The organism is Aerosakkonema sp. BLCC-F183 (assembly GCF_041929145.1).
In the GTDB taxonomy this organism is placed as follows: domain Bacteria; phylum Cyanobacteriota; class Cyanobacteriia; order Cyanobacteriales; family Aerosakkonemataceae; genus Aerosakkonema.
Genome location: NZ_JBHFNU010000051.1, coordinates 1 through 40,586, shown reverse-complemented (window position 1 = coordinate 40,586; position 40,586 = coordinate 1). Strand labels below are relative to the sequence as shown.

General features: G+C 44.9%; 29 protein-coding genes and 1 pseudogene. 15 read left to right on the top strand and 15 right to left on the bottom strand.

Annotated elements, in window-relative coordinates; all coding sequences use genetic code 11:
• Nucleotides 1-132, top strand: a pseudogene (locus tag ACE1CD_RS15370) (RNA-guided endonuclease TnpB family protein); the annotation flags it as partial.
• A 24-nt stretch (nt 133-156) separates the two neighbouring features.
• Here the strand turns inward: ACE1CD_RS15370 and ACE1CD_RS15365 are convergent.
• Nucleotides 157-873, bottom strand: coding sequence for an SDR family oxidoreductase (locus ACE1CD_RS15365; protein ID WP_374795660.1), 717 nt, complete (start codon nt 871-873; stop codon nt 157-159).
• Nucleotides 874-1,023: 150 nt separating this feature from the next.
• Between ACE1CD_RS15365 and ACE1CD_RS15360 the strand changes: the two genes are divergently transcribed.
• The gene (locus ACE1CD_RS15360) at nt 1,024-2,094 is read left to right on the top strand and encodes a D-alanine--D-alanine ligase family protein (RefSeq protein ID WP_374795686.1); all 1,071 of its coding nucleotides are present in this window, start codon (nt 1,024-1,026) and stop codon (nt 2,092-2,094) included.
• 117 nt (nt 2,095-2,211) lie between these two features.
• Nucleotides 2,212-2,928: a hypothetical protein gene (locus ACE1CD_RS15355; protein ID WP_374825226.1), complete on the top strand. Its 717-nt coding sequence runs from the start codon at nt 2,212-2,214 to the stop codon at nt 2,926-2,928.
• Between the two features lie 45 nt (nt 2,929-2,973).
• Here ACE1CD_RS15355 and ACE1CD_RS15350 read toward each other — a convergent pair whose 3' ends face one another.
• The 3 genes from ACE1CD_RS15350 to ACE1CD_RS15340 form a co-directional block, all read right to left on the bottom strand.
• The gene (locus tag ACE1CD_RS15350) at nt 2,974-8,208 is read right to left on the bottom strand and encodes a Calx-beta domain-containing protein (protein ID WP_374825224.1); all 5,235 of its coding nucleotides are present in this window, start codon (nt 8,206-8,208) and stop codon (nt 2,974-2,976) included.
• Nucleotides 8,209-8,255: 47 nt separating this feature from the next.
• Complete coding sequence (locus ACE1CD_RS15345; protein ID WP_374825222.1) at nt 8,256-10,328, bottom strand: tetratricopeptide repeat protein; 2,073 nt, start codon at nt 10,326-10,328, stop codon at nt 8,256-8,258.
• A gap of 394 nt (nt 10,329-10,722) precedes the next feature.
• Complete coding sequence (locus tag ACE1CD_RS15340; RefSeq protein ID WP_374825220.1) at nt 10,723-10,965, bottom strand: hypothetical protein; 243 nt, start codon at nt 10,963-10,965, stop codon at nt 10,723-10,725.
• A gap of 181 nt (nt 10,966-11,146) precedes the next feature.
• Between ACE1CD_RS15340 and ACE1CD_RS15335 the strand changes: the two genes are divergently transcribed.
• Nucleotides 11,147-11,467: a hypothetical protein gene (locus ACE1CD_RS15335; protein WP_374825218.1), complete on the top strand. Its 321-nt coding sequence runs from the start codon at nt 11,147-11,149 to the stop codon at nt 11,465-11,467.
• A 147-nt stretch (nt 11,468-11,614) separates the two neighbouring features.
• Here the strand turns inward: ACE1CD_RS15335 and ACE1CD_RS15330 are convergent, their stop codons facing one another.
• From ACE1CD_RS15330 to tyrS, 3 genes are read right to left on the bottom strand one after another with little or no spacing between them, the layout of a single operon-like run.
• Nucleotides 11,615-12,241 (bottom strand): hypothetical protein, encoded by a 627-nt coding sequence (locus tag ACE1CD_RS15330; protein WP_374825216.1) that lies wholly within the window; start codon nt 12,239-12,241, stop codon nt 11,615-11,617.
• A gap of 2 nt (nt 12,242-12,243) precedes the next feature.
• Entirely contained in the window at nt 12,244-12,951 is a 708-nt protein-coding gene (gene pyrF, locus ACE1CD_RS15325) for an orotidine-5'-phosphate decarboxylase (protein WP_374825214.1), read from the bottom strand.
• A gap of 34 nt (nt 12,952-12,985) precedes the next feature.
• Nucleotides 12,986-14,224 (bottom strand): tyrosine--tRNA ligase, encoded by a 1,239-nt coding sequence (gene tyrS / locus ACE1CD_RS15320; protein ID WP_374795668.1) that lies wholly within the window; start codon nt 14,222-14,224, stop codon nt 12,986-12,988.
• Between the two features lie 454 nt (nt 14,225-14,678).
• Between tyrS and ACE1CD_RS15315 the strand changes: the two genes are divergently transcribed.
• Complete coding sequence (locus ACE1CD_RS15315; protein ID WP_374825212.1) at nt 14,679-16,595, top strand: transglycosylase domain-containing protein; 1,917 nt, start codon at nt 14,679-14,681, stop codon at nt 16,593-16,595.
• A gap of 119 nt (nt 16,596-16,714) precedes the next feature.
• On the opposite strand, the gene ACE1CD_RS15310 is transcribed toward ACE1CD_RS15315, so the two are convergent.
• A complete protein-coding gene (locus ACE1CD_RS15310; RefSeq protein WP_190473222.1) occupies nt 16,715-17,038 on the bottom strand; it encodes a DUF1825 family protein in 324 nt (107 codons plus the stop codon).
• 201 nt (nt 17,039-17,239) lie between these two features.
• Here ACE1CD_RS15310 and ACE1CD_RS15305 point away from each other — a divergent pair, with 201 nt between their 5' ends.
• Both ACE1CD_RS15305 and ACE1CD_RS15300 read left to right on the top strand, forming a co-directional pair.
• Nucleotides 17,240-17,617 (top strand): NINE protein, encoded by a 378-nt coding sequence (locus ACE1CD_RS15305; protein WP_374795670.1) that lies wholly within the window; start codon nt 17,240-17,242, stop codon nt 17,615-17,617.
• Between the two features lie 5 nt (nt 17,618-17,622).
• Nucleotides 17,623-18,159: a helix-hairpin-helix domain-containing protein gene (locus ACE1CD_RS15300; protein ID WP_374795671.1), complete on the top strand. Its 537-nt coding sequence runs from the start codon at nt 17,623-17,625 to the stop codon at nt 18,157-18,159.
• A 74-nt stretch (nt 18,160-18,233) separates the two neighbouring features.
• Here the strand turns inward: ACE1CD_RS15300 and lepB are convergent, their stop codons facing one another.
• Nucleotides 18,234-18,809, bottom strand: a complete 576-nt coding sequence (gene lepB / locus ACE1CD_RS15295; RefSeq protein WP_374825210.1) for a signal peptidase I — start codon at nt 18,807-18,809, stop codon at nt 18,234-18,236.
• 313 nt (nt 18,810-19,122) lie between these two features.
• Between lepB and ACE1CD_RS15290 the strand changes: the two genes are divergently transcribed.
• Complete coding sequence (locus tag ACE1CD_RS15290) at nt 19,123-19,329, top strand: hypothetical protein (protein WP_374825208.1); 207 nt, start codon at nt 19,123-19,125, stop codon at nt 19,327-19,329.
• Nucleotides 19,330-19,470: 141 nt separating this feature from the next.
• Here ACE1CD_RS15290 and ACE1CD_RS15285 read toward each other — a convergent pair whose 3' ends face one another.
• From ACE1CD_RS15285 to rimI, 4 genes are all read right to left on the bottom strand, one after another.
• On the bottom strand, nt 19,471-20,307 hold the full coding sequence (locus tag ACE1CD_RS15285) for a transglutaminase family protein (RefSeq protein WP_374825206.1): 837 nt from the start codon (nt 20,305-20,307) through the stop codon (nt 19,471-19,473).
• Between the two features lie 406 nt (nt 20,308-20,713).
• Nucleotides 20,714-23,191, bottom strand: coding sequence for an ATP-dependent Clp protease ATP-binding subunit (locus ACE1CD_RS15280; protein ID WP_374795675.1), 2,478 nt, complete (start codon nt 23,189-23,191; stop codon nt 20,714-20,716).
• Nucleotides 23,184-23,318 (bottom strand): hypothetical protein, encoded by a 135-nt coding sequence (locus ACE1CD_RS15275; RefSeq protein ID WP_374795676.1) that lies wholly within the window; start codon nt 23,316-23,318, stop codon nt 23,184-23,186. The genes ACE1CD_RS15280 and ACE1CD_RS15275 overlap by 8 nt, the downstream gene beginning before the upstream one ends.
• Nucleotides 23,319-23,383: 65 nt before the next feature.
• Nucleotides 23,384-24,019 (bottom strand): ribosomal protein S18-alanine N-acetyltransferase, encoded by a 636-nt coding sequence (gene rimI / locus ACE1CD_RS15270; protein WP_374795677.1) that lies wholly within the window; start codon nt 24,017-24,019, stop codon nt 23,384-23,386.
• A gap of 63 nt (nt 24,020-24,082) precedes the next feature.
• On the opposite strand from rimI, the gene lysA reads away from it, so the two are divergent.
• The 3 genes from lysA to ACE1CD_RS15255 all read left to right on the top strand — a co-directional run bounded on the left by lysA (nt 24,083) and on the right by ACE1CD_RS15255 (nt 27,293).
• Entirely contained in the window at nt 24,083-25,486 is a 1,404-nt protein-coding gene (lysA, locus tag ACE1CD_RS15265) for a diaminopimelate decarboxylase (protein ID WP_374795678.1), read from the top strand.
• Nucleotides 25,487-25,635: 149 nt separating this feature from the next.
• Nucleotides 25,636-26,544, top strand: a complete 909-nt coding sequence (gene cdaA / locus ACE1CD_RS15260) for a diadenylate cyclase CdaA (protein ID WP_374795679.1) — start codon at nt 25,636-25,638, stop codon at nt 26,542-26,544.
• A complete protein-coding gene (locus tag ACE1CD_RS15255; RefSeq protein WP_374795680.1) occupies nt 26,541-27,293 on the top strand; it encodes an isoprenyl transferase in 753 nt (250 codons plus the stop codon). Before cdaA ends, ACE1CD_RS15255 begins: the two co-directional genes overlap by 4 nt.
• Before the next feature lie 59 nt (nt 27,294-27,352).
• Here the strand turns inward: ACE1CD_RS15255 and ACE1CD_RS15250 are convergent, their stop codons facing one another.
• On the bottom strand, nt 27,353-27,625 hold the full coding sequence (locus ACE1CD_RS15250) for a DUF3143 domain-containing protein (protein WP_374795681.1): 273 nt from the start codon (nt 27,623-27,625) through the stop codon (nt 27,353-27,355).
• Between the two features lie 81 nt (nt 27,626-27,706).
• Nucleotides 27,707-28,270, bottom strand: coding sequence for a J domain-containing protein (locus ACE1CD_RS15245; RefSeq protein WP_374795682.1), 564 nt, complete (start codon nt 28,268-28,270; stop codon nt 27,707-27,709).
• 210 nt (nt 28,271-28,480) lie between these two features.
• Between ACE1CD_RS15245 and ACE1CD_RS15240 the strand changes: the two genes are divergently transcribed.
• From ACE1CD_RS15240 to ACE1CD_RS15225, 4 genes are all read left to right on the top strand, one after another.
• Nucleotides 28,481-28,996: a protein kinase gene (locus ACE1CD_RS15240; RefSeq protein WP_374795683.1), complete on the top strand. Its 516-nt coding sequence runs from the start codon at nt 28,481-28,483 to the stop codon at nt 28,994-28,996.
• Nucleotides 28,975-29,046 carry a hypothetical protein gene (locus ACE1CD_RS15235; RefSeq protein WP_374795687.1) on the top strand — a complete coding sequence of 24 codons (72 nt, stop codon included), beginning with the start codon at nt 28,975-28,977 and terminating at the stop codon, nt 29,044-29,046. The genes ACE1CD_RS15240 and ACE1CD_RS15235 overlap by 22 nt, the downstream gene beginning before the upstream one ends.
• 78 nt (nt 29,047-29,124) lie before the next feature.
• Nucleotides 29,125-34,599, top strand: coding sequence for an AAA family ATPase (locus tag ACE1CD_RS15230; RefSeq protein ID WP_374825204.1), 5,475 nt, complete (start codon nt 29,125-29,127; stop codon nt 34,597-34,599).
• Nucleotides 34,600-35,321: 722 nt separating this feature from the next.
• Nucleotides 35,322-40,586, top strand: a 5,265-nt coding sequence (locus ACE1CD_RS15225; RefSeq protein WP_374825202.1) for an AAA family ATPase, incomplete at its 3' end; no start/stop codon positions are given.

The following is a 40,586-nucleotide window of genomic DNA, read 5'->3' as shown; positions in this document are numbered from 1 at the left end:
ACGCTACCAAGGGATTGGAATGGTGCTTTCGGGATTCTCCTGAAAGCTTTGCGGGATACCGCCGCTATCACTTTCGATCGTGATAGTGCTATCGTTGCATTGTCCGGGAATGCCCGGAATGATGTCGCGTAAATGTATCAGGTTATCACCGAAGCATCAGAAAAATAAGTGGCTTTCTGGCTGAATATTGATTTCCATCGGTACAGCTTGCGGTTCGGCACGCAGAGCAAACAAAATAGCCTCAGCCGCAGTTTCCGTGCTGAGCATTTTTGACCTGTCAACCTTCAAACTCACATTATCCCAGAAGGGAGAATCGACACCCCCAAAATAAAACAGGGTGAACTTAATGCCAAAGCGCTTCAGTTCGTCCGCCATACACTTGCTAAAACCGACCACACCGAACTTAGAAGCACAGTAAGCTGCTGCCATTGCCATTGAGTGCTGGCCCAAAATGCCCACGACGTTGCAAATATGACCGGATTTCCGTTCTTTCATGGCTTCTGCTGCCGCTTGCGTGGTGTAGAAGCTGCCTTTTAAGTTTAAATCGAGCATGGCATCGAGGTCTGCTGGTTCGAGTTTGTTGTACTGTTTGAGGATACCGGCACCAGCAGCATTTACCAGGGCGTCAATTTGCCCGAAATGAGTCACCGCTTTTTCGATTAAAGTTTTTACTTGTTGCGGCTGGGTAATGTCGCAAGGTACTGTTAAAACTTGCTCTGCCTGCGTTCCCGGTAGGGAAGATGCTAAATTGGCTAATCGGCTGTTATCTCTGGCTGTTAAGACTAAACGAGTGCCCAAAGGTGCTAGTTTGCGTGTCAAGGCAGAACCAATCCCACCTGTTGCGCCTACGATAACAACCACTTTGTCCTGCATTTTTCTTTACATTTCTTTACATCACCTTAATTATATTTAATGATATTGGCGATCGATAACTCCAGTTGCATTCAACTGGTAACTTTCTCTCGTCCCATATTTCCGGTTGTGGTAGGCTAACTGCGAAGAGGAGTGTCAGAGGTATCAATGGTGAGTAAGATGCGAGTAGGGCTGTTGTTTGGCGGTCGTTCGGGAGAACACGAAGTTTCGATCGTTTCGGCAAGATCGATCGCCAAAGCGCTGAAATCGGAGCAAAATGCACAAAAATATGAAGTATTGCCTTTTTACATCCAAAAAGATGGTTTCTGGCAAGGTGGAGAAACAGCACAACAAGTGCTAGATGGGGAAGTTCCCCAAGCTGGAGAGGGAGAAGGAAAATACGCCAATCCAAAATCGAGATGGCAATTCCCCCCAGAAGCGGATTCAGTGGATGTATGGTTCCCAATTTTACACGGCCCGAATGGGGAAGACGGTACGGTGCAGGGCTTGCTGAGTTTGATGCAAGTTCCGTTTGTGGGTTCCGGGGTGTTGGGTTCGGCTGTGGGGATGGACAAGATTGCCATGAAAACGGCGTTTGCCCAAGCGGGATTGCCACAGGTAAAATATCAGACAGTGAGTCGATCGCAGATTTGGTCTAACCCTTGCGTTTTCCCGAAACTATGCGACGAAATAGAAGCAGCACTCGGTTATCCCTGTTTTGTGAAGCCTGCGAATTTAGGTTCGTCGGTAGGTATTGCGAAAGTGCGATCGCGTACACAATTGGAAGCCGCTTTAGATAGCGCAGCCAGCTACGATCGGCGCATAATTATAGAAGCTGGAGTAGTGGCAAGAGAAGTAGAATGCGCTGTTTTGGGTAACGATAATCCCCAAGCTTCTGTAGTCGGAGAAATTACTTATAAAAGTGATTTTTATGACTATGAAACTAAATACACGGAAGGAAAAGCAGATTTGATAATTCCTGCCAACATACCGGCTGGCGTCGCTGCACAAATTCAGGATATGGCTGTAAAAGCTTTTCTCGCAGTTGATGCCGCTGGGTTGGCAAGGGTAGATTTCTTCTACGTTGAATCTACAGGCGAAGTACTGATTAATGAAATTAATACTTTGCCCGGTTTCACGTCTACAAGTATGTATCCGCAACTGTGGGCATATAGCGGCGTTCCTTTTGCAGAATTAGCGGATCAGTTAATTCAAGCAGCGTTAGAACGTTCTAAACCTTAAAAAAAAAAAGGCTGATGTGGTGTATGCCTCGCGGATTATAGCCTCAAATGCTTGCCTACCTTTTGCAACAGAGCATAAAATCTTGTCATGATAAGGTGTAGGTATTGAAAAGTGGGTATGGCAGATCACCAAATTGCACAGCAGCAATCACCCCCTTCAAAAGCCCCAAAGCTTCGCCGGCGCAGTGGCAAGCCTGCACCACTAGCTGAGGAATCATCGCGCTTGAAAACAGCAAATCTCGATCGGCAACGGAAAAAACGAGCAACTCCCCTAAACCCGGTGTTGCTGGTGGTTCAGAAATGTCCGCTACTGGTGTGGAGTGCTTTTTTGGCAGCAATGCTATTGGTTGGTGGTTTGGCGATGCTGCGTTTGACTGACCCGGATTACGTGGGAAAAGAGCAACCATCAGCAGCGAAAACGGCGACAAACGCACAAAACACCGTTTTGCAGGATGAAAGCCAAAATACACAGTCTGGGTGGTTGTACGGCGCGATCGCATTGGGCTGCGCCACCGGTGCTTGGGTAATTCTCAGACAGTTTAATGGTACTCGCAAGCGTCGCAAGCTTCGCAAACCACTCAAAAGTCGTCCAATTTCCCGACAGCGAGCAACTCAGCAACGAAAAAAAAAACCTTTTTCACCCCACCGAAAAGAACCAATTTCTGAGGCTTCACAAGCAACTAACCCTTCAACAACAGGTGCTATAGGTGCAGCTACGCGGGCAATACCACCACTTATACCGAGCCTACCGGACGATCGGAACCAGGTAAAATTGGCAGAAAATATGGATATAAGAAAACGTCACCCGCTTTCTTACCTATTGCGAAATCCTTAGTTGAACGCACCCCAACTAAACTAAAGATTTTAGTTGGGGCTCTTTTTAAGAAGGCAGATTGAGCAGGAAAGAACTCCGATCGATTCGATCGACTGTTATTCCTTTTAGGATCGCTAGAATCTCACCAGTATTAGTAATCGCGATCTCCGTTCCATCAATGCTTTGGCTAATTGTCAATTGGGAAAAACTTAAATTCCCGCCTAATACTAGCAAGTCAATATTATCTTCAAAATCGAGGATAGTGTCAGTACCAAAACCAGGAGATAAAAGAAAGCGATCGCTGCCATTCCCACCCTTCAATATATCGTTACCTAAATCTCCGCTCAACCAATCGTTTCCATCGCCACCTTTGAGAGTATCGTTATCTTTACCACCATAAAGGCTATCATCTCCCCCATCTCCATTTACCCAATCCTCTCCTTCATTTCCAAACAATATATCGTTGCCATCTCCGCCACACAAACAATCTTTTTCTCCACTATTTCCAATGGGAATATTGCTACCATTTCCAGCATAAATGGTATCGTTACCATCTCCACCGCAGAGACTATCATTACCTAAATCGCCAAATATTACATCATCTCCGGTATCGCCAAGAACGATATCATCATCGCTACCACCCCGCACCGTATCGTTACCTTCATCGCCGCAGATAGTATCATTGGCTTGATTGCCATTTAATACGTCATCCCCAGTACCGCCTAATAATAAATCGCGTCCGTTTGGATCGCCAAGTTCCTGTTCTTTCACACCGCCAAAAATGGTATCATTACCTTTATCTCCCAGTAGGGTATCATCACCGCGATCGCCCCAAATTAGATCGTTATTTTCACCGCCACGCAGGATATCATTACCTTTACCACCTCGGACAACATCGTTATTTTGATTGCCGTTAATTACATCGTTCCCATCATTTCCATTAATAACATCTTCGCTTTCATTACCTGCAATCCAATCGCGATCGTCACCACCAAAAATAGTATCTTTTCCCTGATTTCCAACTAAATTATCGTTGCCTGCTTTTCCCCAAATAAAGTCGTCGCCATCTAAAGCATAAAGCGCATCGTCTTCATCGCTACCAGTCAAACGATCGTTGTCGTTTGTTGTACCACTTTGGATATTAATGATGGGATTAATTTGGGTTAAGAAATAACCTTCTGTTCCCTCAGAAAATAAATTATCTGGATTGGGATGTTCGATTTCTTGACAAAAACAATCCTCATCCTCTTCGAGATCGTCATTATTAATAGTTCCCACAGCTTGACTGTCAGCAATGACGGCATTAGCAACACCAATCAAATTAACAAAAAATGTTTCGTTCGCTTCTTTGGTAGCATCGGCTAAAACACCAACGCTAATTGTTTTACTTACTTCGTCTGGGTTAAAAGTAATTGCCGTAGTAGGATGAGGATAGTAATCTTTATTTGCAATAGTAGCAGTACCGTCAGATGTGGCATATTCCACGATAACGGCTTGAGTGGGAATCGCACTGAGGTTGATGGTAAAATTGGCTAAAGTGATGCCGTTGTTACCTTCGGTAACTGTCGCATCAGTAATCGAAACTTGGGGTAAATTATTGTTAATAGGAGTCGGAGTCGGGGGAGATGGGGGAGATGGGGGAGATGGGGGAGTCGGAGGAGTTATTGGTAACAAGTCACTAACTACGAGGTCGAATAGATTGCTAACGCTGGCACCACTGCCATCTTTTGCTGTCAATTGCAGTTTTAGAGTTCCTACATTGTTAACACTAGGAGTACCGCTGAAAGTACGGGTAATCGGGTCAAAACTTAGCCAGGTAGGTAAGGGATCTCCATTAAAAAGAATAGCCGTGTAAGAGAGTGTGTCACCAATATCTACATCGCTGAATGTATTCGCTGCAAAAGTAAAATTGAAGGGTGTAGTAGCAGTTGCCGTTTGATTGGGAATCGGAGCAACTACAATTGGCCCATCGTTAACTGAATTAACAGTAATATTGAATGAATCGGTATCGCTTAAAGCACCACCTGTGCCAGTATTGCCTAGATCGTTAGTAATAATTTGAATATTTGCAGCACCATTATAATTAGGAAATGGCGTAAATATTGTGCCATTAAGCGCAGTATTAATATTACTAATTGTGCCACTGAAAGTCATGTTGGCACTGCCATTATTACCACTGCTGAAATTTAAACCATTCGTGCCAGATAAATTTAAAATGCCGTTGCTAGCATTCAAAGTAACCTGAACTAGATTGTTACCTGCATCAGGATCGGCGATCGCAATTAGATTTCCACTAGCTGCATTGAAAGTTATAGCATTATCTTCATTCGTAGTTTGAATACCAGGGACTGTATTTACTGGTGGATTATTAACGGCATCATTATCAATAATTGTGGCTTGTCCATTCCCAACAGCTATAGTAGCATTGTTGGGATTAGTTAAGCTTACAAAAAAGTTCTCTTGCGTTTCAGTCAGACTGTCATCAACGACTGGAATAGAAATATTTTGTTTAGTTTCTCCAGCTTTAAATATGACAGTGCCTTGAGTGGTAGTGTAATCATTTGGCGAAGTAGCAGTTCCGTTGCTAGAAAAGTAATCAACGCTGATAGTTTGACCGGAAACAGCAGCAAGGCTAACCGTAAAAGTAGCATTGTTGCCTTCGGTAACAGTGACGTTATCAATAGATAAACTCGGTAGCGGATCGTTATCATTAATAATGCCTTCTCCCTTAGCGACAGCAATACTAGCTTTACTAGGATTGTTGAGAGTAACAAAAAAGTTTTCTTGGCTTTCGTTAACGGTATCGCCAACGATGGGAATAGTAATACTTTGTGCAGTTTCTCCAGTTTTAAACGTAACAGTGCCTTTACTAGCAGTGTAATCAGAAGTATCGCTGGCAGTACCGTTAGTTGTAATGTAATCTACAGCGACAGTTTGACCGGAAATAGTAGAAAGACTAACTGTAAAAGTAGCATTGCTAGTACCGCTGTCACCTTCAGTAATAGTAAAGTTACCGATAGAAAGCGTCGGTAAAGGGTCATTATCAGTAATTGTGGCTTGTCCCTTGCTAACTGCGATCGCAGCTTTACTGGGATTGCTTAAATTAACGAAAAAGGTCTCGTTACTTTCATTTAGAATATCGCCAACTACAGGAACGATAAAAGTTTTTTTGGTTTCTCCTGGTAAAAAAGTCAGACTACCTTTAGTAACAGTGTAATCATTTGGCGAGGTAGCCGTACCGTCAGCAGTAAGATAATCTACAGAAATAGTTTGGCTGTTGACATTAGAAAGAGAAACGGTAAATGTGGCGTTGGTAGTGCCGCTATCTGTTTCGTTAACAGTCACATCATCGATACTAAGTGTCGGAATAGCGCCGAGGGAATTAGCAGACCTGGGTGTACCGTGAATTACATTACCAGCAGCATCTTTGCCATTTTGGGTAATCCCATCGTTGGTGCGCCAATTAGTATCTGTATCGGCAGCTTTAGCCGAAATTCGCTCCATTGTAAACCGAGTATTGGCGCTAAAATTTACCCCAGCAGGCCATACACCGCCATCAATATTAGCAGTGTCAACTACATTACCTTTACTGTCTTGTAGGGTGAGCGACTCGCCAGTATTAACTAATGCGCCTGTGTAGATTAAGTCAGCAGAAATGTCGCTAACTGTGTTATTTACAGTGCGCTCTAAAAGGAAGTATCCACCAGCGGCAATTGTTTTCCCAGCCGGAATCGTGATGTTGGGATTGCCATCGTTAGATGTCAGCGTCCAATTGCTCAAATCGATCGCACTTCCAGTAGGATTGAAAAGTTCCATCCATTCGTCAGTGGTATCAGCCTCAGTTCCCATCCAAGCGACTTCGTTAATAACCACGCTTAAAGGCGGCGTGGGACCTACTGGGTTAACGGTGATGCTGGCTGTTTCGGTAGCGGTACTGAAGGAGAATAACCCTCCAGTCCCGCTAGTAGTAATGTTTGCTGTATTGCCATTAGTGCCAGTTGTGGCATCCCATGCACGAAAGCTAATGCCTGGGTTAATTGTGCCGTTGTAGTCGGCATTGGGAATAAAACGAATTCTGGTATTAGCATCTGATACCAACAACCGCGCCGCACTTTCTGAGGGAGTGCCGAAGGCTGTCCAGTTGCTACCGTCGTTGGTGGAAAATTGCCAAGTACCGTTGGTATTATCTACTGCCGTTACTGCAATTCCTTCTGGGTCGTTGGGGTCGCTGTCAGTAATTGGGTTGCCACCGGCACCGCTGGCAATAATTTGAAAAATTAAAGTGCCTGTGTTAGTAATATCGTCTTCGTTGATTGCTGTTAGAGTTGGCGACCCGCTGTTATCGAGGAGGGGAGCGCTGTTGATTTCATAAGCAGCAAACTGAGTAGATAAGCCAACACCCAAACCGAAATCATTATCGCTGACAAGAATGAGCGATCGCTTTCCATTCGGCAAAATTGGCCCCAATGTTATGCCTTCATAATTGGTAAATAGCCCGTTAACGACAACAGTTTTTGACGCTAATGTAATACCGCCAAGGCCAGAAGCTATCAAACTGGGATTATTTTTTACATCAGTCGCCCCTTGTAAAGATATTTGATATATTTTGCCAAAACCCAAATCAAGATGGCGGTCTATGGCGAGGAGAGTATTTCCATCCAATGCCAAAAGATCGGAAACACCATTGCTAGAATCGGAGTTATAGACAAATTCTCCTTCTACAGAGTTAGTAGATAAGTTATATTTGATGATGCGAGAAGGGCTGCCATTATCTGATGTGGAATCTTGTTCTAAGGCAACTTCTGTCGTTGTAAATAAAAATTGTCGATCGGGAGTAATTGATACGCTTTCAAAACCCCGATTATTGCGGATACCATTGCTAGTATCTGCTGGCGATACGTCATATTTAGGAGTAGGGATAGGCAGAGAAAAGTTTTGAATACCTGATGCTATATCGAACCGATTGATAAATTGGGGTGTACTTGTGGAAAACATTCCTTCTGAAGAAACAAATATATTCCCACTGCTAGCAAAGGCAATTCCTTCTGGGTCTGCAACATCTGAGACAAAAAGGTTATTAGTTGAGTCTCTCAGCAGGGTCACACCTGTGAAAGTAACTGGCAAAGTCGCCGAACTCAGATCGATATTCAGGGTGTAAAAGCGCACATTGCTTTTATCGTCAGAAATAGTATAGAAATTGCTGCCATCAAAGGTAAGACCCGATAAACCACCGATATTCGTTCCACCAAAAGTTGCAGCTGAATCAACTGTTGACTGCCCTATCAGAGTTGCGATCGCCATATAATTCCCTCACCCAAAAAGCCTTAAATCTGAAAATTATAGCGATTTTAGCGTTTCATTTGAAGTAGCGATCGCCAATCTTCTACCGCCTGCTTACTCCACAGCCAGTTAGCTTGCAGTGCAGAAGGTTTAAAATTGGTGGGATCGTCTTGCATCACCTTTGTACGCAGCTTGAGCGCTTCGTCAAGCAAACGCGATCGCTCATCAATTGGCTGATTTTTAGCTGAGTGATTTAATACTAATGCCAACCCTGCATATGCCGTTAGAGCATCGTGACTGACAACTGATTTGGTTGGTATTTGCGCGAAGTTTTCCGATCTTTCTCTGCTGGCAGATTCCGATTCGGCAACTTTTTGTTCCTCAGCTCGATAAAGAGCTTCAAACCAAGTTTGATTGGCACGAGTTAAGTTACCTTGGGCATAGTAAGCAAAACCGAGAGCGTTGTAGTAAAGCGGCGATTTTTCACGCCCTTTGACAGCAGTTTCCCAATACCGCCGCGCATCATCTAAGCTGTAACTTTTGTCTCCAACTCGCACTGATTGCCAAGCTAATCTGCCGAACAAAAAGCTGATATCGGGATTACTTTTTTGCTCTTTTGATAAGGTAGCTAAGGCAGCTTTTGCTTGTTTAATATCTCCTCTATCTAGCAATACTTTTACCATGCGTTGCCCAACCAATAAGTTGCCTTGCTTAAAATGTTTAACTGCCATCGCGCTAACAGTTACCGAACTGGTTTTTTTAATATCCAAGGCAGAAGTTTTTGCTGAAATTTTAGGTTGCGGACGCGGCGTAGCGACTTCTTCATATATAAAACTTGCCGATCGCGATCCGACTTGAGACCACCGTTGGCGGAAAAGCCAGAAACTCAAAGGTGTCAAAAGTAATACAGCAAGAGGCAAAAGTAGTACGGCTTTGTTCCGGCTCGGTAACAAATTACGAAGTCGGCGATCGCTTAGAACCGTACTATACCATCTTTCGCTCGAATTCTTCACTTTTAGATCGGAATTTATCGCTTCTATTTCTTCTCGGTCTTTCGTCTCAGTTACGATAGGATGAGAAGTTACATCTCTAGCAGATTCCGATCTCGCAGTAATGGGAACTGAAATCGATCGCTCCTCTATTGGCTGAGCGGGAAGTTTGGCATTGACATCCGCTCCAGTAACAATTTGGTTTGCTAACTCTGGAGTTAAATTTGGTTTCGAGATTTGACCGAGCAGACCGGAAATGAAAGCTGAGTCTTCATCATCATCAAAATCATCACACATCGACTCATCTCCAAATTCCGACCACGCCTGAGTATCAGACCGATCGAATTCCCCAACTTCTAAGGTTTGCTGTGGGAGCGCGACGAATCCATCAAATTGCGGATGAAGATAAACGATAGGTAAAACCCAGTAAAAGCGATCGAAGCCGTAAATCGAGATTAACTCCTGTCGTACCAGACTCAAACTAATCTCGACTGGGTAAACTTGACTGATGTGGTCGTAAACTAACTCAGTGAAGGTAGAAGCAACTTCGTTTGGAATTTCTGGTGGGATAGTTAGCACGCAGGGAATACCGCTTTCGTGCAACTCAGTTACGCGATCGTCGTTATCGAGTTTATCAGAGAAATTAGCTTTGAAAATTTGCAGCGTTCCTTGCAGATCCCCTTTGAAATTTTGGGCGCTATCTGGAGAAGATTGTTTGGCGACGCAGCGAGAAAAAGCCACACTGGTGCTAAGGACGAGAAAAGAATCTGGAGAAACTGTATCTGTTTTTCCCAAATCGCCAATATAAAGCAGCTCCCAAGGAAGACGCGCCAAACGATCGTCTTCCAAACTCAGTCGCAGTCGCAATACCTCTGGCTTCGATCGAGCGATTTCTTGAGCAGTTGTCCAGCTACTGAGCAGAGTACCTTGAAACAGCGCACTGTAAAGCTGTTGGCCCAGTGCTGCTAGAGACTGGGGAGTTGACTCTGCTGGCGAAGAATGCAGCAGTTTTGCGGCTTGGGCCAACCAATTTTCTACGGGCCAAACTACCTGCGCTTGTGTCGATCGCACTCCCAGCGCTAGCGATTCTGCTCGCACCAAGTATTTGTCTTCTTCTATTGGTGTAACGCATACGTAAAATTCCTGAGTCATTGCTACCCTTCTCTCCCGCTCAACTCCTCAATTTCGTTGGCTTGAGAAATCGCCAACTCCAAAGCGAAGGATTCGCTCTTATACTAAGTAGATTAATTTAACTGGTTAAAGTTTCGATTTTTAGAGATGTTTGCTGCGGTTATCGAGAGATCGTCTCCAGCCGGCGTAAAATCAGCACCTAGAGCGGCGCTCGCGGGATGAGAGGATTTTGGATTGGCTGCTTAGCAGTTCTTGTTGCCAATTTAGCTGAGTTTTATCCCGATCCGAAGGCTTGCCGATCGAACAAAGAGATGGTAGATGCACCCTGATAAGACAACTTCCCCCGCCTCCAAGAGGCGGGGGTTTTTTGATCGAGGCAGTTTTTCGTGGAATAAGAATTTTATCTGAAGCTATATTAGTCCCCCAGCACAGCCAGATTTTTCCAAGGTTCCTTCTGGCAAATCTTATCGAACGAGGTTTTAGTTGCTTCGCTACTACCGTCTTGAATAAAGTATTTTTGCTTGTTAGGGTAAGCCGCCCAACTCGCAGTTGCCGGATAATTTAAGATAAAAGCATAACCCGCATCCGCGATGTCTTGTGCAAACAAATCGGTAAAAGAATTCCCTTGAAAGTAATGAAAGTCGGATGTCGAGTTCATATAATAATTCCAGTCTCGTTTGTTTCAAGACTCACTCTCGTAACTACCTGAAAAACAAGGTATTAGTTGCCCAGTTTTGATTCATCTATCTGCAAGCAGAGTAGTGAGCCTTGTATCCTTCAGCACTTAACGCTTTAATAAGGAAGGAAATGCCTTTTGCAAAGCGAGGAGAATTCTACCGATGGATAGAGCCGTAATCAAATTTTCTTCTGAAGACTGCGGCATTTGCCATAAGATGTCGTTTTATGACCAGAAAGTAACTGAAGAACTGGGTTTGCAATTTATCGATGTGAAAATGCAGGATACCGCCACTTACCGCAAGTATCGCAAAATTCTTTTAACCCAGTATCCGGATAAAGCAGAAATGGGATGGCCAACTTACTTGATCTGCGATTCTCCAGAAGGAGAGTTTAAAATCTTGGGAGAGGTTAAAGGCGGCCATCCCAAAGGAGAATTCAGAAGTCGGCTGCAAGCAGTTTTGGATACAGCCGCTACCAGCTAGTTTTTTGTTTGGAGGTGAAGTGCTGTAGGGTGCGTTAGCTTTGAGCGTAACTCACTCTACTAAACTTTGTAAGGACGGCGCTAACTCAATAAGTTGTTCAATGTAAGATAATTTTTTCAGTCTGCTATCGGGTTTGGTTTAATAGTCCTATCTAGGGCTTTGACTGGATCTGAGCGATCGCACCGTTCCCGCATAGCAATCCCGCAACCAAATTTCGATCGCCTGACCGATAACTCCATAACTGCTATCTCTCGGTGCAGTCGGAGGTAGCCCCGCCGGATAAGGCCCGGTCATAGAAAACATCATCGCCAATCGCCAACCACTTTCAGTTTTTGTCAGAAATAACCAGTGATAATCCTGTATTTGAACTGGTTTTTTGCTTGTATATCTGCGTTGCAATGTAGTGAAAAAAACCTGCTGAATATTGTCTCCCCCCTGCGATGTTGTGGGGTTATATTCGCCAGGGCCAAGTGTTAGGGGTGAAAATTCAGCTTGACCTGCCACTATAAAATAACCGTACACATCAAGGCTGCGATCGCGAAGTCTTGCACGCTGAGTTACTCTATTAGCATAACTCGGTAAATCGCGCAATAAAATAGTTATTAATGTTTCCACATCCGCAGGACAAGAAAATCTTTCTCTTTTTGCTGCTACAGCTGAAGTGACGGGAAAAAGCCAAAAGTAAAAAGGTAAAAGCAAACAGATAAAACTGTATATTTTGACTTTACCTTTATTCCTAGAAATCTGTCTGGGAAAGTACTTTTGGCTTTTCACTTTCAAATCTCGTCGCAAATGCGTTCAAAAGCAGCAACAGGATCGGGTGCAGCAGTGATGGGACGACCGATCACCAGATAATCGGCTCCTGCTTGAATAGCTTCTGCTGGCGTGAGATTTCGCTGTTGGTCTCCAGCTTCAGCCCACTTCGGTCGTACTCCCGGACATACTAACAGAAAGCGATCGCCGCAAGTTTGTCGCAATTGCGATACTTCTTGGGGCGAACAAACTGCCCCATCCAAACCCGCCTCTTGAGCTAACAGCGCCATCTGTAAAGCATACTCTGGCAATTCTAGGGGAATTTTGAGGTCAAAAGCTAAATCCCGCGAATTCAAACTTGTTAATAGCGTGATGGCAATTAACTTTGGCGGTGAATAGCCAGAAGCAGCCGCACCTTCCGCAAGCGCCATTTTAGCTTCCTGTAAAGCTTTACGACCGGCAGTGGCGTGGATAGTGACTAAATCTACTCCGTACCTACCAGCAGCGCGACAAGCACCGGCGACGGTGTTGGGGATATCGTGAAATTTGAGATCCAGAAAAATACGCTTTTGTCGCTCTTTCAAGATAGTCAGAATTCCCGACCCGGTACTGACAAATAGCTCCAAACCGACTTTCCAGAATGTTACCTGGGGCAGTTTTTCAACCAGAGCGATCGCTTGCTCTTGAGTTGGTACATCCAGGGGAACGATAATCTTGTGATTGTTGGCCATTACTTCATTTACCGATCGCCAATTTCTCGAACAGCTAATTGGGATTAACCAAGCGGACAAACTTATTTTTGCCAACTTGTAACACCCGTCCTTGCAAAGAAGCTGGAGAATCAAAGGAGAGATTTACATCTGTCACCTTTTCGCCATCCAGTCGCACTCCTCCCTCTTGAATCTTCTGTCGAGCTTCCGAACTGCTTTTACACAGTTGGCTGGCACTGACGATATAGAACAATTTAGCGGGAAACTGGATATTTTCCAGGGAAAATTCGGGTACTGCTGCGGCTTGTTCCGTCTTACCGCGAGCTATTTTCTCAGCATCTTCTTTAGCTTTTTCGGCAGTTTCCTTACCGTGATATTGGGTAACGATATCCAAAGCGAGAAGAATTTGGCGATCGCGTGGATTTTCTGGCAATGTATCCAAAGGGATATTTGTCAATAACTCAAAATACTGCTCCACTAAAATATCTGGCGTTTGTCGCAGCTTTTGGTACATTGTCAGCGCATCTTCCCGCAAACCCACATAATTGCCCAGAGACTTCGACATTTTCTGCACGCCATCAGTCCCGATCAAAATCGGCATCAACATTCCAAACTGAGGCGATAAACTGAAATATCGTTGCAAATCTCGTCCGACAGCAATATTAAACTTCTGGTCAGTTCCTCCCAACTCCACATCCGCCTCAATTGCCACAGAGTCATAACCCTGCATCAACGGGTAGAGGAACTCGTGCAGATAAATAGGGCTTTCTTTCTCGTAGCGCAGGGCAAAACCCTCCTTCGCCAACATCTGTCCCACAGTCATCGTGGATAGCAAATCCATAATTTCCGGCAGATCCAGCTTAGATAGCCACTCCGAGTTATAGCGAATTTCCAGTCGTCCTGGCGTATCAAAATCCAGAATTGGCCGTACTTGTTCAAGATAAGTTTGGGCATTCTGTGCCACTTGTGCCGGTGTCAGTTGCTGACGCACCTCCGATTTACCGGTAGGATCGCCGATGCGAGCGGTAAAATCACCAATGATGAGGACAGCTGTATGACCGGCATCCTGAAATGCCCGCAACTTTCGGACTGGGATACTATGGCCTAAGTGGAGATCTGCACCTGTGGGATCGATCCCCAACTTGACTCGCAAGGGCCGATTTGTCTGCGCTAACCGTTCGACCAAATTTTCATGAGGATTTTGAGAATCTGTAAGATTGGGAAAAATTTCACTCACGCCTCGGTACAACCAGGCGAGGTTTTGGGTAATACTAGGCGATTGATGGGAGGCCATACTTTGCCAATGTCCAGTTTGGTTCGCAATAAAACTGTCATTTCTCAAGGCGCAAAAGTGTTTTTGACTTTTGCGCCTTTACTGATGACTGATAACCGATGAGGGTTGACAATAGAAATGCTTAACAGCCAGACTACTATAACTGTAAAAGCAGCCAGAATATCTGTAGTCGTTTAATCAGCTTTGTCAGGGGCAGGTTTATCCATGTATTTCCAAAGGCAGATGAATCAGTTTTACTGGCTCTCTAACTTCTCGCCAGAAGCAGTTAATCCTCTCAACTCCTATAGGGGTGGGTTGTATGACAAACCACGACCCAACGGCTAGGTGTACAGACAGTTTCCTACTTAGAATCTTCCTGTCCCCATAATAAGTAGTTGGAATATAACAATCATAAGGACTATCCAGTCGCCGTTTTTCTTGTTCAGTTTGTTTTCTTTGAGGAAGTCAAATCGCCGTGTCCTCCAACACACTCCGACAAAAGCCATCCACAACGATCGCACCAGGATTTAACTTTGTTCAGACGATCGCTAAAGTCACTGGCGGAACTCTTCTGAGCGTCACCATGCTAACCAGTTCCATTGTAGCTGGCGGGCTGGTTGGCCTAGCGATTAGCTTCCGCAACCTCCCAGATGTGAGGGTTATGGGCACCTACTCTCCGTCAGAAACAACTCACATCTACGATATCAAAGGCAAGTTGCTTGCCAGTATCCACGGTGAAGCAAATCGCGAAGTCGTCCCCCTGGACAAAATTTCTCCCGAACTCAAACGAGCTGTGATGGCTATTGAAGATAGCCACTTCTACCTGCACCACGGCATTAACCCAAGCAGTGTCGGTCGCGCCATCAAAGCCAACTGGGAAAAAGGTGGGGTCGTGGAAGGCGGTTCGACGCTGACCATGCAGTTGGTCAAAAATATATTTCTCAATCACAAGCGGGCTTTTAGCCGTAAAGTAGCAGAAGCGGTGATGGCCATACGCTTGGAGCAAATCCTTACGAAAGACAAAATTTTAGAGCTATACCTGAATCAGGTCTACTGGGGTCATAACAACTATGGGATTGAAACCGCTTCGCAAAGCTATTTTGGCAAGCACGCTGCCGATTTAAACCTGGCGGAAGGAGCGATGTTGGCAGGTTTAATTCAAGCTCCTGAAGAGTACAGCCCTTTTTTGAACTACAAGAAAGCAAAAGCCCGACAAGCACAGGTTTTAGCTCGGATGAGGGAGCTCAATTGGATTACGCCTGAAGAAGAAGCCGCCGCGAAGAAGCAAGTGCTTAAATTAGGTAAACCTACCTCCTTCCAGAAAAGTTTGCTTCCCTACGTCACCGATGCTGTCACTCAGGAGTTGATCCAACGCTTTGGACGCTCTACGGTGGAAAAAGGCGGGATGCGAGTTCAAACTACTATTGACCTCAATTTCCAACGTATGGCGGAAGATTTCATCGGTCGCGAACACGCTAGATTGCAACGTCGCGGATTGTGGGGTACGGAACTGGCACTGGCAGCAGTCGATCCGCGCACCCATTTTGTCAAGGCGATGGTGGGAGGTTCCGATTACAGCAAGAGCCAGTTTAATAGAGCTACTCAAGCTCGCCGTCAGCCAGGATCTGCGTTTAAGCCGTTCGTTTATTATGCGGCTTTTGCTACTGGTAAATATTCGCCGGAATCTACTGTCTACGACACTCCTGTTCGCTATCGCGATGGCAGTCGCGGCTACGCTCCCAGAAACTACGACAATACTTTTGGTGGGGCGATGAGCATTCGAGCCGCACTACAAGTATCGCGTAACGTTCCCGCAGTCAAGATGGGGCGGGCTGTAGGATTGGATAAGGTGATTGAAGTTTGCCGGACTTTGGGTATTAAAAGCCCAATGGAACCTGTAATTTCTTTACCTTTGGGAGCTATTGGTCTGTCGCCGATGGAAATGGCCAGCGCTTATGCGACCTTCGCCAGTACAGGTTGGCAATCGGATACTACCTTCATTGTGCAAGTGACTGATTCCAGCGGCAATGTGTTACTGGACAACACGCCCAAACCTAAGCTAGTTCTCGATCCTTGGGCAGCTGCTTCCATTACCAGCACTATGCAATCGGTAATTAATAGCGGTACAGGAAAATTAGCTCAGATCGGTCGCCCTGCGGCGGGGAAAACGGGTACAACTTCTTCAGAAAAAGATGTTTGGTTTGTCGGCTTTGTACCGCAATTGTCTGTGGCTATTTGGATTGGTAGAGATGATAACAGACGTTTGGCATCTGGGGTAACTGGCGGTCATTACGCTGCACCGATTTGGCGCAATTTTATGCTTAAAGCGATGAATGGGGTACCTGTGGAATACTTCCCATCGGCTTCCAAGTTTAAGCGCCCTCGTCCCTAAGAAATTTTAGATTTTGGATTTTAGATTTTAGATGGGTAAAGTTGGTGAGAAGGGAGCAATTATAAGGAACTGACAAGCCGCCTAATCATCTAAAACCTAAAATCTAAAACTCAATGGGACTAGGGCTGCTTTTCCAGTTCTGCCTTCATACGCTGGAGGGTAAAACTCATTTGGTCAAACATTTGCTGGGGCGTAATCCCAAATTGACCCAACTGAGTTTTCAGTTGCTGCACGGTCATTTGAGCCATGAAATCTTCGGAAAGCTCAAAGCGCTTCATAAAAATGCGATAGCGCTCCATCATCGCTTCCCATTGCTCGATGAACAGCTTTTTGCCCTCGCGGTCAAATTTGCCGTAGTTATTACCAAGTTGGATGAGGGATTGATAATCCTCAGCTAGTTGCTTTAGTTCTTGCTGAACAATTTCAGAGTCAAAAAATCCCATTGCGCTTCCATTCAATCGAAAATTTGGATTAGTGGCTAATTCGATCGCATCTGCTACAATTCTAGTCCAGTCTGTAATTATCTTTCCAAAAATTTGCCCAAAGGTCGATCGCGATCGGTGTTTTCGATCGACCAAGCTTCAGATGGAGGAAGCAAATTAATATTATAAGATCGTAAAACCACAAGTTCTAGAGGCAACAGGATGTTGAGTCAGCCGAAAAGTCGAAAAGTGGCGGCGATTTTGGCTTTTAGTGGGGCTGTGATACCTGTTTCGGGGCTCCACAAGTTTTATTTGGGACAACCCGTGTGGGGTATTCTCTATTTGGTGCTATCGTGGACTCCCATTCCCCACGTGGCTAGCGCGATTGAAGGATTTTGGTATTTAGTTCAAGATCGAGATCAATTCGATCGCAACTTTAATCTCCATACAGCAGCGACAGTAAAATCGGCAGTTGACCCCAAGCAAGTGGCTGCTTATGCGGAAGCTTTGCGTCAACTCGAACAGTTGCGCCAAGATGGACTGATCACAGAATATGAATTCGAGCAAAAGCGCCGCAAGCTACTTGACGGAATGGTGTAAGGTATATGGGATTTGGGGACTGGTTCATCTCGCGGCAAAAGCAGAATTCTCTCCGCCAGCGAATTCTCAGCGATCCTTACTATCGGCTGCAATCAAGTGAAGAAATCGCTGTGGCGGCGTCGCTGGGAATTAAAATCGATCCGAATCGCGCTACTGTGGATGATTGGTTAAGGCTGCCGGGACTATCTATTCACCAAGCGCGATCGCTAGTTTCTCTGTCTCGCTCTGGTGTACAGTTTCATTGTCTGGAGGATGTCGCGGCAGCGTTAAGCTGGCCCAGCGAGCGATTAAAACCTTTAGCACCGATTCTCAGCTTTTGTTACTACGACCCTGAGAGTGTTTATACGCTTCAACAGATTAACCCGAACGCTGCTTCAGTAGAAATGCTGAGTAAAATTCCGCCGATCGATACTTTTTTGGCAGAATCGATCGTACAGAATCGTCAGTCTGGCGGTTATTACCGAGATTTAGCCGATTTACAGATCAGGTTATCTTTACCGGCAGAGACGATCGCTCAATTGATGCACTACTTAAGGTTTTGAGTTGAAAATTCCAGATTTATAGGTTGGGTTGAGGCACGAAACCCAACCTACCAAAAATGGCTAGTCCTAATCGATCATTTCACAAAGCCAATGCGCTTTAGAGGCCAAAAACGAAAAAAAGCGCGACCGATGATGTTTTCTTGCGGTAAAAATCCCCAAATGTGGGAATCATTGCTGTTATTGCGGTTATCTCCCATCACAAACAGTTCGCCTTGGGGAACTGTTCGCGGGCCCCACTCATAGGCGGGAGGTTCGGCAATGTAATCTTCTTGGAGAGGTTGGCGATCGAGATATACTTTGCCGTTAGCGATCGTGACCAGTTGACCGGGTTGGCCGATCGTCCGTTTGATGAATGCCTGATCTTTGGCATATCCCTGAATTTGCAGTTGTGGGGGAGGATCGAAAACCACAATATCGCCTGTTGTTGGGGGATGAAAGCGGTAACCGATCTTATCGACTACCAAGCGATCGCCCACTTGTAAAGTCGGTAGCATAGAATCAGAGGGAATGTAACGCGGTTCGGCGACAAAAGTCCGCAATAAAAGAGCTAGAGTCAGCGCTATGGCCAAAATCGCCAGATTTTCCCTTATTTGACGCCATACTCTCCACCCAAATGAAGAATCTGCCAAATCCTTTTCGTGATAGTCCATAGAAGTTTTTTTAGCAATAGAGTGGCTGTCAGCCCGTTTTTTGTTGAACTTGTTTAAGTCCAAATTTATCATTCTCTCACGGATCGCACGATTGCTACGCTTCTTTGTGCCCTAAGACAAAATTCCTTCTTTAGGGGGAAGCAATCAGATGATCTGCGTCACAGCCGATAACTCAGCCGATCACCTAAAACAGATTGTGGAGTCACGCGCTAGTTTCAGGGAACATCACAGGATCTCTGAGAGTCGCGTCAACAAGCAATTTACCTAAAAGTCCGATACTGACAGTAGTCAGTCAGTGAGTTAAGAGAGTTGTATGATTCTGATCCGCGATGTGGTACAACAAGCTATAGCAACGGGTTATCTAACCGTAGAAGCCGAAAATCAATTGCGGCATCTTCTAAGCAGGAAGTACGATTTAGAAGACATGAATGCCTTTGTGACGTTGCAGCAGGCAGCGATGTCCGGTTATGTTAAACAAGAGTCTCGTGAATTGATTGCTGCCAAAGCCACAAGCTGTTAATCTTGCAACTAATCTACTACCGAATCTCTTTTTAAAATTAATCGGGGTGTTTCGGTTAACAGGAAAGCGAAAGGCAAAAGCCCAGGCCAATTTTTGATTTGGCACTGGGAGTATTATCGAAATCCTGTTACTGAGGTTATATTAGGAAATTGCGATCGCCATCCCTTCAGTAGAAGCTTTGTCGAGTTGTTCTACTTGTAATGGTTCTACAAACAGTTTCATTTCTGCCATTTGTACCGAACCAAACAAAGTAGCAAAAGCGACATCTGCTGCATCGCGACCCTTTCCAATCCGGATGATACTATTTAACGGCACCAAACGGGTAGCGTCAAACAGATACCAGCGATCGCCCAGATAAGCCTCAAAACAAGCGTGAAAATCGGGGGGATTGAGACCGTAAGCATAGGCGCTGACAAAACGCGCTGGAATATTCAAAGCGCGGCAGAAAGCAACGCCTAGATGGGCAAAATCCCTACAAACGCCCGTGCGTTGCATCGCTGTGTCGTAAGCCGAAGTCTCAGAATTGCTGCTACCGGAAATATACGTAACTTTGTGATAAATCCAGTCGCAAATCGCACTAACCCTAGAATAACCGGGTTCTAATTCTCCAAATTCACTCTGCACCAAACCCATCAGTCGATCGGATTCGCAGTAGCGACTGGGATAAAGATATTGTAGAGTTTCCATCGGCAAATCTGCGATCGGCACTTCCGGAATTGTGCTGGGGTCTGCCAAAAAGTCTGACAATTCTACTGTCGCTTCATACTTAACTTCCAGTGTGCCAACAGGTGCGTTAACTCGTACATACCGATTTTCACTTACAGGTGCAGTATATTCGTCAAATTTTACACCTGGTTGTAAATTTAGCTTTTCGTGGGAAATGCTTTGGTAGTTGCTATTAACTACCTGGATATTGAACACGAGAGTGCTGGGTGTGTTGATGGTGTAACGTAATAAACAGCCAAGGTTAAATTTCATACTTATTGTCTGAGAAGTTACGTAAATGCTACAGCGATCGCACTTTTGCGCCCAGCGGTTGAAATCGCGCTTTGTCTAACAAAACGCCTCGCTTTGAATCGCTTGATTACCTGAGAACTTTGATTAGTTTTCCTTTCTAGTCTAAATTTTTCTAAGGCTGAGTGTTACCCTTCTTCCGACAGATGTCAGACATTTTTTATGTTATAAATTAGCCAATATGAGCGAATTTAGAGAATGGGTATCAAGAAAAACAAGCAGCAAAACAGCAAACAGGGGTGAGTGTTAGAAATTAAAATAGATTGGCTTATGTTGTAAATATAAAAAAGAGGAAAACGGTAGAACTTGTTTCTACCGTTTTCTCATAGAATTAATTGGTTTTATGTGAAAACTCAACACTCAGAAAACATTACTTTTCAAGAACGCTGGGTGTCAAAGCTTTCTTTTGACCTTGTAAAACCTTAACCTGACCTTGTTCGTCCACATCCACTACAGCAGTATCGCCGCCGTGGATGCGTCCGGAAAGAATTTCTTCGGCGAGAACATCTTCCAACAAACGCATAATTGCGCGACGTAAAGGTCTTGCACCGTAGCTGGGATTGTAACCTTCTTGCACCAAACGATTCTTGAAGGCTTCTGTTACTTCCAGCGTGATTTCCTGTTCGGTCAGACGAGTAAATACTTCGCGCAGCATGATGTCGGCGATGCGTTTGATTTCTTCGTTGTTGAGCTGGCGGAAGACGATAATCTCGTCGATACGGTTGAGGAATTCTGGGCGGAAGTACTGTTTGAGTTCTTCGTTAACCAGGGTGCGAATGCGGTTATACTGAGCTTCAGCTTGACTTTCGGAAGCGCCATCGAAGAAACCGAGTTGGCTACCGCCTTTCTCGATTACCTTCGAGCCGATGTTGGATGTCATGATCAGCAATGTGTTCTTGAAGTCCACAGTGCGTCCCTTGGCGTCAGTCAAGCGACCGTCTTCCAAGATTTGCAGGAGCATATTAAACACATCGGGGTGGGCTTTTTCGATTTCGTCGAATAACACCACGGTGTAGGGACGACGGCGCACTGCTTCTGTGAGCTGACCGCCTTCGTTGTAGCCGACGTAACCGGGAGGGGAACCGATCAACTTGGATACGGTGTGGCGTTCCATGTATTCCGACATATCGAGTCGGATCATAGCTTCTTCAGAGCCGAAGAAGTAGGAAGCCAATGCTTTAGCTAATTCTGTCTTACCTACCCCAGTTGGGCCAGAGAAGACAAAGCTGGCGATCGGACGGTTGGGGTTCTTCAGACCGACTCTGGCGCGACGGATAGCGCGAGAAACAGCGGTGACCGCATCTTCTTGTCCGATCAAACGCTGGTGCAGGGTATCTTCCATGTGCAACAGCTTTTCGGATTCGGATTCGGTCAGCTTGTTGACGGGAACGCCAGTCCAGGATGCCACAATTTGGGCGATATCTTCCTCGGTGACAACTGGCGATAAATCTTTGTCGGTGGAGTCTGTCTTTTTGCTTTGAGAAATAGCGCGAATTTGAGCTTTGATTTCCATTTCGCGATCGCGCAATTCCCCAGCTCGATCGAAATCTTGAGATCTCACTGCATCGTCTTTTTCTTTAAGTACCTGACGCAGTTCTTTATCGAGTTCTTTTGCTGCTGGTGGCAATTGCGAGTTAATCAGACGCACCCGCGAACCGGCTTCATCAATCAAGTCAATCGCTTTATCTGGTAGATAGCGATCGGAAATATAGCGATCGGATAATTTCGCCGCCGCTGACAAAGCTTCGTCAGAAATTTTCAGTTTGTGGTGCTGTTCGTAGCGATCGCGCAAACCATATAGAATTTCGATAGTTTCTTCTACCGTTGGTTCGCCCACCATCACCGGTTGAAAGCGGCGTTCCAATGCGGCATCTCGTTCGATGTGCTTGCGGTATTCATCGAGGGTTGTCGCACCGATGCACTGGAGTTCGCCTCTAGCGAGTGCGGGTTTGAGGATATTGGCGGCGTCAATGGCACCTTCTGCGGCACCAGCACCGATGAGGGTATGCACTTCATCTATTACGAGGATGACATTGCCGGCTTGACGGATTTCATCCATGATTTTCTTGAGGCGTTCTTCAAATTCACCGCGATACTTGGTGCCTGCAACCAACAAACCGATATCCAGAGTCACGACCCGTTTTTCTTCCAAAATATCGGGTACGTCGTTGTTAGCGATGCGTTGTGCCAAACCTTCTGCGATCGCCGTTTTCCCTACACCCGGTTCCCCAATTAATACGGGGTTGTTCTTCGTGCGGCGACCCAAGATTTGGATCACCCGTTCGATTTCGCGCTGACGACCCACTACAGGATCGAGCTTACCTTCCCCAGCCATCTGAGTTAGGTTTGAGCCAAATTCATCGAGAGTTGGTGTTTTCGTGCGCCCTTGAGTTGCGCCTGGGGTTACTTCGGTATTTTCGCCCAGCATCCGAATCACTTGCGTCCGGACTTTGGAGAGGTCAACGCCTAGATTTTCCAGGACTCTTGCTGCCACGCCTTCCCCTTCCCGGATTAGGCCCAAAAGCAGGTGTTCCGTGCCGATGTAGTTATGCCCCAGTTGACGTGCTTCTTCCAGGGATAACTCCAGAACGCGCTTTGCCCGTGGAGTAAAAGGAATTTCGACAGCAACGAATCCAGAACCCCGACCAATAATTTTTTCTACTTCAATGCGAGCATCTTTTAAATTAACGCCCATTGATTTAAGTACTTTGGCGGCGACGCCGGTTCCTTCTCCAATCAGACCCAATAAGATCTGCTCTGTACCTACAAAGTTGTGTCCCAGGCGACGTGCTTCTTCCTGGGCCAACATGATTACTTTAATTGCTTTCTCTGTAAAGCGCTCAAACATGGCAGCCTTCCATCACCTGCTTAGTTCCGGTAAGCTTGATTCTAGCATAGGCAATTTGTTCGGCTGTCACACTCTTGGTGTAGAGAATTAGTACGGATAGCCGATGAGACCCTTGAGGGATTGCCAATTTTAGATTTTAAATTGGGACTCGATCCAAATAAAATTCAGTCTGAATTCTCATATCTGGAATGTCTAAATTTTTTTTATTTCTGCTGAGCTTAAATCCCAGCCATGTGCAATCAGGCGAGAGCGAACTTGCCGATCCCAGTCAGCCAAAGTTTGCTCAAAATCCGGATGTCCGAGACCGCTAAGCCAGAGAATGAGAGCATCTTTACCCGAATCCTGGTAGTAACCCCGTCGCCGTCCGGCGATCTGAAACCCAAACTTTTGGTAAAGGGATAATGCTATTTCATTATTATCTGCCACTTCCAGAGTTACTCGTGACAAAGAGCGCTTTTTAGCTGAGGATAACAGAGCCGCGAGCAGCACCATACCAAAGCCTTGAGCGCGATAGTTTGGATGTACCGCCAGAATGGTGATATGAGCTTCATCTAAAATCGCCCATAGACATCCTAGCCCCAAAAGTGTAGGTTGAGAAAGTAAGGGGGGGAGTGGGAAAGTAGAGGAGTCGGGGGATTCATTTGCAGGTTTTGCCTCGCTGCGATCGTCTTCCAGAAGAACAATAATATCGCTGTTTGGACTATCTAACTCTTTTTGATAGCCCTCCAGAGTCCAAAGTCCACCAAAACACAGTCGATCGAGTTCGACTACTGCGGGTAATAGTTCTGCGGTCAGCGGTTTTATGTTTAAAAAGTTAAGAGCCCTCAATTGTACACTGATTAACGAGACGCACTCACGCCTGTCATTCTAACGTTGGATCGTTCCCACATTATGGTATCAACTCACCCGGTAGAGGTTCGCAATTCTGGCAGTCAGTATTTGCCACCTACCACCAATACATCAGAAACTGTTTCGCCCAATCAACAACTTCTACCGCTTACAGCCAAGGTAAACAGCCGTGACTGCCTGGAAATTGGCGGTTGTGATGTAACTACTCTCGTTCGGCAATTCGGATCGCCGCTGTATATTTTGGATGAAGAAACACTGAGGACGGCTTGCCGTCAGTATCGGGATAATTTTAAGCGCTACTATCCGGGTAATTCTCAGATTGTTTATGCTTCTAAGGCTTGGAATTGCCTTGCTATTTGCGCGATCGTGGCCAGTGAAGGTTTGGCCATAGACGTTGTATCTGGTGGCGAATTATACACTGCTATCTCCGCCGGTGTCAATCCGGAATGGCTCTATTTTCACGGTAACAATAAATCCCGTGCCGAACTTGAGTTGGCCGTAGAGTCCGGCTGCACGATCGTGGTCGATAATTGGCTGGAGCTAAAAACTTTGGCTTCTTTGGCAAATACCTCCTCAGCAGTTAAAATAATGCTGCGGCTGACCCCCGGTATTGAATGCCACACCCATGAATATATCCGCACTGGCCACCTAGACAGCAAATTTGGCTTCGATCCTAACCAAGTCGATGAGGTGCTGAATTTTGTCAGCCAAGCTGCTTCGCTTTGTTGTGTGGGAATACACGCTCACATCGGCTCTCAAATCTTCGAGCTGCAACCCCATCGTGATTTGGCTGGGGTAATGGTGCAGTGGCTCGATAAAGCAGCCTCTTTGGGATTACCGGTGACGCGCTTGAATATCGGTGGTGGCTTAGGAATTTGCTACACGGAAGCAGACGATCCTCCCAGTATCGAAGCGTGGGTAAAAACGGTGAGCGAATCGATCGTCGCAACCTGCCAAGCACAGCAAGTACCTCTGCCGACACTGATGTGCGAACCGGGTCGGTCTCTGGTTGGCCCTACTTGCGTCACAGCTTACACATTGGGTAGCCGCAAAGAGGTTCCGGACATACGCACTTACCTGTCGGTTGATGGTGGTATGTCTGACAATCCCCGTCCGATTACCTACCAATCAGTTTATCGAGCTGTAGTGGCAAATCGGATGTCGGCTCCTTTAACGGAAACGTTAACAATTGCAGGGTTACACTGTGAATCGGGAGACATTCTGATCAAAGATATCCAGCTGCCTCAAACCGAACCGGGAGACATCCTCGTAGTTATGAGTACTGGTGCTTACAATTACAGTATGGCCTCCAACTACAATCGCGTGCCCAAACCAGCAGCGGTTTTAGTGAAAGATGGGGAAGCTAACGTGATCTTGCAGCGAGAAACTTATCAAGACTTGGTGCGACAGGATCGTCTCCCAGAACGACTGAAGCTAAACAGTTGATAGCAGTTATGTAGTTAGTAGTTAGTTGGCAATCACCGCTAATTGCTAACTCCTGTATAGGCGGGGAAAGCTTTCCCTGCCCCTAGCAATAGCTGTACGGGCAGATTGAGAAACCCGCCCCTACTAACCACTAACGATTAGCAAATCTAATGGGAGATGCGCTTGAGCGACTGCTGACAAACCTAAGCTGGACTCATTCCTTGCTTGATGTCGGTTTGGTTCTAGCTCTCACTTATGTGGTGCTTGTCATCATTGGTGAGCGACGCACCCTTTGGGTAGTTAGGGGATTTATTGTCCTTATGCTGGCAACGGCTGTGAGTAACAGTCTGAAGCTGGCTCTGTTGAATTTTGTGCTGGAAAAGTTGGTGGTGGGCTCTGCTGTGGCGATGGCTGTGATCTTCCAGTCCGAATTTCGTCGATTTCTCGAACAATTAGGTCGGGGGGAAATCGCGCAGCTGTTTCACTCCTCCGGGAGAACTACGGCTCAGGCAGATAGCGTGATCGATGAAATTGTCGATGCGGTTAAGGAACTTTCGCAAAACCGTATCGGTGCGCTAATTGTGATGGAAACCAGCAGTCCGATCGACGAACGAGATTTTTCTGTTCCGGGTGTAAAACTCGATGCGGAAGTGTCGAAAGAACTTTTGCAAACTATTTTCCAGACGACTACCCTATTGCACGATGGGGCGGTTTTGATTGGCGGTTCTCGGATTATGGCGGCTGGGGTGATTCTGCCGCTTTCGGAACGCACGGCTTCGCGGCAACTGGGTACGCGCCACCGGGCGGCAATGGGAATTACCGAGCGCGTCGAAAACTGCTTGTGTATTGTTGTATCTGAAGAAACGGGCTCTATTTCGCTAGCCGAAAGGGGTACTCTAAATAGACCTTTGACCAGCAGCAAACTGAAGGAACTGCTGGAGGCGCGATTCTCTTCATCGAGCGATGAGAGAGTTGTGGCTCCAAATCTGCGAACTTTAGGCCGTCAGATCGGTTCTAGGGCTCAGCTGGTCTCGCGTTTACTCCGTCTGCCATCATCGGCTTCTAGAGAAAAAAAATGACTGCTAAGCAAACTCTCTTACAAGAACTGCCTGCCGATCTAGACCGAGAACGATTGCCCAGGCACGTTGCGGTGATTATGGATGGAAATGGTCGGTGGGCTAAGCGACAGGGGCTACCTCGGATCGTGGGCCATCGCCGGGGGGTTGATGCGCTTAAGGATTTATTGCGCTGTTGTAGGGATTGGGGCGTGGAAGCGCTGACTGCCTACGCTTTTTCTACAGAGAATTGGGGACGCCCGCTGGAGGAAGTTGATTTTTTGATGACTCTGTTTGAGCGGGTGTTGCGGCAGGAGCTGCGGGAGATGATGGAGGAGAATGTTCAAATTCGGTTTGTGGGTAATTTGAATGCTCTGCCTCGATCGCTCCAAGCAGAGATTGAGCGATCGATGAACGAGACTAAGGACAATCAAGGTATTAAGTTTACTGTAGCTACTAATTACGGTGGACGCCAGGAAATTGTACAGGCAGCTCGGGCGATCGCGCATCAGGTGCAACAAGGTCTCCTGCAACCGGAACAAATTGATGAAGCGTTATTTCAAAAGTATCTTTATACTTCAGGCATTTGCGACCCGGATTTATTGATTCGCACGAGTGGGGAAATGCGGATTAGCAATTTTCTGCTCTGGCAAATGGCTTATGGGGAAATTTATATTACTGAAACTTTGTGGCCTGATTTTGACCGAGCGGAGTTTCATCGAGCTTTGTGCGATTATCAAAAACGCGATCGTCGTTTTGGGAAGGTGAAATGATTTCTGATTGCAGATTTTAGATTTAAATTATATCTAAAATCTACAATCTAAAAATCGGATTAGGGGCCAGAGAAAACCGCTGCTTCAATATCGCGACGAGTGAGGGAGTATTTGAAGGCGCGTAGGATGTCTTTACCGTTTTCTGCTGCTTCTATGTAACGCACGGTCAGTTGATCTATATCTAGACACAGTTCGGCTTTCCAGGTCGATCGCTCGACTCGCCAGCAATGCAGTTCGTTGCGGTCTTGTTCGCATCCCCGATCTCTTAGCCATTGTTCAATTTCTGGGAGGGGATGGTTATACAAAGGGGTATCGGCTGGAAGCATAGTCATGTGCAAGTGAACTACCCTCAATATAGTCGGTACTCCGACTTAGTGGGAGCTTACTCCTATGTTTGGAGTTGCACGGAATTGTCAAATTTTCAATTCTGGCGATCGGATCGATTTCTCAGTTGTGGGGTTACTGGGACTGACTTGCTGTTGTACAGTTTGATTCGACGGCGATACGGGTTGGGTCAGTCCGATGGCGATCGCTAATAGCAGACATCCCACAAAGGTAACCAGCATGATAAATAGTGCAAATATTTCGCCGGGGGAGAGGGGTCTGTCTGTGGGGTCGAGATAAGCGGAGGAAGATTCGTATCCTTTGTCGGAAACGGGTCGGTTGAGGTCTGCGGGTGGTTGAATGACGGTGACGCGGGAATAGCCGATTTTAGTATCGTAGTGTAAGCGTCGCTCTGGGTTACTGAGGGTGGCGTAGGCTTCGTTGAGTTGTTGGAATTTGGTAGTGGCGATCGCTTCTGGCAGTTCTGTAGTATCGGGATGGTAGCGTTTGCTCAGTTCTCGATACGCTCGCCGGATTTCTACTGCGGATGCAGAAGGATGTAGCCCCAGCAGGGCGTAATAACTAGAACTTAGGGGTATTCTAGTTGAAAACTGACGATTCTCTTGGTTGTGAGTTGCTCTGTTGCTTGTCACCTGAGCTTCCCTCTCCCTAGTTCTCAAAGCATCTTAACTATTTTAACTAGGTCGCGGACACAGGTTGTATGAGAGCATCTGCGACCGAGTTAAGGAACTGAATTTAGGATTAAATTGCCTATCAAAGGATGACTGTGAGGCAAATTTTCTCTCATCCTTAGACTGGGTATATTGATTTATAGAGGTTCATATCTGAGATCGGATAAGCAGATGAATGCAGGTGTAGAGTTAACCAGTACAATTGCCGGATACCGTGTGATCGAGCAACTTTACTCCGGTTCGAGAACCCTTGTTTACCGAGCCATCCGAGAAGCCGATGCCGAAGACGGCTCGGCGAAGCGCCGACGGCAGCCTGTTGTCATCAAAATTTTGCGTCGAAATTATCCTACCTTTAACGAATTGTTGCAATTTTGCAATCAGTATACCATTGCCAAAAATTTACGTCAACTTGGAGTCGTCGAACCTTATAGTTTGGAGTTTTACCGTAACAGCTATGCCCTAGTGATGGAGGATTTTGGCGGTATTTCGCTGAAAGAATACGTCCAAACTTATGACATTGAATTAAATGAGTTTTTGACAGTTGCTTTCCAGTTAAGTGAAATTCTCAACGGACTCTACTGCAAGCGAATCATTCACAAAGATATTAAGTCAGCCAACATCCTATGGCGATCGCCCGTCAAATCGTCGAAAAGCATAGCGGTTCCATTCACGTCAATTCTCGACTAGGAGAAGGAACAGAATTTATCATCACTTTACCCATTAAAGCCGAACAATAAAGTTAATTTTATTCTAGAAACCATACATAGTTATTTAGCCAACGACTCGTAGCACAGTAACCATAAAAAACAATGGCCATGAATAACTCTAACAAAAACAGCAATCCTCACGCATACATTCAAATCCCGAACTATCAAATTTTGGAAACCATTTATTCCGGAAGTCGTACTTTAGTTTATCGAGCTATCCGTACCTTAGACCAATTGCCTGTCGTCCTCAAACTACTGAAAAACGAGTACCCCACCTTCAGCGACCTAGTGAAGTTTAGCAATCAGTATACAATTGCTAAAAACCTGCATCAACCGGGAATCATTCAAACTTATAGCCTAGAACCCTATCAAAATGGCTACGTATTAGTCATGGAAGACTTTGGGGGTATTTCTTTAAAAGAATGGGCTTTGAAAAGGAAAAATGCACCATCTTTGCAAGATTTTTTAGAGGTCGCGATCGCGCTATGCGATACCTTAGACATTCTCTATCAAGAACGCATCATTCACAAAGATATCAAACCTGCAAACATCCTCATTCATCCCGAAACCCAACAAATCAAACTAATTGACTTCAGCATCGCATCTTTACTACCCAGAGAAACTCAAGAAATTCAAAACCCCAATGTATTGGAAGGTACTCTCGCTTATCTTTCTCCAGAACAAACGGGACGGATGAATCGAGCTATTGATTATCGCAGCGATTTCTATTCGTTGGGAGTGACATTCTACGAACTGTTAACCGGACAACTGCCGTTTCCAACTAACGATCCGATGGAGTTGGTGCATTGTCATATTGCCAAACAGCCTCCCTCCGCCTGCGATATCAGAACAGATATCCCCCTGATGTTAGGTGAAATCATCCGCAAACTGATGGCAAAGAATGCGGAAGATCGCTATCAAAGCGCGATCGGATTGAAGCATGACTTGCTCAAATGCCAGCAGGAGTCGCAAGCTACAGGTCAGTATACTTGGTTCGAGTTAGGAGAGCGAGATTTCAGCGATCGCTTTGCCATTCCCGAAAAACTCTACGGACGGGAACGAGAAGTACAGACGCTACTGGAAACTTTTGGTAGGGTTGCTAATGGAGCCTTGGAGCTAATGCTGGTGGCGGGTTTTTCCGGTATTGGTAAAACTGCCGTCGTCAACGAAGTTCACAAACCGATCGTGCGTTGGAATGGCTACTTCATTAAAGGCAAATACGAGCAGTTCAACCGCAACATTCCCTTTTGGGCTTTCGTGCAAGCCTTTCGGGATTTAATGGCACAACTGCTCAGTGAAACCGACGAGCAACTGCAAGTATGGAAAGAGAAGATTTTATCGGCTTTAGGTCAAAACGGGCAAGTCCTAATCGAGGTGATGCCAGAACTCGAACAAATTATCGGTAAACAACCGCCCGTACCCGAACTTTCCAGCCATGCCGCCCAGAATCGCTTCAACTTGCTGTTTCAGAAATTTATTAGCTTATTCGCTACCCTAGAGCATCCGCTGACGATCTTCCTCGATGACTTGCAGTGGGCAGATTCAGCTTCCCTTAACCTGATCGAGTTGCTGATGAGTGAAGGCGATCGCGGTTATCTATTTATTATCGGCGCTTATCGGGATAACGAAGTTTTTCCCGCCCATCCCCTGATTTTGACCTTAGAAGAGATTAAAAAAACTGGCGCTACGATCGATACTTTAACTCTGGCACCCTTGAGCCGATCGGATATCAATTATCTGATTGCTGATACTTTAAGTTGTGCGATCGAACTAGCACAGCCGCTGGCAGAATTGGTCTATCAAAAAACTCAGGGCAATCCCTTTTTTACCGCCCAATTTCTCAAATCCTTACACGAGGAAGGCTATATTACCTTTAATTCGCAAGTGGCATACTGGCAGTGCGACATGACCGCAGTGCGATCGCTTTCCCTTACAGATGATGTTGTAGAATTCATGGCGCAGCAACTTTTGAAATTGCCCTCGGAAACTCAAAATATTTTGAAATTAGCAGCTTGTATCGGTAACTCTTTTGATTTAAATACTTTAGCGATCGTCAATGAAAAATCTCAAACCGAAACGGCAGCAGATTTGTGGAAAGCACTGCAAGAAGGCTTGATTTTACCGATTACAGAAGTATACAAGTTTTTCCAGCCAGGGGAAAAGACCCAAACGCAAGTTACAGAATTACCTTCGATTTCTTATCGTTTTCTGCACGATCGCGTTCAACAAGCCGCTTATGCGCTAATTTTAGACGATCGAAAACAGACAACGCACTTAAAAATTGGGCAACTGCTACTAAACAATAGAGCCAGCGCAGAATTAGACGAAGATTTGTTTGAAATTGTCAATCAACTTAATATCGGTAAATCCTTAATTGTCGAACCATCGCAAAAAATCCAACTAATCGAACTCAATTTGCAAGCAGCACGCAAAGCCAGAGCCGCCACAGCTTATGCAGCCTCGTATCAGTATGCCACGACAGGTATTAGCTTGCTAAATTTCCCCAACGTTGAAGAGAACTCAGGCTGGCAAACACACTACAACCTCACTCTAGAACTACACGATCTAGCAGCGGAAACCGCTTACCTCAACGGTGATTTTGCCGGGATGGAGCGATGGGCAGATATCGTTCTCAAACAAGCGAAAAATACCGTTGAGAAAATGAAAGTTTATGCTGTCAAAATCCAAGCTTATATGGCGCAAATTAAAAATCTAGAAGCCGTCAAAATTGGATTAGAAGCTCTAGAACTATTGGGGGTGAGTTTACCTGAATCCGCCGAGCCATCAAATATTCAGCAAGCACTCACTCACACGGCAACCAAATTAGAGGGTAAGAAAATCGAGGATTTACTCGACCTCCCGTTAATGACAGATGTCGAAAAGCTAGCAGCTGCCAGGATGTTAACAATTATGTTTACTCCTACCTATCAAGCTGCTCCTACATTGTTACCGTTAGTTGTATGTGAATTGATGAATTTATTGCTCGACTATGGTAATTCACCCTTTTCTAGTTCGGGTTTTGCTTTTCATGGTTTGCTGTTAAATGCAGTATTTCAGGATATTGATTCGGGCTATAAATTCGGCAGGTTAGCTCTCGGTATAGCGAAACAATTCAATGCTCCCGATATCAAAGCATTTGTATTCCATTTGGTAGGAGCCTGTGCGATTTACGGCAAAGTTCACCTGAGCGAAACATTACCAATTCTTCGGGAAGGTTACGAAAGCGGACTGGAAGGTGGCAATTTTGAACAGGCTGGCTATGCGGCAATGGTTAAATACGAACACGCCTATTTTATGGGAAAAGAATTAGGCATCATAGCACCTGATATGGCACGTATTAATGACGCTCTAACTCGGCTCGAACAAGAAATTTCTTTAGGTTGGCATAAAATCACGCAACAAGCAGTCTCAAATTTGTTGAATATCTCAGAAAATCCCTGCTCTTTTCAAGGGGAGTTTTATAACGAAGAAACATCTTTATTACGGCAGGAAGAAACCAGCGATCGAGTTGGAATTGGTTATTTTTACATTAACAAAGTAATTATTTGTTGTTTATTTGAAGACTATCAACAAGCCAGAGAAAACGCTTTGAAAGCCGAACAGTATTTAGAGCGACTGCAAGGAAGTTTTTCAGTTTTACTATTTTATTTCTATGATTCTTTGGCTCACTTAGCCATCTATCCATCTGTACCAGATGCTGAAAAAGAAGACTTTTTAAATCGAGTCGCAAACAACCAGCAAAAGCTGAAGAAGTGGGTAGATAGTGCGCCGATGAATTTTTCGCACAAATTTCTTTTAGTCGAAGCACAAAAAGAGCAAGTGCTAGGTAACAAAGCCGAAGCAATTAACTATTACGATCGCGCGATCGCTCAAGCCAAAGCTAACGGCTACATCCAAGAAGAAGCTTTAGCCAACGAACTCGCTGCCAAGTTCTACCTCGACTGGGACAAACAGCGGATTGCGAGAGAATACATGATTGAAGCTTACTACGGCTATACCCGATGGGGCGCTAAAGCTAAGGTTGCCGATCTGGAAACTCGCTACGCACAACTGCTGACACCCATCCTTCAGCAGAAGCGTTCTACCCTCTCCGTTAACGAAACTGTCTTTGCAACGACAAAGGTAACTTCCACCAGTTCCTCTAGCAGCCTCTCTGATTCTCTCGATTTAGCTACCATTCTCAAAGCTTCTCAAACTATCTCAGGTGAAATCGAACTGGAAAAACTACTTTCATCATTGCTGGCGATCGCGATCGAAAACGCGGGGGCTGATAAGTGCGTATTAATGCTTTCCGAATCCGGTAATTTACTGGTGCGGGGATTAGCCAAACTAGAGCTAAATAACGATGAAAATTCCGAGGTCGATCGGTTTTCCATCTTGACTACTCGACAGCCAGTTGAAGAGTTGATCGACATCCCAGTTGGGTTGATTAATACCGTGAAACGCTCCTTAAAACCCGTGGTGATTTCTGATGCTAAAATTCATCCGCAATTAATTAGTGAACCATATATTCAGCAACAACAAACCAAGAGTATTTTGTGTAGTCCGATTTTACATCAAGGGAAGTTGTTGGGAGTTTTGTATCTAGAAAATAATTTAGCAATGGGGGCGTTTACTGAGGAACGAGTGCAACTACTAAACTTACTGTGCGCTCAAGCTGCTATTTCTCTAGAAAATGCGGGACTGTACGAGCGATCGCAGCAATATTCCCAACAGCTAGAACAAGCTTTACATGACTTGCAGCAAACCCAATTGCAAATGATTCAAAGCGAAAAAATGTCAGCATTAGGCAACTTAGTTGCTGGTGTCGCACATGAAATTAATAACCCAGTCGGCTTTATTTCCGGCAATTTGAACGAAACTAAATCCTCGGTGCGAGACTTAGTGGAACATTTAAATTTGTATCGCAACCAAGCATCTGCTACCGAAATTGCCGACCATGCAAAAGAGATCGATCTAGAATATCTGATTGAAGACGTAACTAAAATAATTGATTCGATGCAATTGGGTTGCGATCGCCTCCGCAACATTAGCACTTCACTCCGCATTTTCTCGCGCTCTGACAAAGATTACAAAGTACCATTTAACGTTCATGAAGGTATTGATAGCACGATTTTAATTCTCAAACATCGTCTGAAAGCAAACGAGCAACGTCCGGCAATTAAAGTGATGACCAACTATGGCGATTTACCTCAGATCGAGTGTTTTCCCGGACAATTAAATCAGGTTTTTATAAATATTATAGCTAATGCTATTGATGCTATAGATGAATCAAATATCGGTCGAAGCTTTGCAGAAATTAAAGCCAAACCTAACCTGATTACAATTACCACATCTGCTGAAAAAGAGCGGGTAAAAATCGCGATCGCTGATAATGGTCGGGGAATGTCAGAGGAAGTTAAAAGCCAGATTTTCGACCATCTATTTACTACTAAATCCGTGGGGAAAGGGACGGGATTGGGATTGGCGATCGCGCGTCAAATCGTAGTAGAAAAACATGGCGGTTCGCTCGATTGTTCTTCTCAGTCAGGAGAAGGTACTGAATTTATAATTTATCTGCCAATTAAAACTAAAAATGCTTAAATTAGGTGCAGGTAAATAAATGTGAGCATAATTTAAATCGACATTAAATAACTCAATAACTATTCAACCATTAAGTTTTGATGTAAATTGTTTGCCTGCAATCCGCTATAATACCAAATCCGCTTCTATGACCCCCGTTCCGTTATGCCGAAATGCTGTAGGGACAATTCATGAATTGTCCTTACAATAAAATGACCAAAGATTAAAGGGGGTAGCAAACCCGGATTTGGTATAAAACAGCTAAATTCACTACTTTTTCACCAAACTTTTGTATAATAGTTATTCATCCAGGTAATCAAGAAAGAAATGTTAATTTATCTTCATAAATTGTTAGACAAATATTTTTTAACAGAAGAAATTTGTCTAGGCAATTTTACTCTCCTATATTGGTTATTGGCAGAATCCAAAAATACTGAAACATCAACTGTAATCCATAATTTACTGCGATTAAACTTTAATAAAATAATCTTATTTCGCGCTCGATATAGCCGGAATAACGTATAGGCGATCGAGCAATAATACTCCGCACACTCGATCTCCTTGACATGGAGAAAGAAAAATAATTGTAGTCGAAAAATATCAGAGGAGTATCGAAGTTTAGTCAACTGTTGGTCGCGGAACTCAGTTCTGCATCCGACTGCCAATTTAACCATAGCTATCTTCTCAAATCAGTAACAACTTCAAGCCAAACAACCAAACAAGTAAGTAACAGGGAAATCATTATGAATCTGACTGGATATCAACTCAAGACAGAACTATATAACGGTTCGAGAACTTTAGTTTATCGTGGTGAACGCGAGGCGGACTCGCTACCCGTGGCGATCAAACTAATGAAAAATTTCTATCCTAGTTTCAGCGAATTAGTGCAATTCCGCAATCAGTATACGCTCGCCAAAAATCTCAATTCACCGTTAATTATCCAAACCTATAGTTTAGAAACTTATCAAAATGGTTATGCTTTGGTAATGGAAGATTTCGGCGGAGTTGCCTTATCGAATTATTTCAAATTACGAGAAAAATTACCACCCCAATTGCTGCCAGAATTTTTGTCGCTCGCTCTAGTTCTGTGCGATGCCATAGATTTATTGTACCGAGAACGAGTAATTCACAAAGATATCAAACCTAGCAACATTTTGATTAATCCCCAAACCAAAGAAGTTAAATTAATTGACTTTAGTATTGCATCATTGTTACCCAGAGAAACCCAAACTCTCTTAAACCCCAATGTACTCGAAGGCACATTAGCATATATTTCTCCCGAACAAACTGGCAGAATGAATCGGGGCATTGATTATCGAACAGATTTTTATTCATTAGGTATAACTTTTTACGAAATCCTGACGGGAGAGTTACCGTTTCAATCAAACGAGCCGATGGAGTTGGTGCATTGTCACATTGCTAAACAGCCCAAGTTAGTGCATGAAATCAATCCAGATATTCCGGCTGTTCTATCAGAAATCGTCTCGAAATTGATGGCAAAAAATGCCGAAGACCGCTATCAAAGCGCATTAGGACTGAAATGGGATCTAGAACAATGCTGGCAGCAATTGCAAACAAAAGGTTGTATTGAAGCTTTTACTATTGCACAAAGAGATTTGTGCGATCGCTTCATCATCCCCGATAAACTCTATGGTAGAGAAACCGAAGTAGAAATCCTCCTCCAAGCATTCGATCGCGTAGCGTCTCCGAAGGAGAATCGAGTCAGCCAAGGCGCAACAGAAATGATGCTGGTGGCTGGGTTTTCTGGGATTGGGAAAACCGCAGTTATTAACGAAGTACATAAACCGATTGTCAGGCAACGTGGCTACTTCATCAAAGGCAAATACGACCAATTCAAGCGCAACATTCCTTTGAGTGCTTTTGTGCAGTCTTTTCGCGACTTGATGTCACAACTATTAAGTGAAAGCGATACTCAGCTAACGCAGTGGAAACAGAAAATCTTAGAGGCTGTTGGTGAAAATGGGCAAGTTTTAATAGATGTGATTCCCGAACTCGAACAAATTATTGGCAAACAACCACCTGCTGCTGAACTCTCTGGGAGTGCAGCTTTAAACCGCTTCAACTTGTTATTTAGCAAATTCATCGCCGTGTTTGCGACAGTCGAACATCCGTTAGTCATTTTCATAGATGACTTGCAGTGGGCAGATTCCGCTTCACTCAACTTAATACAGGTGTTGATGAGTCAAAGCGAAGTCGGGTATCTGTTCATCATCGGAGCTTATCGAGATAACGAAGTTTCAAAAGCACATCCTTTGATGTTGATGCTAGAGGAGATTGAAAAAGCTTCAGCAATTGTCAATACCCTGACTTTAAATCCTTTGAGTCAAACCCATATTAATGATTTGGTAGCTGACACCCTCAGTTGTTCGCTAATCACAGCACTACCACTGACAGAGTTAGTCTATCAAAAAACCAAAGGCAATCCCTTCTTTGCCACCCAATTTATCAAAGCTTTGCATGAGGATGGATACATTACCTTTGACCCCCCTCAGTCCCTCCTTGCTAAGGGGGGAAGAGAAGGGGGGTGGCAGTGCGATATTGCAGTAGTAAAAACACTGGCGCTCACTGATGATGTCGTGCAGTTCATGGCTCTTCAATTGCAAAAGTTGCCCGATGAAACTCAAAATGTCCTCAAACTGGCTGCCTGTATTGGCGCACAATTTGATTTAGAAACCTTGGCGATTGTCTGTGAACGCTCACTCTCAGAGCTTGGAGTAGATTTGTGGAAAGCACTGCAAGAAGGATTAATTCTACCGATTAGTGAAATCTATAAATTTTATCAACCCTCGAAGCTCAGTTCAGAAGTTGCCGAACACAATACCTTTAACTGCGCTTACAGATTTTTGCACGATCGCGTCCAACAAGCGGCTTATTCTCTAATTCCTGACGACCAAAAAACAGCAACTCATTTCCAAATCGGACAGTTACTGCGAGAAAATTTATCCGAGCCAGAACTTGAAGAAAAACTGTTTGATATTGTGGGGCATTTGAATTTAGCAATTGAGTTAATTACTCAACCACAGGAACGCGAGGCATTAGCAAAACTGAATTTGCAAGCAGGAGTCAAGGCGAAAAATTCCACAGCTTACGCCGCCGCCAGAGTTTATTTGCAAACGGGGCTAAAGCTACTCCAAACAAACTGCTGGCAACATCAGTATGAATTGACTTTGAATCTGTATGTGACGGGGGCGGAAGTTGCTTATTTAAATGGTGATTTTGAGGGTATGGAACAGCTTGCCGCATTGGTATTGCAGCAAGCACAGACAATTTTCGACAAAGTGAAAATCTCCGAAATTCAAATCGCGGCCCAAATGGCCCAGAGCCAAATATTAGAGGCGATCGCAATCGGAAGAGCTGCACTGAGTCAACTAGGGGTGGATTTCCCCAGTACAGCAGATGAAGCCCAAATCGCCAAAGTACTAGAAGAGCTTGCCAGCCTTGAGGGCAGCAAAAATCCATCTGCCCTAGTTAATTTACCCAAAATGAGCGATCGCACTGCAATCGCTGCGATGCAAATATTAGGAATGTTGTATGCACCCGTGTTGCTGGGAATGCCAGGGTTACTGCCCCTATTGAGCGCAACGATGGTGAAGTTATCGCTCTCCTTTGGCAATGCCCCCGCCTCAACGGTAGGATATGCACTGCATGGCATGGTGCTGTGTGCCTTTTTCGGCGAAGTCAAAACAGGCTACGAGTTTGGGCGATTAGCGCTGTTGTTGCTGGAGAAGTTGAATGCTCGGGACATGAAGTCCGTCACTCTAAACTTGTTTGGAGCTTCCATCCAACATCACCAGCAAGCGCTTTTGGCAACGCTACCGACGTTCAAAGGTGGCTACACCAGTGGCATAGAAACAGGCGATTTTCTCTACGCGGGCTACGACATAGCAGGTTACGCTTATAGTGCGTTTTTCGCGGGTGTAGAGGTGGAGGTGTTGTCATCAGAATTGACTGCTTACAATGCTTTCCTAGCTCAGATCAAACAAGAATCCGCACATACTTATTCGGATATGGTGTTGCAAACGCTCTTGCATTTGAGAGAAACGGTGAGCCAACCCGATTGCTTAACTGGCACTATCTACGATGAAACGGTGATGCTGCCAAAGCACCACCAGGATAACGATCTTACCTCGATCGCTATGGTCTACACCTACAAACTGCTGCTTGCTTGCTACTTTGGCAATTATCAAGCCGCTGTGGACTACATCATCCAAGGCAAGTCCTATTTGATGGGAGTATCAGGATCGGTTTTTATTCCGATTTTCCATTTTTATGCCGCCCTCACTCATCTAGCAATCTACCCCAGCCAACCAGAATTAGAACAAGCCGAGCTACTTGCTAGTGCCGTAACTCATCAAACTACTCTCTATCAATGGGCGCAAAATGCCCCAATGAATCATTTGCATAAATGGTATCTCGTGGAAGCTGAACGTCATCGAGTTTTAGGTGAAAAAGCCGCAGCTAGTGAATGTTACGATCGAGCCATCAGTCTTGCTCAAGAACATCAGTTCATCAACGAACAAGCCTTAGCCAACGAACTAGCAGCAAAGTTTTACCTGGAGTGGGGCAAACAGCGCATAGCTGGGGAATATCTGATTGAAGCTTACTACGGTTATGCCCGTTGGGGAGCCAAAGCCAAAGTCGCAGACTTAGAAAAACGCTATCGGCAATTACTCGCCCCCATATTACAGCAAAGCCGTTCTGTTATTTCTACTAATGAAACTATCTTTACCTTGGGGACTGTCACCTCCACCAGTTCCGCAACTTCCAGCAGTAGTGTCTCAGATACCCTAGATTTAAAAGCGATTCTCAAAGCTTTTCAAACTATCTCAAGTGAAATCGAACTCGAAAAACTGCTGGCATCGTTACTGAGAATCGTCATTGAAAATGCTGGGGCTGATAAATGTGTATTAATGCTGTTGCAAGACAGTCACTTGCTAATTAAAGGCTCAATTACTCAGGAAACACAGCCAGTTGTGTTGCAGAACCTTCGAGTTGAAGAGAGTCAAGATATCCCCCACAAACTCATTTACAAAGTCAAGCACAGTAATCAAACTGTTGTGTTGATTGATGCAACAGCAGATCCGATTTTAGCGAATGACCCGTATATTGTGCGCCAACAGCCTCAGAGCATCTTGTGCAGCCCGATTTTGCATCAGGGTAAGTTAATGGGTATTTTATATCTGGAGAATAATTTAACCACAGGTGCATTTACCAGCGATCGCGTTGAACTCCTAACTTTACTTTGTACTCAAGCTGCTATCTCCCTAGAAAATGCCGGACTTTACGAGCGATCGCAAGCTTATGCTCACCAGCTAGAGCGAGCCTTACATGACTTGCAGCAAAGCCAATTGCAAATGATTCAAAGCGAAAAGATGTCGGCTTTGGGTAATTTAGTTGCAGGGGTGGCTCACGAAATTAATAACCCTGTTGGCTTCCTTACTGGCAATATTACCCCAGCCTTAGATTACATCAACGATTTGTTTGAATTGCTCGATTTAGTGCAACAAAAATATCCCCAACTACATCCAGAGATTCAAGAGGAAATAGAAACCATTGAACTTGACTATATTCGAGAAGACTTACCCAAGTTAGTTGAATCGATGCGAGAAGGTGTGAAGCGGATTCAAGACATTAGCGTGAGTCTCAGAAATTTTTCTCGTGCTGATAGCGATTATCCTGTAGCTTGTAATATCCATGATGGGATTAATAGCACTATATTAATCCTCAAACATCGTCTGAAAGCTAATGAATTTCGCCCGGAAATTCAAGTGATTAAAGACTATGGCGCTCTCCCCGAAGTGGAATGCTATGCGGGACAGCTTAATCAAGTATTTATGAATATCTTGGCTAATGCGATCGATGCTTTAGAGGAATCAAATCTGGGACGCACTTTTGCAGAGATTAAGGCAAACCCCAATCAAATTAGCATTCAAACATCCTTAGTAGATAACCAGGTAGAGATTCGGATTGCCGATAATGGTAAAGGC

Excerpts from the sequence above, each read along its gene's own strand:
- ACE1CD_RS15365 (WP_374795660.1), bottom strand. The coding sequence starts at position 873 with ATGCAGGACAAAGTGGTTGTTATCGTAGGCGCAACAGGTGGGATTGGT.
- ACE1CD_RS15355 (WP_374825226.1), top strand. The coding sequence starts at position 2,212 with ATGGCAGATCACCAAATTGCACAGCAGCAATCACCCCCTTCAAAAGCC.
- ACE1CD_RS15350 (WP_374825224.1), bottom strand. The coding sequence starts at position 8,208 with ATGGCGATCGCAACTCTGATAGGGCAGTCAACAGTTGATTCAGCTGCA.
- ACE1CD_RS15345 (WP_374825222.1), bottom strand. The coding sequence starts at position 10,328 with ATGACTCAGGAATTTTACGTATGCGTTACACCAATAGAAGAAGACAAA.
- ACE1CD_RS15340 (WP_374825220.1), bottom strand. The coding sequence starts at position 10,965 with ATGAACTCGACATCCGACTTTCATTACTTTCAAGGGAATTCTTTTACC.
- ACE1CD_RS15335 (WP_374825218.1), top strand. The coding sequence starts at position 11,147 with ATGGATAGAGCCGTAATCAAATTTTCTTCTGAAGACTGCGGCATTTGC.
- pyrF (WP_374825214.1), bottom strand. The coding sequence starts at position 12,951 with ATGGCCAACAATCACAAGATTATCGTTCCCCTGGATGTACCAACTCAA.
- tyrS (WP_374795668.1), bottom strand. The coding sequence starts at position 14,224 with ATGGCCTCCCATCAATCGCCTAGTATTACCCAAAACCTCGCCTGGTTG.
- ACE1CD_RS15310 (WP_190473222.1), bottom strand. The coding sequence starts at position 17,038 with ATGGGATTTTTTGACTCTGAAATTGTTCAGCAAGAACTAAAGCAACTA.
- ACE1CD_RS15305 (WP_374795670.1), top strand. The coding sequence starts at position 17,240 with ATGTTGAGTCAGCCGAAAAGTCGAAAAGTGGCGGCGATTTTGGCTTTT.
- ACE1CD_RS15300 (WP_374795671.1), top strand. The coding sequence starts at position 17,623 with ATGGGATTTGGGGACTGGTTCATCTCGCGGCAAAAGCAGAATTCTCTC.
- lepB (WP_374825210.1), bottom strand. The coding sequence starts at position 18,809 with ATGGACTATCACGAAAAGGATTTGGCAGATTCTTCATTTGGGTGGAGA.
- ACE1CD_RS15290 (WP_374825208.1), top strand. The coding sequence starts at position 19,123 with ATGATTCTGATCCGCGATGTGGTACAACAAGCTATAGCAACGGGTTAT.
- ACE1CD_RS15285 (WP_374825206.1), bottom strand. The coding sequence starts at position 20,307 with ATGAAATTTAACCTTGGCTGTTTATTACGTTACACCATCAACACACCC.
- ACE1CD_RS15280 (WP_374795675.1), bottom strand. The coding sequence starts at position 23,191 with ATGTTTGAGCGCTTTACAGAGAAAGCAATTAAAGTAATCATGTTGGCC.
- lysA (WP_374795678.1), top strand. The coding sequence starts at position 24,083 with ATGGTATCAACTCACCCGGTAGAGGTTCGCAATTCTGGCAGTCAGTAT.
- cdaA (WP_374795679.1), top strand. The coding sequence starts at position 25,636 with ATGGGAGATGCGCTTGAGCGACTGCTGACAAACCTAAGCTGGACTCAT.
- ACE1CD_RS15255 (WP_374795680.1), top strand. The coding sequence starts at position 26,541 with ATGACTGCTAAGCAAACTCTCTTACAAGAACTGCCTGCCGATCTAGAC.
- ACE1CD_RS15250 (WP_374795681.1), bottom strand. The coding sequence starts at position 27,625 with ATGACTATGCTTCCAGCCGATACCCCTTTGTATAACCATCCCCTCCCA.
- ACE1CD_RS15240 (WP_374795683.1), top strand. The coding sequence starts at position 28,481 with ATGAATGCAGGTGTAGAGTTAACCAGTACAATTGCCGGATACCGTGTG.
- ACE1CD_RS15230 (WP_374825204.1), top strand. The coding sequence starts at position 29,125 with ATGAATAACTCTAACAAAAACAGCAATCCTCACGCATACATTCAAATC.